The organism is Abyssibacter sp. (genome assembly GCF_964229365.1).
Lineage (GTDB): Bacteria > Pseudomonadota > Gammaproteobacteria > Nevskiales > OUC007 > Abyssibacter.
Window position 1 is genome coordinate 173,015 of the sequence record NZ_CAXRDQ010000031.1, and the last position, 56,970, is coordinate 229,984.

46 protein-coding genes and 1 tRNA gene (1 of these 47 running past the window's edge) are annotated in these 56,970 nt (G+C 63.1%); 18 read left to right on the top strand and 29 right to left on the bottom strand.

Features of this window, described 5'->3' with window-relative positions; translation table 11 throughout:
* Positions 1 to 560, top strand: partial view of an acyl-CoA dehydrogenase family protein gene (locus ACE1EY_RS05150; RefSeq protein WP_291513836.1) — the end only. It extends 628 nt beyond the left edge of the window; 560 of the gene's 1,188 nt are visible here — the last part of the coding sequence; the start codon falls outside the window, past its left edge; the stop codon is at positions 558 to 560.
* Between the two features lie 32 nt (positions 561 to 592).
* Here the strand turns inward: ACE1EY_RS05150 and ACE1EY_RS05155 are convergent, their stop codons facing one another.
* The gene (locus tag ACE1EY_RS05155) at positions 593 to 1,348 is read right to left on the bottom strand and encodes a DUF1295 domain-containing protein (protein WP_291513835.1); all 756 of its coding nucleotides are present in this window, start codon (positions 1,346 to 1,348) and stop codon (positions 593 to 595) included.
* On the bottom strand, positions 1,326 to 2,126 hold the full coding sequence (locus ACE1EY_RS05160) for a BPSS1780 family membrane protein (protein WP_291513834.1): 801 nt from the start codon (positions 2,124 to 2,126) through the stop codon (positions 1,326 to 1,328). The genes ACE1EY_RS05155 and ACE1EY_RS05160 overlap by 23 nt, the downstream gene beginning before the upstream one ends.
* A 123-nt stretch (positions 2,127 to 2,249) precedes the next feature.
* On the opposite strand from ACE1EY_RS05160, the gene ACE1EY_RS05165 reads away from it, so the two are divergent.
* The gene (locus tag ACE1EY_RS05165) at positions 2,250 to 3,503 is read left to right on the top strand and encodes a dicarboxylate/amino acid:cation symporter (protein ID WP_291513833.1); all 1,254 of its coding nucleotides are present in this window, start codon (positions 2,250 to 2,252) and stop codon (positions 3,501 to 3,503) included.
* 79 nt (positions 3,504 to 3,582) lie between these two features.
* Here ACE1EY_RS05165 and ACE1EY_RS05170 read toward each other — a convergent pair whose 3' ends face one another.
* Genes ACE1EY_RS05170 through ACE1EY_RS05180 form a run of 3 tightly spaced genes read right to left on the bottom strand, consistent with a single transcriptional unit; the run spans position 3,583 to position 7,786 of the window.
* Positions 3,583 to 6,057, bottom strand: a complete 2,475-nt coding sequence (locus ACE1EY_RS05170) for an acyl-CoA dehydrogenase (RefSeq protein ID WP_291513832.1) — start codon at positions 6,055 to 6,057, stop codon at positions 3,583 to 3,585.
* A 43-nt stretch (positions 6,058 to 6,100) separates the two neighbouring features.
* Positions 6,101 to 6,724, bottom strand: coding sequence for a TetR/AcrR family transcriptional regulator (locus ACE1EY_RS05175; protein WP_373928046.1), 624 nt, complete (start codon positions 6,722 to 6,724; stop codon positions 6,101 to 6,103).
* A gap of 51 nt (positions 6,725 to 6,775) precedes the next feature.
* Positions 6,776 to 7,786 (bottom strand): DUF3080 family protein, encoded by a 1,011-nt coding sequence (locus tag ACE1EY_RS05180; protein ID WP_373928047.1) that lies wholly within the window; start codon positions 7,784 to 7,786, stop codon positions 6,776 to 6,778.
* A gap of 33 nt (positions 7,787 to 7,819) precedes the next feature.
* On the opposite strand from ACE1EY_RS05180, the gene ACE1EY_RS05185 reads away from it, so the two are divergent.
* Positions 7,820 to 8,272, top strand: coding sequence for a DUF4124 domain-containing protein (locus ACE1EY_RS05185; RefSeq protein ID WP_291513829.1), 453 nt, complete (start codon positions 7,820 to 7,822; stop codon positions 8,270 to 8,272).
* 25 nt (positions 8,273 to 8,297) lie between these two features.
* On the opposite strand, the gene ACE1EY_RS05190 is transcribed toward ACE1EY_RS05185, so the two are convergent.
* Both ACE1EY_RS05190 and plsB read right to left on the bottom strand, forming a co-directional pair.
* Positions 8,298 to 9,035, bottom strand: coding sequence for an FKBP-type peptidyl-prolyl cis-trans isomerase (locus ACE1EY_RS05190; RefSeq protein ID WP_291513828.1), 738 nt, complete (start codon positions 9,033 to 9,035; stop codon positions 8,298 to 8,300).
* A 28-nt stretch (positions 9,036 to 9,063) separates the two neighbouring features.
* Positions 9,064 to 11,547, bottom strand: coding sequence for a glycerol-3-phosphate 1-O-acyltransferase PlsB (plsB, locus tag ACE1EY_RS05195; protein WP_370299614.1), 2,484 nt, complete (start codon positions 11,545 to 11,547; stop codon positions 9,064 to 9,066).
* A 35-nt stretch (positions 11,548 to 11,582) separates the two neighbouring features.
* Here plsB and ACE1EY_RS05200 point away from each other — a divergent pair, with 35 nt between their 5' ends.
* From ACE1EY_RS05200 to mdoH, 5 genes are all read left to right on the top strand, one after another.
* The gene (locus ACE1EY_RS05200; RefSeq protein WP_291513826.1) at positions 11,583 to 12,041 is read left to right on the top strand and encodes a DUF4112 domain-containing protein; all 459 of its coding nucleotides are present in this window, start codon (positions 11,583 to 11,585) and stop codon (positions 12,039 to 12,041) included.
* Positions 12,042 to 12,243: 202 nt separating this feature from the next.
* On the top strand, positions 12,244 to 16,734 hold the full coding sequence (locus ACE1EY_RS05205; RefSeq protein ID WP_370299615.1) for a Calx-beta domain-containing protein: 4,491 nt from the start codon (positions 12,244 to 12,246) through the stop codon (positions 16,732 to 16,734).
* Between the two features lie 138 nt (positions 16,735 to 16,872).
* Positions 16,873 to 19,986, top strand: a complete 3,114-nt coding sequence (gene putA, locus ACE1EY_RS05210; protein WP_370299616.1) for a bifunctional proline dehydrogenase/L-glutamate gamma-semialdehyde dehydrogenase PutA — start codon at positions 16,873 to 16,875, stop codon at positions 19,984 to 19,986.
* 185 nt (positions 19,987 to 20,171) lie between these two features.
* Positions 20,172 to 21,632: a glucan biosynthesis protein gene (locus tag ACE1EY_RS05215; RefSeq protein ID WP_370299617.1), complete on the top strand. Its 1,461-nt coding sequence runs from the start codon at positions 20,172 to 20,174 to the stop codon at positions 21,630 to 21,632.
* Positions 21,632 to 24,019, top strand: a complete 2,388-nt coding sequence (gene mdoH / locus ACE1EY_RS05220; RefSeq protein ID WP_291513822.1) for a glucans biosynthesis glucosyltransferase MdoH — start codon at positions 21,632 to 21,634, stop codon at positions 24,017 to 24,019. Before ACE1EY_RS05215 ends, mdoH begins: the two co-directional genes overlap by 1 nt.
* Here the strand turns inward: mdoH and ACE1EY_RS05225 are convergent.
* The 6 genes from ACE1EY_RS05225 to ACE1EY_RS05250 all read right to left on the bottom strand — a co-directional run bounded on the left by ACE1EY_RS05225 (position 24,001) and on the right by ACE1EY_RS05250 (position 32,947).
* On the bottom strand, positions 24,001 to 24,756 hold the full coding sequence (locus ACE1EY_RS05225; RefSeq protein WP_370299618.1) for a TetR/AcrR family transcriptional regulator: 756 nt from the start codon (positions 24,754 to 24,756) through the stop codon (positions 24,001 to 24,003). The genes mdoH and ACE1EY_RS05225 overlap by 19 nt on opposite strands.
* A 93-nt stretch (positions 24,757 to 24,849) precedes the next feature.
* Positions 24,850 to 25,944 carry a DUF1513 domain-containing protein gene (locus tag ACE1EY_RS05230; RefSeq protein WP_370299619.1) on the bottom strand — a complete coding sequence of 365 codons (1,095 nt, stop codon included), beginning with the start codon at positions 25,942 to 25,944 and terminating at the stop codon, positions 24,850 to 24,852.
* 3 nt (positions 25,945 to 25,947) lie between these two features.
* Positions 25,948 to 26,547 carry a hypothetical protein gene (locus ACE1EY_RS05235; RefSeq protein ID WP_373928048.1) on the bottom strand — a complete coding sequence of 200 codons (600 nt, stop codon included), beginning with the start codon at positions 26,545 to 26,547 and terminating at the stop codon, positions 25,948 to 25,950.
* Between the two features lie 513 nt (positions 26,548 to 27,060).
* Entirely contained in the window at positions 27,061 to 30,063 is a 3,003-nt protein-coding gene (locus ACE1EY_RS05240; RefSeq protein WP_370299621.1) for a S8 family serine peptidase, read from the bottom strand.
* Between the two features lie 584 nt (positions 30,064 to 30,647).
* Positions 30,648 to 31,013, bottom strand: a complete 366-nt coding sequence (locus tag ACE1EY_RS05245) for a hypothetical protein (protein WP_373928049.1) — start codon at positions 31,011 to 31,013, stop codon at positions 30,648 to 30,650.
* 65 nt (positions 31,014 to 31,078) lie between these two features.
* Positions 31,079 to 32,947 carry a cytochrome c3 family protein gene (locus ACE1EY_RS05250; protein ID WP_291512909.1) on the bottom strand — a complete coding sequence of 623 codons (1,869 nt, stop codon included), beginning with the start codon at positions 32,945 to 32,947 and terminating at the stop codon, positions 31,079 to 31,081.
* Here ACE1EY_RS05250 and ACE1EY_RS05255 point away from each other — a divergent pair.
* Positions 32,937 to 33,149 carry a hypothetical protein gene (locus ACE1EY_RS05255; protein ID WP_291512908.1) on the top strand — a complete coding sequence of 71 codons (213 nt, stop codon included), beginning with the start codon at positions 32,937 to 32,939 and terminating at the stop codon, positions 33,147 to 33,149. The genes ACE1EY_RS05250 and ACE1EY_RS05255 overlap by 11 nt on opposite strands.
* Here ACE1EY_RS05255 and ACE1EY_RS05260 read toward each other — a convergent pair.
* The 5 genes from ACE1EY_RS05260 to ACE1EY_RS05280 all read right to left on the bottom strand — a co-directional run bounded on the left by ACE1EY_RS05260 (position 33,117) and on the right by ACE1EY_RS05280 (position 35,380).
* Positions 33,117 to 33,190: transfer RNA gene (locus tag ACE1EY_RS05260), tRNA-Gln, on the bottom strand. The genes ACE1EY_RS05255 and ACE1EY_RS05260 overlap by 33 nt on opposite strands.
* Before the next feature lie 186 nt (positions 33,191 to 33,376).
* The gene (rpsI, locus tag ACE1EY_RS05265; RefSeq protein WP_291512907.1) at positions 33,377 to 33,769 is read right to left on the bottom strand and encodes a 30S ribosomal protein S9; all 393 of its coding nucleotides are present in this window, start codon (positions 33,767 to 33,769) and stop codon (positions 33,377 to 33,379) included.
* Positions 33,770 to 33,772: 3 nt separating this feature from the next.
* Positions 33,773 to 34,201 (bottom strand): 50S ribosomal protein L13, encoded by a 429-nt coding sequence (gene rplM, locus ACE1EY_RS05270; protein ID WP_370299623.1) that lies wholly within the window; start codon positions 34,199 to 34,201, stop codon positions 33,773 to 33,775.
* A gap of 145 nt (positions 34,202 to 34,346) precedes the next feature.
* Positions 34,347 to 34,658, bottom strand: a complete 312-nt coding sequence (locus ACE1EY_RS05275; protein ID WP_291512905.1) for an NAD(P)H-dependent oxidoreductase subunit E — start codon at positions 34,656 to 34,658, stop codon at positions 34,347 to 34,349.
* A complete protein-coding gene (locus tag ACE1EY_RS05280; protein WP_291512904.1) occupies positions 34,658 to 35,380 on the bottom strand; it encodes a DUF481 domain-containing protein in 723 nt (240 codons plus the stop codon). Before ACE1EY_RS05280 ends, ACE1EY_RS05275 begins: the two co-directional genes overlap by 1 nt.
* A 190-nt stretch (positions 35,381 to 35,570) precedes the next feature.
* On the opposite strand from ACE1EY_RS05280, the gene ACE1EY_RS05285 reads away from it, so the two are divergent.
* A complete protein-coding gene (locus ACE1EY_RS05285) occupies positions 35,571 to 36,788 on the top strand; it encodes a (Fe-S)-binding protein (RefSeq protein ID WP_291512903.1) in 1,218 nt (405 codons plus the stop codon).
* On the opposite strand, the gene lptE is transcribed toward ACE1EY_RS05285, so the two are convergent.
* Positions 36,751 to 37,308, bottom strand: coding sequence for an LPS assembly lipoprotein LptE (gene lptE / locus ACE1EY_RS05290; protein ID WP_291512902.1), 558 nt, complete (start codon positions 37,306 to 37,308; stop codon positions 36,751 to 36,753). The two genes, ACE1EY_RS05285 and lptE, sit on opposite strands and share 38 nt — an antisense overlap.
* Positions 37,301 to 39,865, bottom strand: coding sequence for a leucine--tRNA ligase (leuS, locus tag ACE1EY_RS05295; protein ID WP_291512901.1), 2,565 nt, complete (start codon positions 39,863 to 39,865; stop codon positions 37,301 to 37,303). Before leuS ends, lptE begins: the two co-directional genes overlap by 8 nt.
* Positions 39,866 to 39,917: 52 nt before the next feature.
* On the opposite strand from leuS, the gene ACE1EY_RS05300 reads away from it, so the two are divergent.
* On the top strand, positions 39,918 to 40,946 hold the full coding sequence (locus ACE1EY_RS05300) for a DUF2804 domain-containing protein (protein WP_370299624.1): 1,029 nt from the start codon (positions 39,918 to 39,920) through the stop codon (positions 40,944 to 40,946).
* A gap of 4 nt (positions 40,947 to 40,950) precedes the next feature.
* Here the strand turns inward: ACE1EY_RS05300 and lnt are convergent, their stop codons facing one another.
* The 6 genes from lnt to ACE1EY_RS05330 all read right to left on the bottom strand — a co-directional run bounded on the left by lnt (position 40,951) and on the right by ACE1EY_RS05330 (position 46,822).
* A complete protein-coding gene (gene lnt / locus ACE1EY_RS05305; protein WP_291512899.1) occupies positions 40,951 to 42,438 on the bottom strand; it encodes an apolipoprotein N-acyltransferase in 1,488 nt (495 codons plus the stop codon).
* 28 nt (positions 42,439 to 42,466) lie between these two features.
* Positions 42,467 to 43,345, bottom strand: a complete 879-nt coding sequence (locus tag ACE1EY_RS05310; protein ID WP_291512898.1) for a transporter associated domain-containing protein — start codon at positions 43,343 to 43,345, stop codon at positions 42,467 to 42,469.
* Positions 43,342 to 43,806, bottom strand: a complete 465-nt coding sequence (gene ybeY, locus ACE1EY_RS05315; protein WP_291512897.1) for an rRNA maturation RNase YbeY — start codon at positions 43,804 to 43,806, stop codon at positions 43,342 to 43,344. Before ybeY ends, ACE1EY_RS05310 begins: the two co-directional genes overlap by 4 nt.
* Positions 43,803 to 44,792: a PhoH family protein gene (locus ACE1EY_RS05320; RefSeq protein ID WP_291512896.1), complete on the bottom strand. Its 990-nt coding sequence runs from the start codon at positions 44,790 to 44,792 to the stop codon at positions 43,803 to 43,805. Before ACE1EY_RS05320 ends, ybeY begins: the two co-directional genes overlap by 4 nt.
* Before the next feature lie 18 nt (positions 44,793 to 44,810).
* Positions 44,811 to 46,154 (bottom strand): tRNA (N6-isopentenyl adenosine(37)-C2)-methylthiotransferase MiaB, encoded by a 1,344-nt coding sequence (gene miaB / locus ACE1EY_RS05325; RefSeq protein WP_291512895.1) that lies wholly within the window; start codon positions 46,152 to 46,154, stop codon positions 44,811 to 44,813.
* Positions 46,155 to 46,243: 89 nt separating this feature from the next.
* Positions 46,244 to 46,822 carry a low molecular weight protein-tyrosine-phosphatase gene (locus ACE1EY_RS05330; protein ID WP_291512894.1) on the bottom strand — a complete coding sequence of 193 codons (579 nt, stop codon included), beginning with the start codon at positions 46,820 to 46,822 and terminating at the stop codon, positions 46,244 to 46,246.
* A gap of 64 nt (positions 46,823 to 46,886) precedes the next feature.
* Here ACE1EY_RS05330 and ACE1EY_RS05335 point away from each other — a divergent pair, with 64 nt between their 5' ends.
* The 4 genes from ACE1EY_RS05335 to ACE1EY_RS05350 are packed head-to-tail and all read left to right on the top strand — an operon-like array spanning position 46,887 to position 50,441.
* Positions 46,887 to 48,227, top strand: a complete 1,341-nt coding sequence (locus ACE1EY_RS05335; RefSeq protein ID WP_291512893.1) for an arylsulfotransferase family protein — start codon at positions 46,887 to 46,889, stop codon at positions 48,225 to 48,227.
* Between the two features lie 3 nt (positions 48,228 to 48,230).
* The gene (locus tag ACE1EY_RS05340) at positions 48,231 to 48,548 is read left to right on the top strand and encodes a hypothetical protein (RefSeq protein WP_370299626.1); all 318 of its coding nucleotides are present in this window, start codon (positions 48,231 to 48,233) and stop codon (positions 48,546 to 48,548) included.
* A 25-nt stretch (positions 48,549 to 48,573) separates the two neighbouring features.
* On the top strand, positions 48,574 to 49,290 hold the full coding sequence (locus ACE1EY_RS05345) for a hypothetical protein (protein ID WP_291514009.1): 717 nt from the start codon (positions 48,574 to 48,576) through the stop codon (positions 49,288 to 49,290).
* Positions 49,287 to 50,441, top strand: a complete 1,155-nt coding sequence (locus ACE1EY_RS05350; protein ID WP_370299627.1) for a sulfotransferase — start codon at positions 49,287 to 49,289, stop codon at positions 50,439 to 50,441. The genes ACE1EY_RS05345 and ACE1EY_RS05350 overlap by 4 nt, the downstream gene beginning before the upstream one ends.
* A 20-nt stretch (positions 50,442 to 50,461) precedes the next feature.
* Here ACE1EY_RS05350 and ACE1EY_RS05355 read toward each other — a convergent pair whose 3' ends face one another.
* Positions 50,462 to 50,890 carry a hypothetical protein gene (locus ACE1EY_RS05355; protein ID WP_291514011.1) on the bottom strand — a complete coding sequence of 143 codons (429 nt, stop codon included), beginning with the start codon at positions 50,888 to 50,890 and terminating at the stop codon, positions 50,462 to 50,464.
* Between the two features lie 145 nt (positions 50,891 to 51,035).
* Between ACE1EY_RS05355 and ACE1EY_RS05360 the strand changes: the two genes are divergently transcribed.
* Entirely contained in the window at positions 51,036 to 51,725 is a 690-nt protein-coding gene (locus tag ACE1EY_RS05360) for a Sir2 family NAD-dependent protein deacetylase (protein ID WP_291514012.1), read from the top strand.
* Here the strand turns inward: ACE1EY_RS05360 and ssb are convergent.
* Together ssb and ACE1EY_RS05370 are read right to left on the bottom strand one after the other, a co-directional pair.
* Positions 51,722 to 52,246, bottom strand: coding sequence for a single-stranded DNA-binding protein (gene ssb / locus ACE1EY_RS05365; protein ID WP_291514013.1), 525 nt, complete (start codon positions 52,244 to 52,246; stop codon positions 51,722 to 51,724). The two genes, ACE1EY_RS05360 and ssb, sit on opposite strands and share 4 nt — an antisense overlap.
* An 81-nt stretch (positions 52,247 to 52,327) precedes the next feature.
* Positions 52,328 to 53,491, bottom strand: a complete 1,164-nt coding sequence (locus tag ACE1EY_RS05370; RefSeq protein ID WP_291514014.1) for an MFS transporter — start codon at positions 53,489 to 53,491, stop codon at positions 52,328 to 52,330.
* A gap of 107 nt (positions 53,492 to 53,598) precedes the next feature.
* On the opposite strand from ACE1EY_RS05370, the gene uvrA reads away from it, so the two are divergent.
* A complete protein-coding gene (uvrA, locus tag ACE1EY_RS05375) occupies positions 53,599 to 56,436 on the top strand; it encodes an excinuclease ABC subunit UvrA (protein ID WP_370299628.1) in 2,838 nt (945 codons plus the stop codon).
* A complete protein-coding gene (locus ACE1EY_RS05380) occupies positions 56,433 to 56,639 on the top strand; it encodes a YdcH family protein (RefSeq protein ID WP_370299629.1) in 207 nt (68 codons plus the stop codon). The genes uvrA and ACE1EY_RS05380 overlap by 4 nt, the downstream gene beginning before the upstream one ends.
* Positions 56,640 to 56,970 lie beyond the last annotated feature (331 nt).

Sequence of the window (56,970 nt, forward strand, 5' to 3'; positions counted from 1 at the left end):
CGATGATCTTTCTGGACAACGTCCGCGTGCCTCAGCGCAACCTGATTGGCCAGGAAGGCATGGGATTCATGTATCAGATGCTGCAATTCCAGGAGGAGCGCCTGTTCGGCGCCGCGACCGCTATCGAGGGGCTGGAAAGCAATCTCGACGAGACCATCGACTACGCGCGGTCGCGTAAGGCCTTCGGGCAATCGGTGCTGGACAACCAGTACGTGCATTTCCGGCTCGCCGAATTGAAGACGGAAGTCGAAAGCCTGAAAGCGCTCACCATGCAGGCCGCCGAGCAGTACATCAACGGCCGCGACGCCAGCATGCTGGCATCCATGTGCAAACTCAAAGCCGGCAGGGTTTCACGTGAGGTGACCGATACCTGCCTGCAGTTCTGGGGCGGTCAGGGTTTCATGTGGGACAACCGCGTGGCCCGCGCCTACCGGGACTCACGCCTCATCTCCATCGGCGGTGGTGCCGACGAGGTGATGCTCAGCATTATCTGCAAGCTGATGGGCACGATGCCCAGCCGCGGCAGCAAGAGCGCCGAGGCTCAGGGCAAGGCCGCCTGACGTTCAGCACCCGCCAACCGGCAAAGGGCCGCCTACAGGCCGGGTAGCAACCAGCCCGTCCGGCGTTTGTAGGCCGCCCATGTCGGGTGCCGCGACATCGACGCCTCCTTGAGCACCATGTTCACGGCGAAGATGCCGATCCAGATCCACGCCAGGATCAGCACTGGCGCCCAGTGCCAGACCATGAGCGCGTAGCTGCCATAGATCATCATCTCGCCGAGATAGTTCGGGTGGCGGACATAGCGAAACATGCCGGTCGTGATCAGGCCGCGCTGGACCTTCAGCGTGTAGTACTTCTGCGCATCGGCCGACAACATGATCGCGATGCCTAGCGTGTGCAAAGAAATGCATAACGCGAACCAGGCCTGTTCCGGTAACGGATAGTCCGGCGTGCTCACCCCCGAGATGAGCAGCCAGGCGATCAACCAATACAGGCCGAGACCACCGACGATGGACATCAGCGCACCGCCGAAGGTCACACGCGATTGCCAATTGGGATCTGGAAAGGTCACATCCTTCAGCAGCCAGCACAATCCGTAGCTGCCATGCAGCGCGAGGTAGACCCAGGCCGCGGGAGCGGTGTTGCCGTACCACCACATCAAGAACCCCACGAACAGGAAGGTTCCACCTTTCTGCGCATTGATCACCCACGCGAACTTCAACGGCCGGGGGCCGCCCAGAAAATCCTTGGTCAGATGATCGGTGAATGCCCGCATGCGCCGTGCCGCAAGCGGACCGGCCGGAGCGGCCTTCGTGTCGGACACCTCAGCTCGCACCGAATCGGTCATCTGCTTCGTCCTCGTCCGGTGTTGGCACTTTGTTCACTTCGAGCGTCGATGGCTGCGACGGCGGGGCTGAATTCAGACTGAACAGGTCCGCACAGGCGGTGTAACCGGCGAGCATCAGCACCGGCATCAACACGATCAAGCCCAAGCCAAACGGAATCACCGCGATCAGGCCGAGCAGTAGTGCCAGCAGCCCGTAGACCAGCAGCGCACGCCAGTTCCGCCACGCCGCATCAAAGGAGCGTTCCACGGCTTCCCAGGGCTTGCATCCCGCCACGGCAACCAGTGGCGTGGCAATCCAGAAGGCCATGATCATCGCGGCCAGCGGCACGGTCATGACGAGCGCCAGCAGCAGCCAGGTCACCACTGAAATGCCCCCCAGCGCCTCGGGATTTTCGAAGACGCTCAATCCGATCGTCAGCATCGCACCGATGGCGCCAACCAATCCCACGACCAGGGTCGCGAGGATTTGTATCAGGCCAAGCAACAGCAGATCGACGAATCGCTGGGAGAACCCGGCGAGCAAATGGCCGATCTCTGCCCGGCCGCCACGCGCTTGCTGATGCGCGCCAATCATCATGCCGCCGATGAACACCGGCGACACTACGTTCATCGCCAGACTGCCCAGCGGCACGAAGGCCGCCAGCACCGTGACCGCGAATAGAATGATGACCAATACCAGCCAGGTACCGACCTGGCCGGCAAACAGCCCCCATGCCGAGCCGATCCACTGCTTGCCGGCGGCTGCCGGCCGAACTGCGACCGCGAGTTCTTGATCCATCAATATCGCCTGTTCATCAAATGACACCTGCGCGCATCATACCGGGCGGGCTGCGACTCGGCGTCACCTGGCCTCGTGGATGGATTAGGCTAGGCGGATCGATTCCTGCATCTGCTTGCACCCATGAAACTGCATTGGCAAATCCTGATTGCGCTCGTCGCCGCGGCCATCGTCGGCTCCATCGTGCCGGACGCTGGCTGGTGGATTGATGCCTTCGATCTGATCGGCAGCTTCTTTCTCAATGCGCTGAAGATGCTGATCGTGCCGCTGATCGTGTCATCGATCATCGTGGGCGTCATGGGCTTGCCGGGTGGCCGCGACCTGGGCCGCCTCGGCGGCAAGACCCTCGCCTACTATCTGACCACCAGCCTCGTGGCCATCCTGATTGGCCTGTTCATGGTGAACCTGCTCTCACCGGGCTTGGTCGATGGCGAGCCCGCCGGCGACCGGATGGGGCTGGATGCCGGTACCGGACAGGTACTCGAGAAGATCGAGGGCAAAGGCGCTGGCGACGTCATCGGCATCGTGTTGCGGCTGGTGCCGCCCAACATTATCGAGGCCGCTGCCGCGGGGCAGATGCTGGGCCTGATCGTGTTCTCGATTCTGTTCGGCTTTCTGGCCACCCGCGTGCCCGGGCGTCCGGGGGAGGTGCTCAAGGATTTCTGGGACGGCGTCTACCAGGTCATGCTGCAGATGACGAATCTGGTGATGCGAATCGCGCCGATCGGCGTATTCGGCCTGGTTGCCGAGGTCGTTGCGCAGACCGGTTTCGACGCCGTTGGCCCGCTACTGGCCTTCTTCGTCACGGTCATCATCGCCCTGGCCGCGCATTTGCTGATCACCATGCCGTTGATGCTGAGCCTCGTCGCACGCGTGAATCCGCTCAAGCACTATGCGGCGATGTCGCCGGCATTGCTCACCGCCTTCTCGACCAGCTCGTCATCCGCAACGCTGCCGGTCACGCTCGACTGCGTCGAGAACCGAGCCGGCGTATCAAATCGCACCAGCAGCTTTGTGCTGCCGCTGGGCGCCACGGTCAACATGGACGGCACCGCCCTTTATGAATGCGTGGCGGCCATGTTCATCGCGCAGGCCTATGGACTCGATCTGACATTGGGCACCCAATTCGTCATCGTGCTGACCGCGCTGCTCACCTCGATTGGGGTGGCGGGCATACCGTCGGCGAGCCTGGTCGCCATCGGCGTGATCCTGACCGCCATCGGCCTGCCGCTGGAAGGCGTTGGACTGATTCTGGCCGTGGACCGCGTGCTCGACATGTGCCGGACGGCCGTCAACGTGTTCTCGGATTCCACCGGCGCGGTAGTGGTCGCGCGCAGCGAAGGTGAACCGACGCGCCTGGTCGCCTCGGGCCGCTGAAGCCGGATGGTCGACGCCTACACCTAAAGAAAACGGGCCCCGCAGGGCCCGTTTCTCATCGAGTGCTTGCTTCCGGCTATCAGGCGACCTTCGCCGTCGGATGCACCGTGTCGGCGGCATCCGCGTCCGGATTGAAGGCGGTACCGGCCAGATACTCCTTGGTGAAGGCGTCGGTCATGACGGACTCGTAGCGGAGCGCGTCGTACTCGCCCACCTGTGCGGCTTCGTCCTGGGTCAACACGCCCTGCTGAACCGCTTCTTCCAACCGGGCTTCGAGCGTCATACCGGCCAGCTCTCCCTTGGACAGGGCCTTGTAGTACTTGTTGTACAGCGGTTCGACCTCGATCAACTTGCCGAACGTGACTTCTAGCAGCCCGACGGGATCCGCCGCGTCCTGCGGCAGATAGCACAGCTCGGACAGGCGATCACGTAGCTCTGTAGGCTCCATCATCATGTCGGCGAGCTTGCCATTGAGGTCATCAGAGACCGGGCGGTAGGAGCGACCGAACGGGAACACCATGCGGCGCATCGCCGAACCCACGAAACCCATCGGAAAGTTCGAGAAGAACTCATCGAAGGCTTCGTAAATCGTGTTCAGCGAGTCTTCCAGGCACCACTGCACATGCGGCAGGTCTTCTTCTGGCCGACCCTCGTCCTCGTAGTACTTGAGCACGGCCGAGGCCATGTACAGATGACTCAGCACATCGCCCAGGCGGGCCGAGAGCCGTTCCTTGCGTTTCAGTTCGCCACCGAGAACACCCATGGTCACGTCGGACACGAAGGCAAGGGACGTCGACATGCGCTCAAGCTGCTTGTAGTACTTGGCTGTCGGTCCGTCCACCGGCGCCTTGGCCAGCGCACCACCGGTCAGGCCCAGCGTCAGCGCGCGCACGCCGCGGTTCATGGAAAAGCCGATGTGGCTCCAAAGCAGCTTGTCGAAGGCCGGCAGATCGTCCTCACGCGCCGCTTCCATTTCCGGGAAGACGTACGGATGACAGCGGATTGCACCCTGGCCAAAGATCATCAAGCTGCGGGTGAGAATGTTCGCGCCTTCCACGGTGATCGCCACCGGAATCGCCTGATAGGCAGACACGAGGTAATTACGTGGGCCGACCATGATGCCGCGGCCACCATGCACGTCCATGGCGTCGGTCAGCACCTGCCGCATCATTTCCGTCATGTGGTACTTGGCAATGGCCGTGACTACAGACGGCGCACAATTGTCGACCGCGCTGGCCGTCAATGTGCGTGTAGCTTCTAGTCGGTAGTTCAGCCCGGCGATGCGGCCCGTGGCCTCCTGCACGCCTTCGAACTTGCCGACCGAGAGCTTGAACTGCCGGCGAATACGCGAATACGCACCGGTCATTCGATAGGCCATCTTGCCGCCGGCAGCCGACAGCGCGGGTAGCGAGATGCCGCGGCCCGCAGACAGACACTCGACCAGCATGCGCCAGCCGCCGCCGGCCTTTTCCACGCCGCCGATAATCCACTCGATCGGCACGAACACGTCTTCACCGGTGATCGGTCCGTTCATGAACGCACCGGACGGGTAATGACGCCGACCAATTTCCACACCCGGCGTGTTAGCCGGGATCAGGGCGCAGGTGATTCCATAGTCAGCCGTCTCGGCGTCGCCCAGCAGACCGTCCGGGTCCTGTAGCTTGAACGCCAGACCGATCACCGAAGCGACCGGCGCCAGCGTGATATAGCGCTTGTTGAAGGTCAGGCGCATGCCCAGCACTTCCTTGCCTTCCCATTCGCCTTTGCAGACCACGCCGACATCAGGGATGGCGGTGGCGTCCGAGCCGACTTCCACGCCGGTCAGGCCGAAGCAGGGAATGTCGGTGCCATTGGCCAACTTGGGCAGCCAGTGTTCCTTTTGCTCTTCGGTGCCGTAGTGCATCAGCAACTCACCAGGGCCCAACGAGTTCGGCACCATCACCGTCACCGCAGCCGTAATCGACTTGGTGGCGATCTTGGTCACCACGCAGGACTGGGCGTAGGCCGAGAAGCCCAGGCCGCCCCATTCCTTGGTGATCAGCATGGCGAAGAACTTCTTCTCACGCATGAACGCCCACACCTCGGGTGCGAGATCACGGTCCTCGTAGACGGTCTTGTAGTCGTCGATCATCTGACACAGCTCAACTGTCTCGTTGTCGAGGAAGGACTGCTCCTCGGCGGTGAGCTGCGTACGCTTGAAGTTCTTGAGCACCGACCAATCCGGCCGCCCGCGGAACATTTCGCCTTCCCACCACACGTCGCCCGCTTCCAGAGCTTCACGTTCGGTGGAGGTCATCGGCGGCAGCACCGCCTTGAAGCCCGCAAAGACCGGCTTGGTGATCAGCCGGCGGATCGGCCGCAGGTTCAGGACGATCGCCAGCACCGCGTAGATGCCGCCGGTGATGGCGAACGCGGTCGGCCCCATGATGCCAACGCCGTAAAGACCGACGATGTACACGCCAATTGCAGCGGACGACACCAGTAGCGGCGCCCCCATGTAGGCAAGCACCCAAAAGCCAGCAACGGCGATGAAAATTGCGAGTAGTGTCAACATGACAAACCCTCCGATATACAAAGGTAAGAGACTGGGGAGTCGATTAGGCGGCTTGTTCGTTCGCCGCCGGAGGCTGCTCGCCGGAACGCGGAATGAGCGTCTCGATTAACAGCCTCAGGTATTCGTTAAACATGGCCCCTGGCGGTAGCGCGGACGGGTTATCCCGCCGCAGCTGCAACGTGCCCAGGAAGGTGCTGTAGGCAAAGGTCGCCCACTTGCGGGCATCGCGCGTCGGCAAACCCAGCGCCCGATAACATTCGGATAGAAAATCCAAGCGACGCTGCGAGACCTTGTGGACGAAGTCCGCCACCCGGGGGTCGCGGCTGGCTGCCGCCAGCGCCAGATACAGATGACCCTCACGCTCGCTGCCATTGGCTGCCTTGAACACGGTCTGGATGCGTTTTCGAGGCTGCTTCACGCCCTTGGCGCGGGCGATGATCTGCTCCGTCTCCCGCGAGGCCCAGCGCTCAAGCGACGCCCGGATCAGCGCATCACGATTGGCGAAATGCCAGTAGAAACTGCCCTTGGTCACACCCAGCTTTCGCGCCAGCGGCTCGACCGCGACACCGTCCAACCCACCGTCGACCATGGCGTCCAAAGCGGCGTCCGCCCAGTCGTCGGCACTCAATGTTGGCTTTTGCTGGGCCATCGATGTCGCGACTTCCATACGGGTAAGTACGGAAAAACTAACACATACGTCAGCGTATGGGAATGATGTTCACGCCGCCGAATCCCTGTCACCACGGTCAGGCATACGGCCGCATTGGCCCAGCAGGCGCTGCCAGGCCTGTGCATGTTCGGTCGATGCCGAGACCAGGTCAGCGTCTAGCGCCCGTATGGCATCCAGATAGCCACGGAGCTCTGCGGGCAGCGCGCTGCGCTGAACATGCTGGGCGTCGCTCAACGCTGTCACCAGACGCGATAGCTCCCGCCGGACGATGGTCAGATCCGGCTGCAAAGCGTCTGCGTAGAACTTGTGAAAAACCGTCTCGGCAACCTGCGCGGTCGGCGTGGGCTGCGGCTGCAGACAGACAGGGCGAGCATCCAGACGTTGGTGAATCATCGCCGCCACCGCTCGCAGCTCGGTCGTGAGCAAGGCGGCGAGCCGAAGTAGCCCGCCCGCCCCGCGAGATTCACGCAGCCGCTGAAGGGTCGCGCTCAGAGCCCGCTCCGGAACCACCTCGCCCATCAGCCCCCGGTCAACCCATCCGACCAGCGCATCCAGGGCCGTGACGCCGGCCAAGCCGCGTTGCAATTCCTCCATTGCCACCGGTTCTGCTGCCCGCGACAGAAAGGCCTCGACTTCCTCCGAATTGAAGACCAGGTGATAGGCCGCCACGGCAAGACTATCGGCCTTGACCGCCATAACCTGATCCAGCAAGGCGCGCCCGGCATCCGAGTCTGTCTCGCAGGCCGGCAAACTGGCGGCAACCCGCGTCTCGTAGGAGAACCGTGTCGACGGTGCCATCACCTGGCCGAGAATGCTGTTGCGTTCACCCAGCAGGCGCCCGAGACAGGCACGAAGCGACAAGGCCTCGCCGGGCGATAGCCGCAGATCCGGATAATCGATCAGTCGGACTCGCCGCCTTGGGTAGGCGGGAACGTCCGTAGCCTCTGGGATGACGCGAACATCGAGCACATTGCCCACGCGCCAGCGATAGTCGGCAAGTTCATCCGCCACCCCCGATGACTCACAGGCGGCGAGCCCCGCGATGAGCGCGATCACCACCGGGCGCAGCAATGGCTGCGTTATGCTCCAGCCATGCGACTGACGGCATGGATCAATACGGGCCTCTTGCTGGGATGGATGTGCGCGAGCGCGCATGCTGAGATCTACCAGTGGACCGATGCCGATGGTCAGACTAGGTATTCGGATCAACCACCCCTGAACCGGGATTATGTGGTCAAGGATGTGAACCCGGCGCCCGCGACGACGCTGCCACCGGCGCCGGCCGACGAACCAGCCAGCGAGGATGCGATCGATCATCCCGCCCCGGAACAACCCACCACCGACCCTGCCGTTCTCAAGCAGCAATGCAGTCGGGCCCGGGAGCGGCTGGCGTTCTACGAACGCACCCCGGCGGTGCGGGTGCTCTACAAAAACAAAAGCGGCGAGACCGTGCGCATGACACCGGAGGAACGCACCTCCCGCATGTCACGCTATCGGACACTCGCCGCCAAGTCGTGCAAATCATCACCGGCGACGACGCGCTAAACCGCGGCATCACCGGCGAAGTCGATCAGGACTCTTTCGGTTCCCCAATGCTCAGCAGTTCGACTTCGAAGACCAGGGTCTCGTTGGGTCCGATGCGAGCGCCGGCACCACGCTGACCATAGGCCAGTTCCGGCGGAATCACGAAGCGGTATTTACTGCCGACCGGCATTAACTGCAGCCCCTCGGTCCAGCCGGGAATCACGCCGCTGAGCGGGAAGGTGGCAGGGTTACCGCGGTCATAGGAACTGTCGAACACGGTACCGTCGATCAAGGTGCCCTTGTAGTGAACGGTGACCTTGTCTTCAGCTGTAGGCTTGTCGCCGTCGCTGTCTTCCAGCACTTCGTACTGCAGTCCGCTATCGGTCACCATCACGTTGTCGTTCTCCGCGTTTTCCGTGCGAAAGGCTTCGCCCTTGGCGGTGGCCTCTTTGGCCGCCACCTGGGCTTCTTCCTGCTGCGCCTGCTGCAGGCTCTGGCTAACAGTGGTCTTGATCGCCGTCATGTCTTCGTCGGTCATCGCCAGGTCGTGGCTACCGTGCGCCGCAGCGAATCCTGCCGAGAACGCAGCGGCATCAACCTTGTCGGACACCTGTTCCAGCGAACGCGCCACATCCACACCCACGGCATACGAGAACTTCTCAGCCTCGGACGACGGCTCGTAGGTCGACGGATCCGGCGGCTCGCCACCCGGGTCGGCCGGCTGCGGCTGGCAGGCCGCCAGTGCAATCGCGGACAACGCGATCAGTCGTTTCGTATAGGGCATATTCACTCCATGTGGTCAGCGACATGCATCAGTCGCTGGATGTAAAAGACCGTCGGCGACGGCCCGTTAGATGCTGCACAGTTTGCGCGATTTCAGGACCAAGCAAACCCAGCGCCTGCACCGAAAGCGGCTCGATGGCTTGTTCGACAGACAGCCATTCCACGCTGCCTTCACCCTGCTTCATCTGAAGAACCTTCATTGAAATCAGTGTGTTGACGTGCCCGCGAAACAGCACGGGATCGAAGAATTCAGGCGCGTTGCGCCCCGTTAGCACGGCCATGCGCTCCGCCATCAGCACGCACTCCGCTTCGAAGGCCGCGCGCTCCAGCGTCACCACGTCGCGGCGCTCCGCCAGCAGCACCAAGGTCATGGCATAGCGTTCCAGCGTCTCACGCATCACACGCATGAGCCCGTTGAGGTGCCCGTAGCCATCCTGAGAGGGATCCGGCCGACGGAGACTATCTTCCTCCGCGATCAACATGCCGCCTTCGACCATCGCATCGATCTGCCGTTCAATGGCGTGTGTCAGGTTTTGCTCCTGGTCCCACAAAAACCATTCGTCTCGCAGAATCGGATAAAGCGCGCGTGAGCCGGCGATCACCTCTGCCCGCTTGCGCAGAGCCCGCGCCGAAAAGAAGTTGGCGATTAGCGAAGGCAACGCGAACAAGTGCTGAATGCTGTTGCGGTAGTACGTCAACAACACCGCCTCTTTATCCTGCGCGAGGATAAGATCCCCCCAGGGGTGCTCGACGCGCTGCAGCCCTGCAATGCGCTCCGCGCGCTCCAGCAGCAAACCGCCGTCGGTTTCCGGAATCTGCAGATTGGGGCCGTAAGGGGCACGCTGCAGGAGTGCGATGTAGGCACTCAACCGCTCGGAAAGCTCATCGGCAGGCATGGTCCGCTGCGGGCTCGCCAGCAAGCTGACTGCCGTCAGCGCCACCGGGCTGACGACGGCGGTGCCGTTGATCCGCCGCATGATCTCGTGGCCTAGCTGCGATACGTAGCCCGCCCACCAGTCAGGGCGTTCGTCCGCAGACCAATCAATCGCCTGCCAGTCTGGTCGCGCGGCCTTGACGTGCTCCAACACATCGAGCGGCTCACCAAACGCGATATACGGCCGACCGTACTTGCGTTTAAGACTGCGCCCGGCCTTGAGCAGCTTGGCGGCCGACTCACGTTTGGCCTTCTGCCCGCGCAGTTCACTGAAATAACTGTTGACCTCCATGATGCGGTCGTAACCCAGAAACACCGGCACCAGCTTCACCGGTTTGTCGGGGTTGCGCAGCGCGCTTTCGATGGTCATCGACAGCATCCCCATCATCGGCCGTCGTAGCCGGCCGGTTCGGCTGCGGCCGCCTTCGGGATAGAAGCTGATGGGTGTTCCGCGCGCGACGAGAGCATCAACATAAGCACGAAACACCGCGCCATAGAGCTTGTTGCCGCGGAATTTTCGCCGCAGGTAAAACGCGCCACACCGGCGTAACAAACCGCCAACCGGCCAGAAATTCATGTTGATGCCGGCGGCGATATGCGGCGGCGCCAAGCCCTGTTTGTAGAGCAGATAACTCACTAACAGGTAGTCAAAATGACTGCGGTGCGATGGCAAGTACACCACGCCGCCATCGTGGGCGGCCTCGCGGGCGGCTTCCACATTGAATACGCTCAGCCCGTCAAAAGTGCGCTTCCAGAGCCAGTCGAGCACGACTTCCATGAAGCGCACGGCGGCCAGCGTGTAATCCGCGGCGATTTCCTCGCCATAGCGCTGCACGGTGGCGAGCACCTCGTCGCGAGACCCGCCGCCTTCGCTGACCGCCTGATCAATCGCGGTTCGAACGGACGGATGATGCTTGAGGCTGCGGACCACAGCGTAGCGATTCGACCGGCTGGGACCCAGCACTGCGCTACGATTCCGCGAGAAATGCAGCCGCAGAATACGCGCGAGCTTCACCAAGCCGGTGGGCCGATCCGGTTGCTCGACCATGAACTCGCTGAACGAAACCGGCTTGCTGAAGCTGACCAGTGTGTTGCGCCCGTTGGCCAGCACGATGAAGAACTTGCGCAGCCAGCCCGCTTGATCGCTATCCGTGAACAGTATCTTGAGCAGCGAGGTCTCCCGACCCGGATCACGCCCCCAGTAAACGGACACCGGTATGAGCTGCACATCGTAGTCACCCGAGCCCAACGCCGCGTCGATTAACGACTCCAACTCGCTGGGCTGCGCACCGGATGTGCGCGTCAGTGCCGGCAGAAACAGTACTGCAGCGCGCTCCGGTGTCGGCAGACGTTGCCGCGTGAGGTACGGCAGCGGTAATCCACGGCTGCGGACCACCGACTCCACAACAACACGGTCGGCCCAGCTGCGCACAGGCAGCACGTAGCAGACGGGGCGCTCCATCGCATCGCCCAGGATCGACTCCGGCGGGTCCGGCACGACGCGCGCGCGCACCCACCACAACAACGGCTTGCGCCACAGCCAAGCGACTGCAAGCATCAACCAACGAAACGGATTCATGGTCTCTTCCGCGACTCCAAGGCGAATTCTAACTGATGGCCGAACCGACGCCCGAGCAAGCCGCAGCCATTCGCGACGAACTGGATCGTTATGCCTGGTTGCTGGACGAGTGCATTCGCATTCCGGGCACGCGAATTCGCCTGGGGCTGGACAGCGTTATCGGACTGATTCCCGGTGCCGGCGATCTGCTCACGGGCGGCGCTGCGTTAGCCCTTGTACTTCGCGCCCACCACTTGGGCGCACCCGCTCCGCTCATCCGACACATGCTCAAGAATGTCGGCATTGACGTGGTCGTCGGCGCAATCCCCTTGCTGGGCGACGTCTTCGACGTGGCCTGGCGGGCCAATCGCCGGAATCTGGAACTGCTACGAGAGCACTTCAGCGTTCAATCAGGCAAACCCCAACAAGCCAGGGGCGCGGCCCGCCGAATGTGGCTAATGCTTGCCGCAGGCGTTATCGCCGTAACCGTCATGTATCTGCTGATACGCAAATAAATGTCCGGATTTTCAAACCGATCTCGTACCTCTTAAAGCACTCTGCCGTGACGCTGATCGGTCGGCGTCGTACAAATAACTTGTTTTATTGAATACTGAACCTTCCACTCGGCATACTCGCCGACGGGGATTGACTACTTTTTGCTGATCTAGCCGTTTGCAAACGCGTGTCCCGCGAACAGCGGCCAGGGGGATTTCTACGATGTTGAACGTATTTCGCGCCGCGCTTGGCACGGCCCTGCTGAGTGCAACCCTGCCTGCAATGGCCATTACCGTGGTGGTCAATACCTCCGGGCTTGGCCAGCAGGCCGATTGCGAAAGCGGTGACCCTGCAGGCGCGTGCTCCTTGCGAGGCGCGATACAGGCGACCAACGCTGCCGGGGCGATCCCAGCGGAGAATCCGCCCTTCCACATAATCGAATTCGACGTCGATGGCGAAATTTCGCTGGCGTCCGATTTGGACCCGGTGACCGCGCCGGTTCAGATCAACCAGCCCGACGGAACGAATGTGGCAATCGCCTGCAGTTCCACGCTGTTTACGCCTGTCGAAGGTTTGGTCGTACCGACCAGTGCTTCTTCCGGCAGCTACGCGCTTTACAACCTCAGCATGGACGGATGTGCATCAACTGCCGGCGGCGGCAGCATCCGCTTCCTGCAGGCCGATTCCGACCTGACGATGGATGCGGTGTCGATCACCAATTCCGAGGCACTAAACGCCAGCAGCGGGGGCGCCATCCTGTTGGGCGCAGGCACCGTGAGCGCGCTGTCGAACCTGACGATCAGCGACGCCATCGCAGGTGGAGACGGCGGCGCGATCGCGAATCGGGGCTCGCTGACGCTAACCGATTCGACCATTAGCGGAAGCGCCGCCAGCGGCTCCGGCGGCGGCGTGGCGAGTGTCATCACGCAGGCTGACGGTTCCCTGAACATCGAGCGGGTGCTGTTTGATAGCAACAGCGCTGACGTCAATGGCGGCGGGCTCTACGTCACCGCAACAATCACCGGCGTGGCACAGGCATTGGCAGACAGCCGCCTGACAAACAACAGCACCACCAACGGAAATGGCGCAGGCGTGGCCGTCACCGAAGGCGTGCTTCAAATCGTCGGCACCACATTTGATGCCAATGCCGCAGCGTCAACAGGCGGCGCGGTCTTCCTAGATCAAAGCGATGCCGAAGTTGATATCGAAAACGCAACGTTCTCCGGCAACACCGCAACCACCGGTGGAGCCATCGGTGCCAGCGCGGATGTGGCGACCGGTTCGTCGGTCACCTTCAGCACGTTCATGGGCAACTCGGCCGATATTGGGGGCGCGATCTTCGGAACAGAGACCGGGATCTCCATGGCATTCCCAGGTAATGTCGAGGATCCGTTCTACAAGAATGTCTTCGCGGCCAATGTGACCCCTGACGCCGCAGTCAACGATACCTGCGCCTTCGCGCTAAACCACTCGTCGTCGCAGGGCTCCGGCTCCAACATCGCCGATGACACCTCCTGCGGCTTCACTCAGGCCAGCGATTTGCAGGGCGAGGCGACCGCGTTCGTCAGTCCCGTGCTGAGCAACAACAACCCTGAAAATGCATTCGGCGGCCTTGAGCTTCCGACGCATCGTCTCATTGCAGGTGGCGCTGCGATCGATCTTGGATCAGCCGCGTTCAACAACGGCGCTGACCAGCGTGGCGGCCTCACAGCCGACGGCGATGAAAACGGGACGGCCGTCCGCGATCCCGGAGCCTACGAGTTTGCGGGTTACTCGGCTGTGGAACTCACCATGGCCACGCTGAGCATCGCGGAAAATGCGTCGGCCCCGCTCGTGGCCACCGTCCGCCGCTATGGCAACCTGGCCAATGGCGCCCAGATTTTGCTGGCAACCGCGCCCGGCACGGCGACCGCCGGTGCCGACTACACAACACCGAGCGAAACCGAAGGGTCTTTAGCCTTTGCGACCGGCGAAGCCTCATCCGCCAGTGATCTCGAGATTGAGATTCTGGATGACGAACTGGTGGAGGATGCGTCCGAAACCTTCACGGTGGCAATCGACCGTAGCGACGCCATCACATCACCAGAAGTCGATCTCGGCGTGCTCGCTTCGAGTACCGCGAATATCTTGGACTTTGAAGAGGGCATCTTCAGTCTTTCGGTGCCCGCGACGGCAACCGAAGGTAGCTTGGTGGCGACGATCAATCGAACCGGCGGCACGGATGGCGAGGTGACCGTTCAATTGTCCACATCCGCCACGGGAACAACGCCCGCGACTGCCATGGATGACTTTCCGCTGCTCACCAACGAGCCCATCGTGTTTGGCGATGGCGACACATCGATGACCTACGAACTGGACATCGATGACGACGACTATGAGCCGGAGGACGAAACCTTCACGATCACCATCGCCATTGCGGGCGACGCGGGCAGCAAGCCCACCGTCGACCCGGACAACAACTCCACAGAGGTCACCATCACCAGCGACGACAGCGCCAAGGTGGGCAGCTTCCAGTTCCAGATATCCGATGCCAGCCGCATGGTGGCAGAGGACGCGGGCAGCATTACGCTGAGCGTCACGCGCATGGACGGAACCGATTGCGGTGCCGACGTCGTCTACGAATCGGTTGATGACACAGCAACATCCGGCTCGGACTACACGGTACCGGCCGCCAGCGCTGACCGCACCCTGAGCTTCTCGGATGGCTCCGATGCGCCACTCTCCTTTGATGTCACCATCCTGAATGACGACCTGGGAGAGAGTGACGAGCAGTTCAGCATCAGCCTGGTGAGCGTGACCCCAACCGATTGCGAAGCCGGTGCAGAAGGCAGCCTCGGTGCGCCCAACCCGTCCGTGATCACGATCACTTCCGATGAACTCGCGCAGTTCCAGTTCTCCCAGGCGAGCCGGACTGTGGCGGAAAATGCGGGCGAAGTCGTTGTGTCCGTCGAACCGGTGGATACCGTGTCCGGCAGTGCGGTTCGCATCAATTACGCGACCCAGGACGGCTCAGGCGCCAACGCCGCCACCGCTGGAAGCGACTACACCGACACCACCGGAACACTCACGTGGAACGACGGCGAAAGCGACGCGCGCAGTTTCTCGATTCCGATCCTCAGTGATACCGGGCCGGCGGAAGCCAACGAAATGTTCGTCGTCATGATCGCAGTTGAAGCTGGCGACAAGGGTGAGATTGTCGGTACCAATCCGATTCCGGTGACCATCGTCGAGCAGCAAGGAGTCCGGCTCGCTGGCGAAGCGTTCGTGAGCGCGGCTGAAAACGGCAATGCCGTGGAAGTGACGGTGGAGCGCCTAGGCAATCTGGATGGCGCGGCTAGCGTGAACGTTGTCGCCACGGCTGATGGCACGGCCACGGTTGATGATGATTTCACGGCGGCGACTCAGACCGTTAGCTGGAGCAACGGTGAAGGCGGCGCCAAGATCGCCATGTTCCCGATTACGGATGACAACCTGGTAGAGGCAGACGAGACGTTCTCGGTCTCTCTCGCCAATCCGAACGGTGTCGAGCTGGCCGCTCCGACCAACGCTACCGCGACCATTACCGATGACGATTCCACCGTGACCATGACCATGGCCACGGCATCGATCGGTGAAGCCGGGGGCTCGGTGGAAATCACCGCGGAACGTGCCGGCGCGGTCTTCCTGCCAATCTCGGTCGACATCGCGACCCTGGCCGGCTCAGCGAGCTCGCCCGAGGACTTCATGGCATTGCCAGCAGGAACGACGCTGACCTGGGATGCCGGATCCGCAGGCCCAAGGTCGGTGAACGTCAGCATTGTCGACAACGGCACGCCGGATAGCGAGCGCGTGTTTACGGCATCCATCGCGCCCAGTGCCGGCGAAGGCAATGTCGCCATTGGCGACCCGGCGCAAACCGTCGTTAGCATTGCTGACGATGATGCCGAAATCCGTTTCGCCGAAACCGAGGTGATGGTCAGCGAAGATGACGGATCAGCCACACTGACGGTCGAACGGTTCACGACCGGCACCGGCGCTGTGTCGGTGAACTATTCCGTCACGGGCGGCACCGCGACCTCCGGTTCCGACTATGTGGTGGCCAACGGCACGCTGAATTGGCCGGATGGTGACTCAACCGATCGCAGCATCACGATCAGCATCACCGACGATATCGTCGCCGAAGCCCAAGAAACGATTGTGGTCACGCTCAGTGACCCGACCACCACAGGCGACCCGGCTCCGCTCGGCAGTGATTCATCCGCCACGGTCCGTATCAATGACAACGAACAAGCCGGGTTGATACTGACAGAGACGGGAGGAAGCACGGCCGTCACGGAAGGCGGTGCTGCCGACACCATCAGCGTGGCGCTGACCAGCCGACCATCTGCAAATGTCACCGTCAGCTTCGACGCACCTGCGCGGCTTTCGGTCAGAACCGCCAACCCGACGGATGACAGCCAACTGGTATTCACGCCTGCGAACTGGAACACAAACCAGACCGTCGAAGTCTTGGCGAGCATCAACGGCACGGAGGAGGGAACAGTGACCCAGACATTGACCGCCCGAAGCTCGAGCAGCGACGCCAGCTTCGACAACCTCTCAGATTCGATTTCGGTCGCAATCTCAGACCCCACAGAACGTAGTGGCGGCGGCGGATCCGGCGCCCTGGGTGGCGGTCTGCTGATTGTCCTCGGCGGTCTGGCGGCGCTACGTCGCCGACGGCTGACCCACTAACCAAACCGATTGGCCATCAAAGCCCCTTCAGTTCGCTGAAGGGGCTTTTTTGTGGGCGCGACCAATCGCTTGGATAGCCCCTCTACGAGGCGCCTCGCTGCGGCGCTACCATGAGGTAAACACCACCGAGAGTCTTCCGTGCCTCTAGCCCTGGACCGCGATTACCTAGCTGACGAAACCGCTACCGTGGAGAGGTTGATCGCGGCCACCGCCCTGTCAGACGAGGCCTCCGTGGCCATTTGCGAACAGGCGGCGGCGCTGGTCGAGGGCGTGCGCCGGCGCAAAGATGAGCAATCGGCGCTGGACGCGTTCATGCATGAATACGACCTGTCATCCGACGAAGGCGTATTGCTGATGTGCCTGGCCGAGGCGCTGCTGCGCATCCCGGATGAAGACACCGCTGAAAAACTGATCGCCGACAAGCTGGGCGACGCCAACTGGCAATCGCATCTCGGCCGCAGCGAATCCCTATTCGTCAACGCATCGACCTGGGGGCTGATGCTCACCGGGCGCATTATTCGAGTGCCCATACGCGATGCCAAAGCCTGGCGCGGCATGCTGGACAAGTTAATCGCCGGCAGCTCAGAACCGGTGATTCGCACCGCATTGCGCCAGGCCATGCGCATGATGGGCAGCCAGTTCGTCATGGGGCGTACGATCGACGAGGCGCTCAAACGCGCCGGCAAGGCCAGCGGTCCGCGGGTGCGGCACTCGTTCGACATGCTGGGCGAGGCGGCGCTCACGGCGTCCGATGCGCAGCGGTACTTCGACGCCTACACCAATGCGATCAAGGCCATTGGCACCCGGCTAGGAAAAGCCGGCGACGTCATCAGCGGCCCCGGCATCTCGGTCAAGCTATCGGCCCTGCATCCGCGCTACGAGTACTCACAACGTGAGCGCGTGCTTGCCGAAGTCCCCGACCGGCTGCTCGCGCTTTGCGAGGCTGCACGCAACGCCAACATCGGGCTCACCGTCGACGCCGAGGAGGCCGACCGGCTGGAAATGGCGCTTGCCGTGTTCGAGCAGGTCTATCGCCACCCCACCAACCGGGGTTGGGACGGACTTGGATTGGCGTGTCAGGCGTATCAGAAACGTGCGCTGCCCCAGATTGAATGGTTGGTGGATCTGGGCCGCGAGCTGGGCCGGCGGATTCCGGTCCGGCTGGTCAAGGGTGCGTACTGGGACACCGAAATCAAACGATCACAGGAACAGGGCCTGGCCGGTTACCCGGTGTTCACGCGCAAGTGCACCACCGACGTGTCCTATCTCGCCTGCGCCCGTGGCCTGCTCGCGGCGCGTGACGTGATCTACCCGCAATTCGCCACCCACAACGCTCATACGGTCGCCGCCATCCGCGCCTTTGCGGACGATGGTCAGCGCGACCGGCCGCGAGACAGCTACGAATTTCAGCGCCTGCACGGCATGGGGGAATCACTGTACGAGGAGGTGCAATCGCGCTACGCCAACGTCGGCTGCCGGGTCTACGCACCGGTGGGCTCGCATGAAGACCTGTTGCCCTATCTGGTGCGCCGCCTACTGGAGAACGGCGCCAACACCTCGTTCGTGAACCGGATTCTCGACGAATCCATCCCGGTGAGCGAGGTAGTTAACGATCCCGTGGGCGAACTGCGCAGCGTCGCCAGCAAACCGCATCCCGGTATTCCGCTGCCCACCGGCATCTACGCCGATCGAAAGAATTCGTCGGGCCTCAATCTAGCGGTGGTCAGCGAGCGTAGGGTCGTGGCCGACGCCATCGCCACGCTCGACCGGTCGCCACCGCTGGCGCAACCCTCTACGTCTGCTGACCAGCCAACGACACCGCGCGTCAACGTGACCTGCCCCGCCAATCTGCTGCGGCATGTCGGCGCCTGGCATGAAGCGACACCGGACGACGTCCACCGCGCCGCTCACCGTGCCCGAACGGCATTTCGAAACTGGGGGGGCTGCGATGTCGAGCAGCGGGCGAAGATTCTGGAAGCCGTGGCCGATGGCCTGGAGGCGCAGCGCGCGAACCTGATGGCCCTGCTGATCCGTGAGGCCGGCAAAACCTACGCGGATGCCCAGGCCGAGGTGCGCGAGGCTGCGGATTTCTGCCGCTACTACGCAGCGCGTGCCCGCGAGTTGATGGGCGAGGCGACGCGATTACCCGGCTACACCGGTGAAACCAACACGCTTCGGCATGCGCCGCGCGGCGTCATGGTGTGCATCAGCCCATGGAATTTTCCTCTGGCGATCTTCACCGGTCAGATCGCCGCGGCCTTGGTCACCGGCAATTGCGTGCTGGCGAAACCGGCCGAACAGACCACGCTGATCGCCAACGCCGCGATCGCGGTATTTCGCAATTGCGGACTGCCCGCCGACGTATTGCACTTGCTGCCAGGTACCGGAGAAGTCATCGGCCCCAGCCTGCTCGGCGTGCCTGACCTGGCCGGCGCGCTGTTCACCGGCTCGCTCGATACCGCACGCCAGATCGCCCGGCAACTCGCCGAGCGCAACGGTGCCATCGTGCCGCTGATTGCCGAAACCGGCGGGCTGAACACGATGATCGTCGATTCGTCCGCGCTGCCCGAACAGGTGGTCAAGGATGCCGTCCAATCAGCCTTCGGCAGCGCGGGCCAGCGTTGCTCGGCCCTGCGGGTGCTCTGCGTGCAGGACGACATCGCCGAACGCATCCTGCCGATGCTGGCCGGCGCCATGCAGGAACTTCGCGTGGGTGATCCCGTTGATTTCACCACCGACATCGGGCCGGTGATCGACACCGAGGCGCTGGGACGCCTCCGCACCCACCGCGAACGGATGGACCGCGAGGCCCGGCGCCTCGCAGCAGTCCCGAGTGCCAATGCCTCCGGGCACTTCTTCCCACCGGTCGCATACGAGGTCGATTCGCTGGATCAAGTCGGGGGTGAGGTCTTCGGGCCGGTGCTGCATGTGCTGCGCTACGACGACGAGGAGCTCGACCAGCTGGTCGACGACATCAACGCACTGGGCTACGGCCTCACCCTCGGCGTGCATAGCCGTATCGAAAGTACATGGAAGCGCGTTAGCGAGCGGGCGCGGGTCGGCAATTGCTACATCAATCGCAACATGATCGGCGCCGTGGTGGGCGTGCAGCCTTTCGGCGGCGAGGGCCTGTCCGGAACCGGTCCAAAGGCCGGCGGGCCGGACTATCTGCGCCGCCTGACCACCGAGCGAACAGTCACCATCAACACGGCCGCGGTCGGTGGCAACGCACATCTGCTAACCCTGGAATAGTCCGCCTGCTCGCCGGCCGGGAACTTGTCGCCGTTCTGGCGCTCCCATCTGATGGGATGGGGGCATGCCGCTATCAGGGAAGAAAGGACCGAATCATGCCCAGGGCCAATCGCAGAGTGCGTTCACGCACTCTGCCTGTGAAGATGCTGCTGGCCAGCACCGTCGTGATGCTGTGGGGGACGACTATGTCTCATGCCGCTGATGTCACCGACTATCCGTCGCTGGTCGAGCACGCCAGAGCGCTGGCAACAAAACCTTATGAACCCCGGCAAGTCGAGTTGCCGCCGGCATTGCAGGGCCTGGATTACGACGCCTATCGCGACATCCGCTTTCGGCCGGCCAAAGCGCTTTGGCGCGGGGCCGATCTGCCGATCGAAGCGCAGTTCTTTCACCTCGGGCTTTATTACGACACGCCGGTGGAGATCAATCTGCTCACGGCCGATGGGGTGCGCCGCGTCGACTATTCCACGGATTTGTTCGATTACGGCAGCAATCCGACACCCACCGATATCGACAAGTCGATGGGCTTTTCCGGCTTCCGGCTGCACTACCCGCTGAACCGCGATGATTACAAGGACGAGCTCATCATCTTCCATGGTGCCAGCTACTTCCGCGCGTTGGGCGCCGGCCAGTGGCTAGGGCTGTCGGCTCGCGGGCTGGCGATCGATACCGGTGAGCGATCGGGCGAGGAGTTTCCCGCCTTCACCCGCTTCTGGATCGAATGGCCACGGCGCGATGCCCACCAGTTCCGGATTTACGCGCTACTGGAGAGCGAAAACGTCACCGGCGCCTACAGCTTTCTCGTCACGCCTGGCGACAGCACGCAGACGCGTGTCGAGGCAACTCTGTTTCGCCGCGGTGAGTTCGCCAAGCTGGGCATCGCCCCGCTGACCAGCATGTTCCACTACGGCGAAGAAGTGCCGCGGCCATCCAATGACTTTCGCCCGGAGGTCCACGACTCGGACGGCCTGCTCATCCACGCGGGCGACGAATGGCTCTGGCGCGGCCTGGTCAACCCGGCGCAACTGTCGATCAATGCGTTTCAGGCCAAGCAGCTACATGGTTTCGGCCTGATGCAGCGCGACCGCGACTTCACCACCTACCAGGATCTGGAAGCGCATTATCACCTGCGGCCCAGCGCCTGGATCGAACCCATCGGAGACTGGGGCGAGGGCTCGGTGGAGTTGGTGCAAATCCCGACCAAGAACGAAGTGAACGACAACATCGTCGCCTACTGGCGTCCGAAGGACGGGCTATCGGCCGACAAGCCATTGCATGTGAAATACATCATCCATTGGCAGCATGACGAGCTCGCCGGACCGGAATACGGTCGTGTGATCAGCACGCGGATTGCGCGATCGAACAACCCCGAAGGCAACCACCGTTATGTGATCGATTTCTCCGGCACTGAGCTGAATGCGCTGCCCGAGGATGCACAGGTCAGTGCAGACGTCAGCTTTCCACCGCACTTCGTCGTGGCCGAGCAGATCGCGTTTCGCAACCGCGAAACCGGCGGTTGGCGGCTGGTGATCCGCGGCAAGCTGAAACCGGATGCGGAAAAACCGGCCGAACTGCGAGCCAGGCTCGTCGGCGCGGAGCAAAAAGCCATGAGTGAGGTCTGGACCTACACGGAGCCGGCCAGCTAATGCCTGACAATGCGGCCGACGCAGCTCAAACCCATCGCAACGCCCTGCGCGCGCTGAGCAGCAACGGGCGCCCACCCCGCTTTTCCGTGCTCGCCGAACACGCTGCTGGCACGGTCATGCGGTGGTTCGGCACCGATCCGCAGGACGCCGTGCGCCAATGGCCACGGCTCAAGTTTGTGTCAATGCCTGCGCTCCGCCGCACGCCGATGGCCCCACGCATGCCGGATACGCCGCCGCGTTCCGGCCGGCCAGTCTCCGAACGCCTGATCATGACCTGGCGCCGTCTGCTATTGCTGTCGCTCGCGGCCGCGCAAACCATCTTCGCCAGCATCTACTTCATCGGCCTGTTGCCGCATCAGGGCGAACGCGGACTGGAGTTGGTCATCGGCCTGCTGTTCGGCGCCTTGTTCTTCTGGGTGTCGATCGGATTCTGGACCGCGATTGCCGGAACGATTCTGTGCCTGACCGGCATTGATCGATTCCGGATCAGCCGGCGCATTCCGGATACGCTGCCCGACAGCGATTCCCGCATCGCCATGGTGATGCCGATCTACAACGAACCGGTGAGCCGTGTGTATGCGGGCTTGCGGGCGACGATTCGCTCGATCCAGTCCAGCGAACTGGCCGATCGCGTGCACTATTTCATTCTTAGCGATAGCACCGATCCGGATACCCAAGTGCAGGAAGAAGTCGCCTGGGCCGAACTCATCCGCGACCTGGGCATGGCCGGCCGCGTGCATTATCGGCGGCGGCGCCACCGCATCAACCGGAAGACGGGCAACATCGCCGATTTCTGTCGCCGCTGGGGTGATCGCTACGACTATATGATGGTGCTCGATGCCGACAGCGTGCTCCAAGGCCATTGCCTGGAACAACTGGTCGGCATTCTCGACACCTCGCCGCAGGTGGGCATCGTCCAGACGGCGCCGATTCCGTCCAATCGCGGCACGCTGTTCGCGCGGGTGCAGCAGTTCGCATCCCGCGTGTATTCACCGGTTTTTTCCGCCGGCCTGCACTACTGGCAGCTCAGTGAAGCGCAGTACTGGGGCCACAACGCGCTGATCCGGCTGGCTCCGTTTATCAAGTACTGTGGGCTGCCCCGCATGGGCGGTGGGCCGCTGGGCGGCGCCATTCTAAGCCACGATTTCGTCGAGGCTGCCTACATGCGTCGCGCCGGCTGGGAAGTCTGGATCGCCTACGATCTACCCGGCAGTTTCGAAGAGCCACCGCCGAATCTGATCGAGGAACTCGAGCGCGACCGGCGCTGGTGCGAGGGCAATCTCCAGCATTTGCGCCTGTTCAATACGCCGGGCCTACACCCCGCTCACCGGGCGGGTTTTTTGGTCGGTGCGATGGCGTATTTATCCGCTCCGCTCTGGTTCCTGTTTCTGGTCGCAACGACCATCCAGCTATCCATCGAAACGCTGATCGAGCCGGAGTACTTTCCCGACCAGCGCGTACTGTTTCCGGACTGGCCGATCTGGCAACCCGAACTGGCGCTCAGCCTGTTCGCATCCACCATGGCCATCCTCATCGCGCCTAAATTCTTCGCCGCGCTGTTGCTTATATTGCGGGGTCAGGCGCGCGGGTTCGGCGGCGTCATCGCGTTGCTCATGTCGGTGATCACCGAAGTGCTCATCTCCAGCCTCTACGCCCCACTGCGGATGGTGGCCCACACCGGGTTTGTGGTCTCCGCATTATTCGGGCTGAAAACCAATTGGGGCGGTCAATCACGTGGCGACGGTGATCTGCCCTGGGGCGGCGCGTTCCGGCTGTTCGCGCTGCCCACCGCGGTCGCGGCCGGCGCCGGCGGCTACCTGTGGTGGCTGAGTCCGCAGTATCTCTGGTGGGCCATCCCGGTGCTCGGCCCCATCGTGCTGAGTATTCCGGTCGCGGCGAGCTCCGGCAGCCGTCCCTTCGGTCGGCTTGCGCGCTGGCTGCGCCTGTACATGACTCCGGAGGAAACCACGCCGCCCGACGTGCTGGCCTGGACCAACGAGGATGTCGAGCGCGCCGAAACGGTGGGGCTTGCCGGGCAGGTCCGGGCGGTCGATACCATCGCCGACCCCATCGTCTGGGCGATTCACTGGACCATGTCACCCGACACGCGATCCCGGCACTCGCCCATTCGTGAGCGTTTGAACGATGCCGCCCGGCGTGCACTGGACGGCGGGCCGGAGGCCCTCAACACCGATGACTGGCGAGCGTTGCTGCGAGATATGCCGGGCTTGCAGGCGCTGAGCTGGGCGGTGTGGACCAGGCCTGAACAACATGTGCAGGCCGCATGGGACACGCGGATCGAGCATCGGGCTGGGCGTGCGAGTGTCCTGGTCCGGCATCCGGATCGGCACGTGTCGCCGGAGCCACTTCAGTCCATGGCAAGTTGAAGCGCGGCCACAGCCGGCGGGTGGCCGCTGTAGATCGATTCGGTTAGGAACAAGGCGCGTGGGAGCAACTCCATGATTTCGGCGACCTGGTCGCGCCGTAGATAGGCGCACACCAGTTCTTCGAGGGCAGCGATGACCGCGAGAAAGATCTCTCGCGGCAGTTCCGGCAAGTCCGGAATCGCCTTTCGCCGGCGCTCGTATAGGGCGCGGTGCATCTCGGCGAACTGCTCGTGCCCCCAATCCCGCATCTCCCATGCGCTGCCGCCCGCGGCGTGAATCTCTAGCAGGTAACACTTGGCGAGCGAGGGATTGCTCAGATTGAATGCAAGATAAATCCGCAGTTCTGCGCGCATCCGGTCGCTCCAGCTGCCCGAACGCTGTCGATAGCGGGTGAGCAGGCCCACCAATTCCTCGTGCGCGGCCTTGTAACCGGCCAGAAAGGCGGCCTCCTTGTCCGGAAAGAGCTGATAAAACGTGGTTTTCGACAGCTTGGCCAGGCCGCAGATGTCGGCGATCGTGGTCGCGGTATAACCCTTGCGCGCCACGGAGTGCACGACGCCAAAAAAGATCCGTGCCCGCTGAGAAGATTCCACTTCAGCAGCCGACAGGTTGTGAACGCCGCGCGGCAGCGTCCATCGGGTCTTGCCGCCATCGATGTCCGGACTTTCGATTTGGGAGATGGCGGAGTCGAGATCGAAGCGCCTTCGATCACCCTCTCGCACGTGTGCGTCAGCCATAGAATTACCTGGCAAGGCGCGAATCGCCTTGCGAAGGCTCATTATGTACCGCTCAGACCATCAAGCAAACACGCCGCTTGACTCGGCCGGCAGTCAAATGACCGCGAGATGATTGTCGAAGGCGTAATCCGCTCGCTGTACCGCGGTGGCCTCACCGGCAATGACACCGAATCCGGTGGTGGCAATCCAGCCGTCATCCGTCGCGCCGGCCCCGCAGACATCGGAGATTTCGCGCAACTCACGCAGTTGCACATCCTGCCTGCCCCAAACCCCGAGTACCCCGCCCTTGGGACTGGTGGCCACAACCTCGTCATGGCCCGCCGCGATGGCCACGCTACCCACATAGCCCTTGAAGCGGCTCCACAGCGCTTCGCCGGCCGGTACCGCCGCCAACGGGGCTTCCGGCGTCGCATAGCCCAACAAGGGCGCGCTGGATGCCGGCCCATCGTCGTGCTGAAAGCCGGCGAACACGCCATCGCGATCGGCTGCCAGATGACGAATGCTGAGCTGGGGGTCGTCCAGTTGATCCCGCCGCATCACCGCGCCGGTCCCGGCATTCAGCCAGGCCAGGTTAGGAGGCCGGGTCGGGTCCAGCACCTTGGGCTGAGCCTTGTCCTGAAACTCGATGTATCCGCCATGCGCGACCACAAGATGATCGCCACACCACACGCACTGGTGGGGGTCCAAGCCGCCGGACGCAAACCGGCGAACCGCGCTGCCGGTGTCCAGATCGTAGACCGTCACCTCGCCGCTGGTGATGGCACCGAATACGGTTTCGGTCACGTACAAATGCCGGCCATCATCCGAGAACACGCCGTGTCCATTCATCTGCCGATTCGGCCCAGCATCAACGGAACGGATGAGTTCACCCGAACGGGCGCTCAGCAACCAGACCGTCTGCCCAGGCCGCCGCGGAAAGGCGGCGATGACCTGGCCATTCGGGGAAGGCGTCACCGAATGGCCGCGATGCGGAAGCGGGAACTCCCAGACGAGCGCTCCGGTGGTGTCCAGCGCGACCACCGCATAGTTGCCATCCGAACGACGGACAGCGCTGACCAACCGCGGTGTCTGCGCCGAGGCGCGCAGTGTGACCAGCCCGCCAGTGGTGACGAAACCCGCCGCCGCCAGGCCTTGCAGAACACGCCGCCGCGACAGCCGCGAGAAGGGTTCGCCCTGCGGGCCCGCCACGGTTCAGTCCCCGTCGGAGGAATTGAATCCGACGCCGGTCCGCACGGCACCGGCATGTGCCGCCACTTCGGCCATCTCATGACGAACCTGTTCGCGATCTACTTCCGGCTGGTTCAGCAAGGCCAGTGCGGTGGCTGGATGCACGACCAGATCCTTCATGTGATAACAGTCGGCGCCGGGCGCCGGATCCGGCAGCGCGGCGTCCTGGTGGTAGTCACGTTCGATGGTTTCCGGGTCCAGGTCCTGCCAGGTGTCGGTGATCTTCAGCGCGGCGTTGAGGTGTTCCTTGCAACCCGGGTAGACCTCGACGTATGCGGGCACGATGGTTTCCGACAAATCCATCAACGCCTGCGCCTGGGCGCTAAGCGTTGCGTCGTCGGCGCCTGAATCGAAGCTCTGCACAAAGGCACTCGCCTTCGTAGCATAGGTTTGCAGGTCGGTCGTCGCCTGCTCGGACAGGCTGATGCTACCTAGCGACACCGACTCGTTTGGGGTTTCTTCACTCTGACCGCACGCCGCCAACACCACGACTGCCGCCACTGCACAGACTCGATACACCGCTTCCTCCGGATTCCTGGCGCCCGCGTAAAGCACGCAGACCATGACCAAAGCGGCTATCGTCCATGCATTCAATTGAGAATGCAACGCAATTACAGATTCGCGGCCCGAGCTCCGACTGGTCTCCGACCCCCTGAGCCAGCGTCGCTGGCTCTATGCGGCGTCGACCTCGGAATCGACCTCGGAATCGGCTCCGGACAACACAGGCGGCTTCAGCGGCACGGTCTCCAGCACCCAGCTGAAGTCGGGATTCTCACGGCGGGCGGGCGGGCGGGCGACGGAATCGTGAAGGTCTTGAACCCTTCGTACGGCCGCATCGCCGCGCTATCGATCTGCCAGCCTTTTTCTTCTACATGCCACCGCCGGAAGCTCACGAACCGGTCCGCGTTGACCGAGATCTGGAGTTCCCGGCTACGCAACAGTGACCGCCGAGCACCTTCGGGGCATTGATCGAGGAGCGAACAGCTAGGTCCTGCCGCAGCAACAGAGGCAAGAAAAAGCCCCCGCCGATCAAATCGGCGGGGGCTGAATGATGCTTCTTCTAAACGCGCTCTGGCATCAATGCAGGCGTCGGCGCCGACGTAAGCCAGCAAGGCCTGCCAAGCTCAGCAACAGCGCTCCACCCATTGCACCGCTGCCACCACCTGACGTCGCGTCGGGCTCAGCGGCTGGATCTGCGGGTACTGCGCTGACCTCGGATTTCGCTGTAGACGTTTCGGTTTGCTGCGGATCGCTGTCGTTGGTGAACGTCACCATCACGGTCGGTTCGAACGTGCCTGCCGCCGTATAGACGAACTCGACCAAACCGCTGGTTTCGGTCAGATCCACCGCCCCGTCTCCATCAAAGTCCCAGGCATAGCTGGTGATGGCGTAACCCGGCGCCGTGGTGCTGGTCGTGGCGTCAAAGCCGACTTCGTGAGGCACCTGTCCGGAGGCCTGATAACCCGCCTGCAGCTTCAAGCGGGCTGCGTTGACCGGGTCATCGGACACATCGATGACCAGCACGGCCTCGTTGGTCGTTTCGGCGTAGTCCGTATTGCCATCCTGGTCCGTGACCACGACGTAGACCGAATGTGTCCCGGCGGCGTCGTAGCGAATCGTCGCAGTCGGGGAGCTGGGGTCGGTCTGCTCAATGGTTCCGTCGCTGCCAAATTCGAACCTTGGGCCGCTCAGTTCCGCGGTCGGCTCCTCCTCATAATAGGAATCAGACGCATCGCAGTGAAAGACGAACGAGTCGTTCTCATCGGCCACACATTCCAGCTCAGCGACCAACGTGCGGTCAACCGGCTCGCTGGGCTCCTCACCCTCTTCTTCAACCGTGATTGAGACAGTTGCAGGCGTGGATGAATCAATGCCGTCAGTCACCGAGAAGGTGAAGGAATCGGCTCCAGAGAAGCCGTCTTCGGGTGTGTAAATCACAGCACCACTGGCTGAATCAAAACCCGATAGCACACCGGAGCTCGGGTCCGATTCGAGCGAGTAGCTCAACTGGTCGCCGGCGTCGGCGTCGGTACCGCTCAGCGTGATATTTGCAGCCGTCTCGTATGGCGTGGTCACGCTGATCGCCTGAGCGACAGGAGGCGTGTTCACATCACCAGGCGCACAGGCTTGTGCGGCGAGGCTGGTGTAGCTACCCGCAGGCGCCAGATCGCCCGGCATGTTGTCAGGCGTCAAGACACCGAAGGCCACGCGGGTCAGGAAGCTGTGGATGCGATCCTGCTCAGGACCTGCCAACGCAGGTACATCATCCGGCGATAGCACGAAGCGGATCAGGCCCTCGGGTGTGAACTCGCTACTTTCGTGCAGCGGCACATCCTGCGACTCGCCACCCGCCGGCGTGTAGGTCAATCCAAGAACTGGAGCCACCGGGATGGTCGCATCCAGGAATGCCTCGAATTCACCCGCGTCGTCTCCGATCTTGAATTCCAACGGGTAGATGGTTCCCGGCGCAGGCGTCGTCAGGTCCGCGATCTTCAAGTGGAGCTCAAGCAGGTATTCACCGGATGCACTGTAAGGCTGAACCACGGCGAGGTACTCGGCATCCAGACTCGGCGGAGATGCCGGGTTGCCTTCGATCAGAATATCGCCGGACGAATCCGTCAAGATCCGCAAGCCAGGCGCCTCGCAGGCATCGAGCAGGTCGACCACTTCTTTCGGGACATCAGGCGGCGCCTCGCCCCGCAGGTGGGCGATCGCGTTCGGCACATTGACCATCCCGCTACCGACGATCCAGGACCCGTACATGTCGCCATTCCCGTCAAACATCGGGTCGGCGGTCACTTTCAGCGCTTCGAGCACCTCTTCGAAGTTCGCCTCCGGTACCGCCTCGAGCATCAACGTGACGATACCGGCGATGTGCGGCGTGGCCATCGAAGTGCCGCTCTTGGACGTATAGAACGGGTTGGCCGCTGGCACCGCCGCACTGGTTGTCGACTTGGCGGCAACGATGCTCGACCCAGGCGCCGTAATGTCAGGGTCACGCGCGCGGTCGTTCGGGTTGCCGGTATTGGAGAAGTCGCTCCAGCGACCGCTCTTCGTTCCACTGGCTACGCCGATGGCGCAAGGGTTGATCGCGTACGGACTGATGGAGTCCGGCCCGTTGTCATTGCCCGCGGCAAAAGCGGTAATGATGTTTGCATCGTATGCCGCTTTGATCGCCAGGTTGATCGGGGCGTTCGGGTTGAAATCGACCGGGTCGATCGGGCCGTAGGAATTGTTGGTCACGCGAAGGTTATGTTCGGTGATAAACCCTTCGTCCAGCATATAGTCGTAGGCAAGCGTGGCATCCAGGACCAGTACGACCAGCCCCATGCCGAAACCAATGAGGTTCGCTTCGGGCGCCATGCCAACGTACAGGCCATCACTCACTGCGCCCGTTCCAGCGACCGTACCTGCCACATGGGTTCCATGGCCTGACGTCAGGTCGCTGTTCTCAGTCGGAATGAACATCAACGATCGATCGATCGCCGATAAGTTCACCGCGAGCGCCGCAGGGTTCAGCTGGCCATTGAAGGTGACGTTGTCGAAATCACCCTGAAGTTGGTCGATACCGCTGTCGACAATCGCCACACCAACACCGGCACCGGTGACGCCGAAGTGCTCGCGAGCGAACGGTGCGCCTACTTGGTCCGACGACTCGGCCAGGTAGTACTCCAGCTCGTGGTTACTCCAGATCGAGCGCAGGCCGAATGACTGTCCGACATCGATGATGCCTTCGACCAGTTGTTCGGTAACCAGCGAAACCGGCAGGGCCAACAGCGGCAGGTTGTTCAGCGCGAAAGCGCCATCGGACAGGTACGCCTGAAGCGGAAGGTTGGCCGTCAGCGCGGGCAGCGCGAGTCGATGATTGTCTGTGCCGGAGAAGCTGAGAATAAGCGTGTCGGTCTGACCGAATTTGAGATTGGGGTCGACGACGACATCAGCGCCAGCACCGGACGCGGCAGACGACGTATCCCCTGCAGTTCCAACAAATGTGGCTTCACACTCGGTAAGTGATTGGCCAAAAGCGAACTGCGGAGCAACAGCCGCGACTGCTGCTACCAACATTGGTACAAGTTTCATTACACCCTCCCCAGGGAGTTGATTTGACTCGGCCGGCAGCCCTAGCGGACTGCACCAAGCGGCGAAGTTACATGCGACGAGGCCTGCGCACGGCAAGTATCGTGCCGTTATTCACGCAATGGCACTTTGGGCCTCTTGTCCCACAAATTACTACCTCAGTAGCAACTCCCTTGCAAGCGGACCCCAGCGACATTCGGCTCCTGCGTACACGCGCCCGTGCCGCAGCCACACCAGGAGCCACGGCAGCCCACCCCGCCGCTTCACCTAGCCGCCCCGTTGAACCAATGATTTTCTGACGGATGAACGGATGATTACGCTGCATCGGCCATTGAGATCCCGCCTGATGCACCTCGGTCTTTCGCTGCCTCGACCACCCCCCGGAGCGAAGAGATCGACGCTCATTTCCGCAAGAAAACCGCACTTGCTCAGCGGGGCTAGCGCAACTATCCGTGATCGATTCAGCCCGACTGACGAGGCTTGAGGCATCCCGTAGCGGGGCAGCGCCCCTTTTGAGTGCGATAACCATCTCCGCGGTTGCGTAACGGCCGCCCCCGGCTGCGGTTCACCAGCGTGCGACCAGCCTGTCAGCGCAGTCGCCACGCCGCGGTCGACATGACAGTAAAGGCATACAGCACCATGAGCGCCCCAATGGGCGTCAGGACAATGGCCAGCGACGGATCTGATTCAGTGTTGCCGACACCGCCAAGCAGGAAACCGGCGGGAACCAACCCGCTGCCCCAGCGCAGCATGACTGACGCCAAGGCTCGGCTCCGGGCATCAGTAATACAGGCACCGGCGGTCGCCGCAAAAGCCAGATTGAGCAGCGCCAGCAATGCGCCATGCGCGTGTGCCAGCACCCATAGTTCTCGGCGGATGCGCAGATCCAGGTACCACGGCGCCTTGACCAGATGCAGAAATTCCAGCGTCAGCCCCAGGAGCAGAAACATCACCAGCGCAGTCCAGCCGAACCGCAAACATGCACGCACCGGCGTGTCGCTTGTATCGATTTTCAAGCCTACTCCCCGATCTCGATTCGCTTGGCATTCGCCCGTGCCTGGGCGCGCAACTCCGACAATAGGTTGGGGTTGACCGCAGCACCAGCAATCCAGGCTGGCTGATCGCGGCGTTGAGCTGCGAAGTCACGCCAACGCCGCCACAACTTTCGCCCCAACTCGCGACGCGTAACCGCGTCGCCAATGAAATCATAGTGATCCAACAAGACCCCGAATTGCGGACCCTCAGTTCCGAACTGTTCGTCCAGCGTTCGCAAACTGTTGGCAGAAAATCGGCGAACGGCCGGGTAGCCGTCCGCGAGCGCGTTGAGTAGCGGCGGCACCAACCACAGCCGCGCAGCGCCTGTTAACGCCACGCCGTCTTGACCCGCCGCCTCGGCAGCGATTGCACGCTGCACCGGATCGCCGCCCAACAAATCCATCAGCCACTGAGGCGTGCCAGCATCCGCGGCAGGACGCGACTCCTCGCCGATCGTGCTCGCCAACCAGGCAGCGCTCTTATCAAGGTGACAGCTGCTACAGGCATCCGGGCGATCCTGCTCCGCATGGCCAACCGGGTCTGGCACTTCAATGTCGTGGCTTCGATGGATCGCCATCACCCCGTACACGATGCGCGGCATGTGGCAACTCACACAGTCGCTGGCTTCGGATTCGGCCGGGTGGCGGGTGTGCTTCGAAACATCCGCCGCGATGGTTTGATGACAATTCAGACAACTGGCGCCGGCGCGGTTCGGCTCCGTAATCATGCCTTCGGCGCTGCCGCCATGCGCCTCGTGGCAGCTGATGCAAGTCGCTTTGCCTTCGGTAAAACACGGGGTTTGTCTCAATCCCGTGTACTCATAGGCAGATAATCGCGGCGTGCCATCCGGCCAGAAACGCAAACGATATATGTCCGGCTTGGTCACCGTGCCGGGCGTGTCCGGTGAGATCAGGCTGACGTGATCCAGTAGGTCATCACCAGGCCGGTAGGTGGGACCGGTCTTCAGCCAGGTTTCGACCAAATTGGTGCGAATCGGTAGTCGCTGCGCGTGGCATTGGCCGCAGACCTGCGCCGAACGCTCGGGCGGCAACTTGCCCGGATGGACGATGCCCTCCACTTCGGCATCTTCGTTAAAGGCATGCCAGTAGCGCTTGAACGGGTTACGCATCTGCGCGGCGTGTTCGGCACCAGGACCATGACAAGATTCGCAGGCGACGCCCAACTCTTCGACCTGCGACTCATACCGAGCATTGGCTAGAAAATTCAGCCGCTCGCCCATCGCCAACCGCCGATGTAAGGCCTCGTAGTTGACGATGTTGGGCTGTGGCCCGGTGTTGTGGCAGTAGATGCAGTTGTGATTCCAGGTCGCGGCGTGATCATTGAAGCCCTGATCATCGCTATAGAGGAACGCGCCGTTCATATGTACCCAACGCTGTTCGCCCATATGCCAGAGCAGGTGCAGGCGAATATAGTTATCGCCGGTCGCCGACCCCTGCGACAGATATTGCTGGTAACGATGGCTGCCCACGGTTCGCGTGATGTGAGCCACACTCGCGACGTCGCCGCCCGGTGCGTCCAGATACTCGAAGTAGAACTGCCCGTCACGCTCTACCGGTCGGATCGTGCGCCCCCAGTACGTCACCTCACGCCCATCAAAAGCGCCAAGCACAGATGACCCGGTCGCCTCCTGCGTCATGGTGCGATGAAAGGTCCGGTGCCAGCTAGCGTAGTGATCCTGGTGACAGGAACGACAGCTATCCGAACCAGCCCAGCCGAACGGGTCGCGCTCGGCCAGCGCCACGCCGCCTGGCAGCACGGCGAGCATCAGCAGCGTCAGTGTTATGACGGCGCCGCGACGTCGAGCGGCGTCCACTTCCAGGGTGCTGGGCATTCAGCGATTCCCTTTGCCGCAAGGCGAGGTACGTAACAAGGCCCAAACGCTAACCATCCTTTGGGAATCCGGCAACACTGAAAAGCCCGAGTATTTCGGGTCTCAGGCAAAAGAAAGCCCGACGCTTGGGCCGGGCTTTCTTGCCGCATTGATGGCCAATGCGATTTTATGGCTGGGGGACCAGGATTCGAACCTGGATTGACGGAGTCAGAGTCCGTAGTCCTACCGTTAGACGATCCCCCATCTGGTGATCGTTGGGCCGGCAATTCTAGCGCCGCCCCGCTCTCACCCCAACTCGGCTAACCGATTTGGGCGAGAGATTTTCGTTCGAATCAAGGCGCGGGATTGGCGAGCAGCGGAGCGTACATCAGTACGTGCGCAGCGCAGCCAATCACGCAACGCCCAGTCGCGCGAAAAGATCCGCCGATATCAGCGCTTGGAGAACTGCGGGCGCTTACGTGCCTTGTGCAGACCAACCTTCTTGCGCTCGACCTGACGGTCGTCACGAGTGACAAGACCGGCGCCGCGCAGTGGCCTGCGGTTTTCTTCGTCGTAGTCGATCAACGCGCGGGTGATGCCATGGCGCACGGCACCAGCCTGGCCACCCGGACCACCGCCTGCGACGGTGACCTTGATGTCGAAACGACCGACGGATTCGGTGACTTCCAGCGGCTGACGAACCACCATCTGCGAGGTTTCGCGGCCGAAGTAGTCTTCAACAGCCTTGCCGTTGATGGTGATCTGACCGGAGCCCGGCTTGATGAAGACGCGCGCGGTCGCGGTCTTGCGACGGCCAGTGCCGTAATTCTGTGTTTCTGCCATGACTTATAACTCGACGGCGATCGGTTGCTGAGCGGTGTGGGGATGCTCGGCACCCGCATACACCTTGAGTTTTTTGAACATCGCACGGCCCAGCGGGTTCTTCGGCATCATGCCCTTGACCGCAGACTCGATGACGCGCTCGGGGTGCGTTTCGAGCATCTTCTGCAGGGTCGTGGCCTTGATGCCACCCGGATAACCGGTGTGACGGTAATAGGTCTTGCCAAGCAGCTTGTTGCCGGTGGTCCGTACCTTTTCGGCATTGACCACGACCACGTAATCCCCGGTGTCGACATGCGGGGTGTAGATGGCCTTGTGCTTGCCGCGCAACCGGTTGGCGATTTCGCTGGCGAGGCGACCGAGAGTCTTGTCAGAGGCGTCGACGACCAACCAGTCGCGCGTGACCTCGGCCGGCTTGGCGGAAAAGGTTTTCATGCTGCAAATCCGGAATTCAATAGGGTTCCAACCGGGGTGCCGGCTGAAAGGGCGCGAAATATTAGCCGAGCCGGTCACAATGCGCAACCGCCTGCGGGCAGAAGATTTCGAACGTGGGCCGGGCGGGAAAAATCCTGCGTCGCGGCTAGATTTTCAGTCGCTCGACAGGCTGCCCATTCTTCAGGTGCGACTCGATGATCTCGTCGAGATCCGATTCGTCGATGTACGTATACCAGGTCTCGTCCGGATAGACGACCGCAACCGGTCCCAGCTCGCAGCGATCCAGGCAGCCGGCCTTGTTGATGCGAACCTGCCCCTCGCCTGCCAAACCCTCCGCCTTGATCTTCTTTTTGACGTAGTCACGAAAGTGGTCGGCGTCGTTTTCCTGGCAGCTTGGGCGGTCGCCATCCTCGCGCTGGTTGCAGCAGAAGAACATGTGGTGCTTGTAGTGGCCCATTAGTCATCCTTGCCGAATTCGTAGGACAGCGACACCGACAGATAGGTGTCGGTCTTCTTGGTCTCGTCCGGCACGTTGCTGTTGTGCTTCACCGTGTAGGTGATGCCGGCGAATGTCGGACCGATGATGGTCAGTTTCAGGCCCGTCACAGACTCCGTATACGTGTTTTCTTCGCCCGATTCGGTCAGCAGTTTCTGCGTGAACTCGGAGGTTTCGCTGATCTCGAACTCATAGATCAGCGCGCCGCGCACAATCGCGTCGCTTTCGCGCAGTGATTCGGGCTTCTGTGATTCCTGCTGCCGGGCACCGGCGCCGAGTTCCACGTTCAGCTCGTTCCGATCACTCTTGAGTAGACGCCGACCGTAACCAACGGTTTCGGTCGTGCGCTCGCGCACGCCGCCGAACAAGTCCTTTTCGTAGGACAGGTTGGCAAACACGTAGTTGAACTCGGTGAAGTCGAAGCTGGTCTTGAAGGTCGACGAGTAGCGCTCGGCGTTCTGCTCGTTGTCTTCTTCGGCGGTGAAGATCGTGCCGGTGAACTGGTTCTCCCAGCGACCGACCTCGTGCTGCAACGCGATCGAGGTATTGATGCTCTGCGACTGCGAATTACCGCTGGTCTTCAGCACCCCCAGTTCGGCCTTACCTCCGATAGCCGCCTGCGCCACACCGGCCGAGGTCAGGAACAGAATCGTGCTCGCGAGCATTCCTACGCGTTTGATCATCGTCTAGCTTCTCTTTGTGAACTGGGAAAATCGTCGGGTAGACCACATGGCGGCGCAGATGATTCCGGCTCGGCGCCCGATGTCGGGCCGACCGCCGAAACAAGCAGCGACTCGCAGCGGCGCCAAGTGATCGAAGCGCTTGCGGCGGGCTGTATTATACGAGCGCTCCCCGCACAGCCCCAATGCACTGATGTCCAACCACCTGCTCAACGACACCGACCTCTGCGTCAAGTGCGGCCTCTGCCTGCCGCACTGCCCGACCTATGGCGTCACCGCCGACGAGGGCGACTCACCGCGCGGCCGGATCAGCCTGATGCGCGGAATGATGGAGGGCACGCTGGACGTCTCGCCAAAGCTGGAGGATCACCTGGATGGCTGCCTGAGCTGCCGGGCCTGCGAACTGGTCTGTCCGGCCGAGGTGCCCTATGGCCGAATGATCGACGCCGCCCGCGAGCACATGGCCGAGCAGAAACCCGAACGTACCCGGCTGGACCGGCTGATGGCCGGCGTGCTGACACACGTGGGTCGCCTGCAACTGATGACCTGGCTGGTGTGGCTCGGGCAGCGCCTGGGTTTCGTCAAGTTGACGCGCTGGCTGTTCAGGAACCGATCACTAGGCCGGATGGCATCGCTGTTGCCGCCGTTGGCGCGCCCCCGGTCCTGGACTGGCAGCTACCCCGCGGTGGGTGAACAACGTGGCCATGTGGCGTTGTTCCTGGGCTGCGTCTCGCGAATGGTGGACGGTCAGACGCTGGGCGATTCGATCAAGCTGCTGACGCACCTGGGCTATCGGGTCGACGTGCCGGCCAGGCAGAGTTGCTGTGGCGCGCTGGCGAGCCACAACGGCTTGATGGACCGTGCTGACGCGCTGGTGAACCAGAACCTGCAGGCTTTTGCCGGCGACTACGACGCCATCCTCGGCACCGCCAGCGGCTGCACCTGCACCCTGGCCGAGTACAACAAGCTCAGCGACCGACCGGAGGCCAGGGCCTTCGCCGACCGTGTTCAGAATGTGGACAGCTTCCTGGGCAAGGCAGACTGGTCGGAGACGGCATTTCGCGCCGATGCCCCCATAGACGTGCAGGTTCACACACCTTGCACCCTGCGCAACGTGTTGCAAGACGCCGACGGCGGCATCCGCCTACTGCAGCGGGTGCCGGGCGTGACCGTGAAGGCTTTGCCCGAGAACAACCGCTGCTGCGGCGCGGCTGGCAGCTATTTCGTCACGCGACCGCAGATGGCCGACACCCTGGTCGCGAAGAAACTGGCAGGCGTGGACGATACCGCCGCCTGCGTGGCGACCTCGAACGTGGGCTGCGCCATGCACATCGGCGGCGCACTGCGGCGAGCGGACCGCGATCAGGCCGTGGTCAACGCGGTGTCGGTAGCTGCTGCTCGCCTCGCATAGCGGGCTCCGCCTGTGCGCTGGGCATCATGAGCGAGGCCTCGAGACGCAGCATCATCAGCTCGGCAAGCTCTGCCTGGATCGCCTCACGCAGCTTCAGTTCCTCGGCTTCCTTGGCGAGCACGGCATCGGCGTTAAAGCTGTAGTCCCGTGACAGCGACAGCGTCTGATGCGGCAGCACGGTCTCGCCATCCGCCTTGACCGTGTACTGGATGGTCGTGGTCAGCTCGTATTCAATAGCCTTGCCATCGGGACCGACGGAGATGACCTGACGCTGTTCGACCAGCTCCTCGATGACCAGCTTGGCGCGAGCGTCGCGTTCCTTGCGCTCCACCTCTGCACCCCTGGCTCGAAGCGCGGCGCGTAGGGAACCGACGATTGGTGGCTCCAATGTCCGGTATTCCTGATTGACCTCGATGAACACGCTGCGCAGCACGTCTGGCAGCGGACGGCCACCCCGCAGCTGAAAACCGCAGGCGCTGATCAACGCCACGGCGAGCAGAATCGCCGGATGCCTAAACAACGATATTGACCAGCTTGCCCGGCACAACGATAAACCGCCGCAGCGGCTTGCCGTCGACGAAGCGCGCCACGTTCTCATCGGCCAGCGCTATCGCCTGGAGCTGCTCCTCGTCGGCGCTGGCGGGCACTTCGATGCGACCGCGCATCTTGCCGTTGACCTGCACGCTCAGCGTGACCGCATCGGCCACCAGCAGGGATTCATCATGCTCCGGCCAGGCCGCGTCCTCGATGGGGTCGGTCTGGCCCAGCGCCTGCCAGCAGGCGCGGGTGATGTGGGGTGCAAAGGGGTTGAGCATTTGCGTCAGGGCGATGGCTGCCTCGCGCAGCACCGCCGCGCCCTCCCCGGCGGCATCCACCTTGTAGAGCAGGTTGGTCAATTCCATCATCGCCGCAATCGCGGTGTTGAAGGCCTGCCGGCGGTCGATGTCGTCGGTGACCTTGGCAATGGTCTCGTGCAGCTTGCGCCGCGCCTCGACGGCCGAGACACCACCCTGCCCGGCCGATTCACCGGCGACCACCGCCTGCACCAGACGCCAGTACCGTCCCAGAAAGCGGCTGGCGCCCTCCAGCCCGGCATCTGACCACACCAGGGTCTGATCCGGCGGCGCTGCAAACATCATGAACAGGCGCACGGCATCGGCGCCGGCCTGTTCGATCGCCGACTGCGGGTCCACGCCATTGCGCTTGGACTTGGACATTTTCTCCAGCGCGCCCACTGTCACCGGCGCAGCGTCGGCATCGGCAACGGCGCGGGTCACGCGGCCCTTGTCGTCACGCTCTATCGTGACCTCGTCCGGTGAGAAATAGGTTTTCTTGCCATCGGTGGACTCGCGGAAAAAGCACTCCGCCAGCACCATGCCCTGCGGCAGATAACGCTTGAACGGCTCGTCTGACTGCACCAGCCCAGCATCACGCATCACCTTGTGGAAGAAGCGCGAGTAGATCAGATGCATGGTCGCGTGTTCGACGCCGCCGATGTACTGATCCACCGGTAACCAGTAATCGGCGCGCTGATCCAGCATGGCGGTATCCAGCCCCGGGCAGCAGTAGCGGGCGTAATACCACGACGATTCGAAGAAGGTGTCGAAGGTGTCGGTCTCGCGCTGCGCCGGCTCACCGGTCTGGGGCGAAATCACGTCAGTGAACGGTGCGTAGCCCTTGAGCGGCGAGCCACTGCCATCGGGCGCCAGGTCTTCTGGCAACACCACCGGCAGATCGGCCTCCGGCACCGGGGTCAACGCACCATCGGCCTCGCGGATCACCGGAATCGGACAACCCCAGTACCGCTGCCGGGATACACCCCAGTCGCGCAGGCGGAAATTGATGCGCCGCCGCCCCTTGCCGTCGGCCTCCAGGGCATCGGCAATCCGCTCGAAAGCGGCCTGGGAGTCCAGCCCCGTGTAAGGGCCGGAGTTAACCAACACGCCTTTCTGGGTAATCGCTGCCTCATCCAGGTCGGCATGACCGCCCGCGGGCTCGATGACTTGCCTGATCGGGAGGCCGTAGGCTCTGGCGAACTCCCAGTCACGCTGGTCGTGGGCGGGCACGCTCATCACCGCGCCGGTGCCGTAGCTCATCAGCACGAAATTCGCGACCCAGACCGGCACCCGCTCGCCGCTGATCGGGTGGATGGCATCGATACCCAGCGCATGGCCCGCCTTCTCCTGCGCCTCGATCACAGCCTCGGACACCGTGGAGCTGCGGCATTCGTCAACAAATGCCCGCAACGCCGCGTCGCCGCCGGCCAGTGCCTGATCCACCAGCGGATGTTCGGGCGCCACGGCCAGATAGGTCACGCCCATCAGCGTGTCCGGACGCGTGGTGAACACGGTCAGCGGCGCACCGCCGTCCACGGTGAACTGGACCTCGATGCCCACGCTGCGGCCGATCCAGTTGCGCTGCATGGTCTTGACCGCGTCGGGCCAGCCGGGCAGCGCATCCAGGCCATCCAGCAGCTCGTCGGCGTAGTCGGTAATGCGGATAAACCACTGTTCAATCTCGCGCCGCTCCACCAGCGCACCAGAGCGCCAGCCACGACCATCCACCACCTGCTCGTTGGCCAGCACGGTCTGATCGATGGGGTCCCAGTTGACGACAGCCGTCTTCCGGTAGGCCAGCCCGCGCTCGATCATCTGCGTGAACAGCCATTGCTCCCAGCGGTAGTAATCCGGTTTGCAGGTCGCGAGTTCGCGCGACCAGTCGTAGGCCAGCCCCAGCCGCTGCAACTGCTGGCGCATGTGGTCGATGTTGGCGTAGGTCCAGTCCGCGGGCGGCACCTTGTTCTGGATGGCTGCATTCTCCGCCGGCAGGCCGAAGGCATCCCAACCCATCGGTTGCAGTACGTTGTAGCCGCGCTTGCGCTTGAACCGGCTGATCACGTCGCCCAACGTGTAGTTGCGCACGTGGCCCATGTGGAGATGCCCGCTGGGATACGGGAACATCGACAGGCAATAGAATTTTTCGCGCGTGTCGTCTTCCTGCACCGAAAACGTGGCGGCCTCGCGCCAATGGGACTGGGCTTGGGCTTCGACCGCAGCGGGATCGTACGACTGGCTCATGTGTTAAAACGCGGCACGCGCCGAGAACTGGAAAGGCGCGCAAGGATACCGAATGACGCACCCCCCGCCCATGCGATCTCTGCTGGACGCCAACGGCCACGCCAGACTGGGCGTGTTCGAGACCACGCCCGAGCAGGTGAGCTGGCGCCGGGCCGCCTTTCGCAGCCCGCTGGGACGGCGCCACGGACCACTGCGCCGGCGCCTGGCCTACAAACAGTTCGAGTACTTCGGCATCGTCGCGCCGGACCTGTTCGCCGGCTGCGCGCTGGCAAACATTGGCTGGGTGGGCGCCGCGTTCATGTACGTGTTCGTTCCATCCACCGGCAAGATGGACGCGATCAGCGTTCGCCGCCCGTTCGGCATGGGGCTGACCCTCACGGATCGGCCCGTCGACGGCCACAGCCACCTCGCCACCCGTCCGGCTCGCGTACACCTGCGCTATTCGCGCGCCGGCCGGTCGCTGCAGGTTGAGACCCGCAGCGGCATCGATATCGACGCCACCTTCAGCGAGGGCCCGGAGCACTGCCAGCCGATGTCGCTCTGCACGCAAACCGCCCGCAATGGCTGGGTCTACGCCCGCAAGATCGCCGGCACCCGCGTCTTCGGCCACGTGAAAGGGGCCGGCGTGTCGCTCGATCTCGGCGAGATCGGGGCTTTTGCCCACCATGACTATTCCGCGGGATTCATGCGCCGAGAGACGTTCTGGAACTGGGCCTGCTTCACCGCGCAGGTCGGGGCGCAGCGCGTCGGTCTGAACGTGTCCTGCGGCGTCAACGACACCGGATTCTCCGAAAACTGCCTATGGATCGATGGTGAGCGCCTGTCCGTTGGACCCACGCATTTCGACTATTCCCGCCACGACCTGACCGCGGCATGGACCGTGCGCAGCGCCTGCGGGGCGCTGGATCTGCGCTTCACCCCCTGCGGCCGCCATACCGAACGGCTGAACGCCGGGCTGATCGCCAGCGACTTTCGTCAGGACTTCGGTTATTTCTCCGGCGTGATTCAGCCGGCCGGCCGGGCAGCCATGACGGTTCGCGACATCCCAGGCTTCTGCGAAGACCAGTTCGCCCGCTGGTAGCGAATCAGGCGGCGGCGCGGCGGCCTGCAGCCAGGCGCCAGACCAGCAGCGCCAGGCCTAGCAACGCAGAACCCCACCACAACGGCCGATCATCCCAGCGCATGTAGGGGGTCTGGCCCCGCACCGGCTGAACCCGGCCACGCAGCGTGGCGACCTGAAACTGCGGAACCTGCTGCTGGATCTCGCCATCCGGCCCGATAATCGCGGTGATGCCGGTCTGCGCCACCTTGAGCATGGGACGCGCCGTTTCCACGGATCGCATCCGCGCTATCTGCAAATGCTGCGGCGCGGCGGTCGAATTATGGAACCAGGCATCGTTGGTCACATTGACGAGCAAGCCGGAGCCGCGGGCCTCGCGAGCGATTTCGTCGCCGAACACATCCTCGAAGCAGATCGAGATCGACGCCGCCGTCTGCCCGATGGGGAAATGCGGCTGCCCGGCATCGCCGGTGTCGAGATTGGCGAAACGCAGATCGACGACATCGAGCAGCGGCCGCATGAAATCCGGCAGCGGAAACACCTCCCCGAAAGGCACGAGATGGCGCTTGAGGTAGGTGCCTTCGGTTGCACCGATGCCGACCACGCTGTTGAGCATCTGCGTGCGCTCATCATTGGGGATCAGCGTACCCAGAACCACGGCCGTCTCGGCGTCTGCGGCCCGGCGCCCGATGCGCGCCAGATAGCCATTGCGGATCTGCGGATAGGTGTAAGGCACGGCGACCTCCGGCCAGACCACCAGATCGGCGCCCAGTGCCGCATCGGTCATCCGCTCATACAGACCGGCAATGCGCGGCCCTTCGGAATCCCGCCACTTGTCGGCCTGCGCGACATTGCCCTGGATCAGCGCGACATCCAGCACCGGGCCGTCCGCCTCGGTCCAGCTCGAAGGCGCGGGCAGCACCCACGCAGACACCACCACCGCAAGCACCGGCAGCCCGTGAACAAGCCAGCGGCGCTGCCACAACAACGCGACCACGCAGGCCACGACAGACCAGAGCAGCCAGCTCATCCCATGCACACCCAGTACGGGCGCCCAGCCGTGCATGGACGTGTCGGCAAAGGCATAGCCGGTGGCCAGCCATGGGAAGCCTTCCAGTACGGTCCCGCGGATCAGCTCAGAGGCCGTCCAGGCCGTGCCGACGGCCAGCGGCCAGACCGGCGAGGTCGATGGCAGCAACCAGCGCCCGAACCACAGCAGGACAGCAGGAAACAGCGCCAGCACCGCTGCGAGCAGGCAGACCAGCACCACGCCTAGCCAGGGCGCGGCGTTGCCGTAATAGACAGTGGAATAGAAAACCCAATAGATGCCACTGGTGAAATGGGTGAGGCCGAATGCGAAGCCCAGCAATGCCGTGCGGCCCGGACCCTGCCCTCGGATCGCCACCAGCAGCGCCAGCATCGCCAACAGCGTCAGCGGCCACCAGCCGAAGGGCGCGAAACCCAGGGTCGCCACGCCGCCTGCCGCGGCGCAGCCAAACAGCCGAACCCACATCAGCGAGAACCAGCCCGCCGCCAGGTATTCAGTGCTCGGCCTCGTTGCTGTCGACCAGCGCCACCTGCAGGGTTTGCACGCGGCGGCTGTCCGCACGCTGCACCGTGAATCCGAACGGCCCGATGGAAATCGACTCGCCGCGCGACGGCATGCGGCCGAAGGCATGGGTGACCAGGCCGCCGACCGTGTCGAATTCCTCATCCGAGAACTCGGAACTGAAGTAGCGGTTGAACTCCTCCACCGGGGTCAGCGCCCGCACCAGATAGCGGTGCTCGTCCTGCCGCAGGATGTAGGCGCCCTCGGCCTCGTCGTACTCGTCGTCGATTTCGCCGACGATCTGCTCCAGCACGTCCTCGATGGTCACCAGCCCGGCGACGCCGCCGTACTCGTCGACGACAACGGCCATGTGATTGCGGCTGGACCGGAATTCCTTGAGCAACACGTTCAAACGCTTGGATTCCGGCACAAAGCCCGCGCTGTGCATGCCGCTGCGCACATCGAAGCCGGATTCGGCGTCGCCACCGGCCACGCTGACATAACGCAGCAAGTCCTTGGCCAACAGAATGCCCAGCACCTCGTCGCGGCTCTCGCCGATGACAGGAAAGCGCGAATGGCCGGATTCGACCACGATATCGACCACTTCCCGCAGGCTGGCATCGGCCTCGATCACGACCATCTGCCCGCGCGGGATCATGATGTCGCGAACCTGGGTCTCCGCGACTTCCAGCACACCCTCGATCATCCAGCGGGCGTCGCTGTCGATCAGCTCGTCATCTTCAGCCTGGCGAAGCGTGGCGAGCAGGTCTTCCCGGGTGCGCGGTGCGCCCCCCAGACTGCGGCCAAGCCGGCGCAGCCAGTTGTCAGAAGAATCCTGCTCGATCGAACTGGGAGGTTCCGAATCGTTCATGCGGCGTGTTGTGTCTCGTTGTAAGGATTGGGTATGCCGAGCGTCGCCAGAATGGCGATCTCCTCCGCCTCCATGATCTCCGCATCGGATGACAACTCGTGGTCATAACCGGAGAGATGTAGCAGGCCGTGAGTGGTGAGGTGCGCCCAGTGGTGGAGCGGCGGCTTGCCCTGGGCCATCGCCTCTTCGGCAACAACCGGGCCGCAGAACACCAGATCGCCCAGCAGTTCGGGCACATCGCCGTAACCGAAGGACAGCACGTTGGTGGGCTTGTCCTTGCCGCGCCATTGCGCGTTGAGGCTTTGGCTTTCTTCGCGATCGACCAGACGCAGCGTGAGTTCGCCGGCCAGCGGCAAACGCGTGTCCACCGCCGCGATCCAGCGGGCAAAGTCGGTGTCAGCCGGAGCATCATGACCCTCGGCCACACGCTGTACCGTCCAGTCGATCTGTTCGAGGCTCACGTGTCCTCCCGATCGTAGGCATCGACAATCCGCTGCACCAGCGGATGACGCACCACGTCCTTGGCCTGAAAGCGCGCAAGACTGATGCCATCCACGCCCTCGAGCAGATCCACAGCGTGTCGCAGCCCGGAGCGCTGACCTCGCGGCAGGTCAACCTGCGAGGTATCCCCGGTGACAACCGCCTTGGAGCCGAAGCCGATGCGGGTCAGGAACATCTTCATCTGCTCGACGGTGGTGTTCTGCGCCTCGTCGAGAATGATGAAGGACTCGTTGAGCGTCCGCCCACGCATATAGGCCAGCGGCGCCATCTCGATCACGCCACGTTCGGACAGACGGGCGACACGGTCGTGACCCAGCATCTCGTACAGAGCGTCGTACAGCGGACGCAGGTAGGGGTCGATCTTCTGCGCCAGATCACCCGGAAGAAAACCGAGTCGCTCGCCGGCCTCGACCGCAGGCCGCACCAGCACCAGACGGCGCACGCGCTCCGTTTCCAGAGCCTCGACAGCCGTCGCGACGGCGAGATAGGTCTTGCCGGTGCCGGCCGGCCCGATGCCGAAATTCAGATCATGCGCGCGAATGTTCTCGATGTAGCGCCGCTGGTTCGGCGTGCGCCCGCGGATGCTCACGCGACGCGCCCTGACGGGGCCATCCTCAAGCGCAGCATCGGGCGCAGAACCCGGCGCGCGCTCATCAAACTCTGCGCGTACCGTGGCCAGAGCCATGTGCACGTCCTCGGTGGACAGATCGCCCACGGCCCGCTTATGCAGATCACGCAACACGGTTTCGGCCATGTCGGCCACCTCCGCGGCCCCGAGGATCTGGAAGCGGTTACCTCGGTTGCGGATGTCCACGCCCAAGCGCTGCTCGATTTCCCGCAGATTGACGTCCAGCGGGCCGCAAAGCCGTGCCAGCCGGCCGTTGTCGGCCGGCATGAGCACCACGTCGCGCGCGGTGGGCGCTTCAGTTGGGGTTACAGAATCCATGCGAGAAAGAGATTCGCTTCAGGCGGCCACGGAAGCATTGACCAGGCGACCCCGCAAGGAGTTCGGCAATGCCTCGGTGATCACCACATCGACCATTTGCCCGATCAGCGATCGATCGCCGTCGAAATTGACCCAACGGTTGTTACCGGCACGGCCAGCCATCTGGTTCGGCGATTTCACCGAGGCACGCTCGACCAGCACCTGCTGCGTGGTACCAACCAGCGACTCGGCGTAGCGCATGCCTTGCTGGCGCACGCGGGTCTGCAGAATCTGCAAGCGCTTGGACTTTTCTTCCGCCGGCACGGTGTCGGCCAGATTGGCGGCGGGCGTCCCCGGCCGCGGGCTGTAATTGAACGAAAACGCGTGATCGAACGCGGCCTCATGGACCACGTTCATCGTCGCCGCGAAATCGGAGTCAGACTCGGTCGGAAAGCCCACGATGATGTCGGTGGACAAGGCGATATCGGGCCTTGCCGCACGCAGGCGCGCGATCTTGTCCAGATACTCGGCAGCCGTGTGACCACGTTTCATCATCGCCAGAATCCGGTCGGAGCCCGCCTGCACCGGCAGGTGCAGATAACCCGCCAGCTTGGGCACCTCGGCGTAGGCGGTGATCAGATCATCCGTGAACTCGGCGGGATGCGACGTCGTGAAACGGATGCGCTGAACCCCAGGCATTTGCGCCGTGTAGTGGATGAGCAGCGCAAGGTCGGCGGTGGCGCCATCGGCCATCGCCCCCCGGTAGGCGTTGACGTTTTGTCCCAGAAAGGTGATTTCCCGCACGCCCTGTTCGGCCAGCTGCGCGACCTCGGTCAGCACATCGTCCAGCGGGCGGCTGATCTCTTCGCCGCGGGTGTAAGGCACGACACAGAAAGTGCAGTACTTGCTGCAACCCTCCATGACTGACACGAAGGCGGTCGGGCCATCGGCGCGGGGTTCCGGCAGGTTGTCGAATTTCTCGATTTCCGGAAACGAGATGTCGACGACCGTGCCCCGCTTCGCGCGCGCCTGATCGACCATCCCTGGCAGGCGATGCACCGTCTGCGGTCCGAAGACGAGATCCACATAAGGTGCACGCTCGGCGATGGCATCGCCTTCCTGCGAGGCCACGCAGCCGCCGACTCCGATGAGCAGATTCGGGTTGCTGTCCTTGAGTGGCCGCAGGCGTCCCAGCTCAGAAAACACCTTCTCCTGCGCCTTTTCGCGCACGGAGCAGGTATTGAGCAGCAGCACGTCCGCATCGTCGGGATTGTGCGTGCGCTCCAGTTGGTGTGAACGCGCCAGGACATCGGCCATTTTGTCCGAGTCGTAGCTGTTCATCTGACAGCCGAAGGTCTTGATGTAAAGCTTGCCGCGCGACATGACGGATCAGGGCTCGAAAGAACCCGGCAGTATAAGGGATGGTGATGACAGTTTGTCGGGAAACCGCCACATGGCGGTCGATGGACTCGCTAGACCTTGCTCATCCAGTCATCGATCGACGCCTCGGTATCGCGCCAGGCCTGCTCGAAGGCCTCCCGCGGGCGGCGGTACGGGTCAGCCACCTCAGCGTTGTCACGCCAGCGACCAATCAGATGCACCCGGCCGCGCGACATGGGGAAGTTCTGGTGAATCCACCGCATATGGCTCTTGTCCATCACCAGAATCAGGTCGGACTTGGCGATCATGTCCTGATCGATTTGCCGCGCGCGATGCTCGCTCGCATCCAGCCCGTTGTCCGTCATCACCTCCAGCGCGAATGGATCCGCTGGATGGCCGACCAGCGCACCGATTCCGGCGGACTCCACGACGGCATTCGGCCGGTCGGCCAAGCGCTGTCGTAGCAGGTATTCGCCCATGGGGCTGCGGCAGATATTGCCGGTGCAGACAACAAGAAAACGATTGAACATCGGGTCGGGTGCGATCAGTTCGGTGACAGGCGCAGCGCGCGTAACGCGCTTCAGGCCGCGAAGAATATCAGAGCGCCATCGCGCTCCGCTGTATTCGGCGGCGTGGAACCAAATGAAATTGCCCAGAGTCTGAGCAGGCAAGGAGACGTCACAAGCCCGACCGGGGACGTGACGGGCGGGGGAACCCACTAGAGGGTTCTCTTACATGGACAGATCGGATCGCATCGGCTTTGCCGTTTTTTTCGTGGCTTGCCTGTTCCTCGCCTTTCTCGGCGGGGCGGCCGTCATGTTGACCAAAGTCTTCCCGTCCGAGCCGCTCTCGAACGCCTACAAGGCGGGCCGCGCACTTGTACTCCAGCGCGAGATCGAAAACTCCTACGTGCAAACGGACCAGTGGCGCGAGGCCCGTACCGACGCCCGCGGCACCACCGTCCACGACCCGGCAAAGGCTTACGCCGGCTATACCCTGTACACCCGCGGCGGCAGCACCACGGCCCATCTGATCGGCATGGACGGCGACGAAGTCCATCGTTGGAGCCTGCCCTACCGAGAGCTGTGGAACACCACACCGGATGGCCGTCCGGCTCAGCGCGATGAGCTGATGTACTGGCGCAAGGCGATCATGCAACCCAACGGTGACCTGATCGCGATCTACATCGCCGCGGCCGACACGCCCTGGGGCTACGGCATGGTCAAGCTCGATGCCGATTCCAACGTCATCTGGTCGTATCACGGCGCCGTGCACCACGACTTCGACCTGGGATCGGATGGCCGCGTACTGGCGCTCACCCATGGTTTCCGCGACCAGCGCTACGAAGTGTTCTCGTCGCTGGCGAAACCCTTCCTGGACGACTGGGTGGTCGTGATCGACGGCGAAACCGGCGAACCGCAGCAGCCGATCTCCGTTTTCGATGCGTTCTACGAATCGAAGTACCAGATCATCCTGACCGCAATCCCCTATTTCGCGCTGGAAGACCCGCTGCACACGAACAGCATCCAGCTTATCGACGAGGAACTGGCCGGCGTGTTCGCCCCGGCCGACGGCAAGGCGAACCAGGCCTTGATCTCCATGCGTCATCCGGCCGCGCCTGCCCTGATTGATCTGGATTCCGGCGAGATGACCTGGGCGACCAAGGGCCCCTGGCATGGCCAGCACTCGATCCAGGCCTGGCCGAACGGCAACTTCACCGTGTTCGACAACTACGGCCACTACACCGACGGCGACCGCAGCCGGATCCTCGAAGTGGACCCCGCCACAGGCGGCATCGTCTTCTCCTATGCCGGCAGCGACGACAAGCCGCTGGAAAGCAAGCTGCGCGCCGCCGTCACCAAACTTCCCAACGGCAACTATCTGATCACCGAATCCGATGGTGGCCGTTTGCTGGAAGTCTCGCCGCAAGGCGAGATCGTCTGGGAGTTCGTCAACCCCGTTCGCGGTGGCGACAACGACCAGTTCATCCCCGTCATGTCATCCGGCCAACGTCTGGCTGCCGATGAGCTGACACCGGAGTTCCGCGCACGCCTGCAATCCGAGACAAGGAGTTAAGTCATGAATCATCGTCAAATGAAATCCAACCCGCGTTCCCTGCAGTGGCTGCTGGCCGTGATGTTCTGCATCGCCCCGCTCACCGCTGCCCAGGCTTATGTCGGCCCCGGCGCCGGCCTCAGCCTGCTGGGCGCCCTATGGGGCCTGGTCGCAGCGCTGGGAGCCGCCGTGTTGTTTGTGGTGCTGTGGCCGATTCGCCGCGCACGACGTCAACGCAAGCTGGCCGCAGAGGCCAACCAGGCCGACACCCTGGAGGTGATGGACGATCCCGCCGTGGATGTCAGACAGCCGCAGGGGCCGGACTCCAGCCGCACGGCTTGAGCCGACGGCTGACCGGGAACCACTCATGGGATTCTTCGACTGGCCCGCACCGGGCTTCACGGCTCTGGACCAACTGATGGCGACGGCGTTGCCGGACTGGCTGCGCCTCACCATCTGGGCCGGGGTTGCGGCTATCGGCACCATGCTGCTGTACAAGTGGCTATCGCCGCAGTCACGCATTGCCGAGGCCAAGAAGAACGCCCGTGAGGCCCGCCAACGACTCAACGCCTTCGATGGCGACTTCGCCGATGCCGGGCCGCTGATCAGGCGACAGTTCGCGACTGCCTTTCGCCATGTGGGACTGGTCGTGCCGGGCACGCTGCTGGCGATCCTGCCCTTGCTCAGCCTGCTGTTGTGGGCTGAAACCTACTACGGCCACCGCCTGCCGCCACCGGATGACCCGCCCACCGTACGCACGGTGCCGGAAGGGGCCGAAACGCGCTGGAACGGCGCCCAGCAACCGGCCGAGCTATCGGTCTTCAACGGCCCCACGCTGGTCGCTGCGATCGACATGACAGCCCCGGTCGGCATTGTCACCAAACAACCCTGGTGGCACTGGCTGGCGGAAAACCCGCTGGGCTACCTCCCCGATGATGCCCCCGTCGAACAGGTCTGGATCGCGCTGCCCGAACGCCATGTGCTGCCTTTCGGGCCGGACTGGCTGCGATCCTGGCTGGCCGTGTTCATGCCGGTGATGTTCGTCGTGTCACTTCTGATGTACCGCTGGGCCAACATTCAATGAACGCGACACTCGACCCCAAACGCACCGCCAGATCCCAACCCAGCGACGCCGCGGTCGAAAGCTTCGCGGTACCGACCTGGATGCACTGGCTGAGTGGCTGGCAACATAAGCACCGAGATTCGGCCATTGGACTGGGCAATTTCGATACCCGCCTGGCCGAGGACGCAATCGCCCAGGTCGATATCAAGGCGCCGATCTACGTCGCCGGCCTGGCTCGCTCCGGCACCACGATTCTGCTGGAATTGCTGGCCGAGCACGCCGACGTCAGCACACACCAATACCGCGACTATCCGCCGGTGATGACCCCCTGGCTTTGGGACCGCTGGCTGTCGCGGGTTCCGGAGTCCAAGGAAGATGCCAAGGAAAGGGCTCACGGCGACGGCATCAGCGTCACCTCACGCAGTCCCGAAGCCTTTGAAGAAGTGCTCTGGATGGCGTTTTTTCCCGATACGCATAACCCCAGCCGCAGCAATGTGCTGAACGAGACCACCAAACACCCGCAGTTCGAGACGTTCTACCGCGAGCACATCCGCAAACTGCTGGCGATTCGTGGGGGCTCACGCTATGTCGCCAAAGGCAACTACAACCTGATGCGTCTGGAGTACCTGCTCAAACTGTTTCCGGACGCGCGCTTCCTGCTGCCCATCCGCGACCCGGTCTGGCATATCGCCTCGCTGATGAAACAGCAGACGCTGTTCGAAGCCGGCGAGCAGGCGCACCCGCGCTCGCTGGAGCACATGCGTCGCGTGGGGCATTTCGAGTTCGGGCTGGACCGCCGGCCGATGCACACCGGCGACGACGATGCGATCCGCGAAGTTCAGGACCTTTGGAAGAACGGCCGCGAGGTCGAAGGCTGGGCCAAGTACTGGGCCATGGTCTACACCACGGTGGCCAATCAGCTCGACGCCAGCCCCGCGCTGCACCGGGCCTGTCAGGTCATCCGCTACGAAGCCCTGTGCAAGCACTCGGAGCAGGTGCTCAATGCGGCCTATGCGCATTGCGAACTTGAGGTCGACGCGCCGGTCATCCACGCTGCCGCCGCACGCCTGAAGCTACCGGATTACTACCAGCCTGCCTTCGAGGCCAGCGAACTGGACCTGATCCGCCGGATCACCTGGCCAACGGCCGCTCGTTTCGGCTACACCGACTAGGCAGGGTGAGCCTGGGCGAATCACCCTGCGTCTTCGCAGCGGTATCGACGCAGCTCGCGTTCGCCGGTCAGATCGATCAGCGCCTGGCGGTTGTTGGACAACCGGTACCGGTAAGTCCGATCCCAGAAATCTCCTTCGCCGCTGAACCGTAGATCAACCCGGATCTCCTGCGGCGTGATGCGTTCCACCGACTGCACATAGGCCGTGCTTTCGTAGAACTGCACCCGGTCGGCGCCGATCCGCAAGCGCGTGTCGTTGCGGCCACTGCCGCAGTCCTCGAACTGCCGGTTCCATTCGCCATGGAAGGACGCGGGAATCTCCGAGGCGACCACGGCAGTCCGACCGTCGCAACCGATTTGCATGCTGGACGCCAGCAGCAAACACAGCGGCGCCGCCACGCGGCGTCGGCGACCAAAACGCTCGGCACCGCTCGTGAGTCGGGGGAACATAGCTCGATGGTTGCAGGGAAAGGCCAGACGGTAGTCAAAGCGAACCCGTCACCGCAAGAACATGCACCCTGCGGCGGGCGGCTTCCGCTTTCATCGACCTTGCATTTCGCGTTCCAATGCACCGGCCAGCCAACGGGATCACCCCATGAAGATTGTTGTACTCACCGGTGCGGGCATCAGCGCAGAAAGTGGGCTGCCGACCTTTCGCGGTGCCGGCGGACTCTGGAACGGAGTCCGCGCCGAGACGCTGGCAACGCCGGAAGCCTTCGCCGACAACCCGCAACGCGTCCTCGATTTCTACAACTTTCGCCGGGCGATGGTGCGCGAGGCGGCGCCCAACGCGGCGCATCAGGCGATCGCCGCGCTGGAACGTCACCATCCAGTTAGCGTCGTCACACAGAACGTCGACAACTTGCACGAACGGGCAGGCTCCACCGATGTGCTGCATGTCCATGGCGAGATCATGCTCGCCCGCAGCAGCCGCAACCCAGGCCTGAAGGTTCCGATGCAGGATCAGGACATCCGCCTGGGTGATCTGGCCGATGATGGCGCGCAGTTGCGGCCCGACGTCGTGTGGTTCGGCGAGGCCGTCCGCCACATCGATGAGAGTCTGGACCGCATCCGCGAAGCCGACCGCTTCCTCGTGGTCGGCACCTCGCTACAGGTTTGGCCAGTGGCCGACTGGGTACATCACGCCACCCGAGCCGGCGAACGCGTGATCATCGCTCCCGAACTCCGAACCTGCCCGGATCACTTCGAGTGGATTTGCGGAACGGCCTGCGACGAGGTCCCGCCAATCATGTCCCGCTGGGCGCGCAGCGCGTTGGCGGACTAAAACGGAATGTCGTCGTCACCAAAGTCGTCGACCGGCTGCGGGGCCGGCGCATTGTTGCCGCCACCACCACCGGAGCGACCACCACCGTAACCGCCACCGCTGCTGCTTCCGCCGCCGCTGTAGCCGCCGCCCGATGACGAGCCGCCGCCGAAGCCGCCACCACTACCGCCGCCTGCGCCACCGCGGCCACCCAGCATCTGCATTTCGCTGCCGATCACCTCGGTGGTGTAGCGATCCTGACCGTCATTGCCCTGCCACTTGCGAGTGCGCAGCGAGCCTTCCACATAGACCTGCGAACCCTTGCGCAGGTATTCGGCAGCAATCTCGGCCAAACGACCGAAAAACGCCACGCTATGCCACTCGGTCCGTTCCTTTTGCTCGCCGGTCTGCTTGTCTTTCCAGCTTTCGGACGTGGCGATCCGAATATTGGTGACCTGCGCGCCACTGCTCGGAATGCGCCGGGTTTCCGGATCTGCTCCAAGGTTGCCGACGAGAATGACTTTGTTGATGCCGCGCGCCATGCGAGAGCCCCTGCGAAACTGGTGTGAAGTAGCCGGATAGCCTACCCGCAGTCGCGCCGTGGTGACTACCGCAGCCGACGATCAGGCTGTCTTGAGCGTGCGCCAGGGCGTGCGAGGCGCAAACAGCAGCCAGCTTGCCAGCAGCGCACCCGCCGCGATCAGCACGCCGTTCATGCCCCAGCCGGACATGATCCAGCCCCCTGCCGCGCCACCCGTGAACGCGCCAAGAAACTGCGCGGTGGAGTACATGCCCAGGGCTGCGCCGCGCGCCTCGATCTGCGCGGCCTGGGAGACCAGCGACGGCATGGTCGCTTCCAGCAAGTTGAAGCCGGCGAAATAGAGACTAAGCGCGAATAGCATGGAGCCCGTTGCGACCACCTGGGTCATGCCAACCAACGCCACGGCCGCCATGGCAATGCACAGCAGCACCACCGCTGCCTGATGGCCGCGGCGCTCGGCCAACCAGATCAGGATGGGTAGCGGAAGAATCGACACCAGCATGGCCGGCGCAAACACCGACCATTGGTCGCCAGCCTCCATGCCCAAGCGGCGGCTCAACAGCACCGGCACCGCCACGAATACCGCGGTCATGGCCGCGTGCAGCACAAAGATGCCGGCATAAAGCGGATGCAGTGACGAGTCGCGCAGCGCCGCACGCAGGCCGCTGATCAGCGTCGTGGGTTCACGCCGCTCCGGGCGCGGAATGAGCATCAGCAGCAACAGAATCGCGACAAAGGCGAACACGGCCGCCAGCCGGAACACGCCCGCCAACCCCAGCCAGGCCGTGAGTACCGGCCCGATCATCAGCGCCACCAGAAACGCCATACCAATAGAGATGCCAAGAATGGCCATCGCCGTGGTGCGCACGCTGGGGCGGGTCAGATCGGCCAGCAGGGCATTGATGGCGGCAGCCACCGCGCCGGCGCCCTGTAAGGCGCGCCCGATAATGAGCCACTCGATGGTCTGCGCCGAGGCCGCGACCAGACTCCCCGCGAGAAACACGACGAGGCCGAACACGATCACGGGAATCCGCCCGACACGATCCGAGGCCAGACCGAACGGCAGCTGCAGCACGGCCTGCGTGAGCCCATAGACACCCACCGCCAAGCCGATCAGCACCGGCGTGGCGCGCGTGTAGTCGTTGGCGTAGGCGGCGAGCACGGGCAAGACCATGAAAAGGCCCAGCATGCGTAGCCAATAAACCAGCGCCAGACCACCCACGGCGCGGCGTTCGAGGGAATTCATCCGGACGGGGGACACATCGAGAAAAAACGCCTGTGCATGGTATCACCCGGCACGCTGCTAAACTTTCGCGCTTCCCCGATTCCACCAGCCACAGGTTTCCTGTCCCTATGGACACCATCGAGATCCGCGGCGCGCGCACGCACAACCTGCGCAATGTCGACCTGACACTGCCTCGCGACCGCCTGATCGTGATCACCGGGCTGTCCGGCTCCGGCAAATCATCGCTTGCCTTCGACACCATCTATGCCGAGTGCCAGCGGCGTTATGTGGAAAGCCTGTCTGCCTATGCGCGGCAGTTCCTGTCGATGATGGAAAAGCCGGACATCGACTCCATCGAGGGCCTGTCGCCGGCGATCTCCATCGAGCAGAAGTCGACATCGCACAACCCGCGCTCGACGGTGGGCACGGTCACCGAGATCTACGACTACCTGCGCCTGCTCTATGCGCGCACGGGCATTCCGTCCTGCCCCGACCACGGCGGCGAACTGATTGCGCAAACCGTAAGCCAGATGGTGGACAAAACGCTGGAGCAGGAGGAGGGCTCGGCGTGGATGCTGCTTGCTCCGGTCATCGACGGCCGCAAGGGCGAACACAAGCAGATCATGGAGCAGCTGCGCAGCCAGGGCTTTATCCGTGCCCGCATCGACGGCACGGTGATGGAACTGGACGAGGCGCCGGAACTCAACAAGAAGACCAAGCACACCATCGAAGCCGTGGTCGATCGGTTCAAGATCCGCGACGACATCAAGCAACGTCTGGCCGAATCCTTCGAGACCGCGCTGAATCTCGCCGATGGCGTCGCCACCCTGGCGCCGTACAACCGCGAGGGCGAGTCGATCACGTTCTCATCGCGCTACGCCTGCAAGGTCTGCGGCTGGGCCATTGGCGAGCTGGAACCGCGGCTGTTTTCGTTCAATAACCCGACCGGTGCCTGCCCCACCTGCGATGGCCTCGGCCAGCTACAGGTGTTCGACAAGGACCGCGTCGTCGCCCATCCCGACGTTCCGTTGGGTGACGGTGCCATTCGGGGCTGGGACAAGCGCAATGCCTACTTCTATTCGCTGATCGAATCACTATCCGGGCACTACGCGTTTGATCTGGACACACCCTTCGACGAGTTGCCGGACGAGATCCAGCAGGTCGTGCTCTACGGCAGTGGGCGAGATGCCATCGAGTTCACCTACCCCGGCCAAGGCGGGCGCACCCGCACACGCCGCCATCGCTTCGAGGGCATCATCCCCAACATGGAGCGCCGCTACCGCGAGACCGATTCGGTGGCCGTGCGTGAAGAACTGGCCAAGTACCTAGCGAATAAGGCCTGCCCCGACTGTGATGGCGAACGCCTGAACCGCGCCGCGCGACACGTAAAGGTTGATGGTCGCCGCCTGCCTGAGCTAGTCAGCACCTCAGTGCACGAAGCCCAGCACCAGATGACCCAGCTGGACCTGCAAGGCCGCCACGCCGAGATCGCCCGCCCCATTCTCAAAGAAATTAGCGCGCGCCTGCGATTTCTGGTCGATGTCGGCCTCGATTATCTCAGCCTGTCCCGAAGTGCTGACACGCTCTCCGGCGGCGAGGCTCAGCGCATTCGCCTTGCCAGCCAGATTGGTGCTGGCCTGGTTGGCGTGATGTACGTATTGGATGAGCCCTCCATCGGCCTGCACCAGCGCGACAACCGCCGCCTGCTCGACACGCTGTTTCGCCTGCGCGACCTCGGCAACACCGTAATCGTGGTCGAGCATGATGAAGACGCCATTCGTCTGGCCGACCATGTCATCGACATCGGTCCCGGCGCTGGCGTGCATGGCGGTCAGGTCGTCGCCCAGGGCAAGCCCGAAGACATCGAACGCGCAAGCGGCTCGCTCACCGGCGACTACCTCAGCGGCAAGCGCGGCATCGCCGTACCCGAACAGCGCCACGCGCCGAATGACAAGCAGTCGCTGATCATCGAAGGGGCCACCGGCAACAACCTGCGCAATGTCACGGTCAAGATTCCTGTCGGGCTGATGGTCTGCGTCACCGGCGTGTCCGGCTCGGGCAAATCGACGCTGATCAACGAGACGCTCTACAAGCATGTCTCGCGCGAGCTGAACCGCGCTCATCACCACGCCGCGCCGGCACGCGCCATTCACGGCTTGGAGCATTTTGACAAGGTCATCGACATCGACCAGAGCCCGATCGGCCGCACGCCACGTTCGAACCCCGCGACCTACACCGGGCTGTTCACGCCGATCCGTGACCTGTTCGCCGGCGTGCCCGAAGCCCGCGCCCGCGGCTACAAGCCAGGCCGCTTCTCGTTCAACGTCAAGGGCGGCCGCTGCGAGGCCTGCCAGGGCGATGGCGTGATCAAGGTGGAGATGCACTTCCTGCCGGACGTCTACGTGCCCTGCGATGTCTGCAAGGGCGCGCGCTACAACCGCGAGACGCTGGACATCCAGTACAAGGGCCGCAGCATTGCAGAGGTGCTAGGCATGACGGTCGAGGAGGCCACGGATTTCTTCCAGCCCGTTCCCGTCCTGCGCCGCAAGCTGGAAACCCTGATGGAAGTCGGCCTGTCCTATGTCAAGCTCGGCCAGAACGCGACCACGCTGTCCGGCGGCGAGGCGCAGCGCGTCAAACTCGCGCGCGAACTCTCCAAGCGCGACACCGGAAAAACGCTCTACATCCTCGATGAACCCACCACCGGGCTGCATTTTCACGATATTGCCCAGCTGCTCGGGGTACTCTCCAGACTTCGGGATGCCGGGAACACGGTGGTCGTGATCGAACACAATCTGGATGTCATCAAGACCGCTGACTGGATCATCGACATGGGTCCGGAAGGCGGCGACGGCGGCGGCATGGTCGTCGCAACCGGCACGCCGGAAGACGTGGCCAATGTCGAGGCCTCCCACACCGGTCGCTTCCTGCAACCGCTGCTCCAGCGCGAGCCGGAACCGGCATGACCCAGTACACCCGCTCCGAAATCCGCGCCAAGGTCTGCGACCTGCGGGCCGAACACCGCCAGCTCGACCTCGCGATCATGGAGATGGAAATGCTGGTCTACTGCAACCAGCTGGAACTGCGACGCCTCAAGAAGCGCAAGCTGCAACTCAAGGACGCCATCTCACGATTGGAATCGATGATGATTCCGAATCTGGATGCTTAGGGAAACACCGATCTATTCCCGCCGCCAAGTTGCCGCCTGAAAACAGGCCAGGCAAGGCGCGAGAAGTGAAGTTTGGTCATTCCAAACAAGCGACGAGCACCCATTCGCCGGGAGCTAATTGAAACCGCCGAAGGCAGGCCCGCAAGGGAAGGCGCATGGACGCGCCGACTAACGCCGCAGGGCCTGTTTGCAAGCGCAATCCGTATAGAACGGGCCGGTTTTCCCGCAAGCCTGCGCTACGTATAGCGATTAGGTGCCCACACCCGTCGGCGTGTCGGCCGATTTCCCGTCGTCCGCAGGCTCGACTTCACAACCGCTGATGTCTCGAACG

Bases quoted from the DNA above. Each gene is read 5' to 3' on its own strand.
- ACE1EY_RS05155 (WP_291513835.1), bottom strand. From the start codon at position 1,348: ATGACCGATTCGGTGCGAGCTGAGGTGTCCGACACGAAGGCCGCTCCG.
- ACE1EY_RS05160 (WP_291513834.1), bottom strand. From the start codon at position 2,126: ATGGATCAAGAACTCGCGGTCGCAGTTCGGCCGGCAGCCGCCGGCAAG.
- ACE1EY_RS05165 (WP_291513833.1), top strand. From the start codon at position 2,250: ATGAAACTGCATTGGCAAATCCTGATTGCGCTCGTCGCCGCGGCCATC.
- ACE1EY_RS05170 (WP_291513832.1), bottom strand. From the start codon at position 6,057: ATGTTGACACTACTCGCAATTTTCATCGCCGTTGCTGGCTTTTGGGTG.
- ACE1EY_RS05175 (WP_373928046.1), bottom strand. From the start codon at position 6,724: ATGGAAGTCGCGACATCGATGGCCCAGCAAAAGCCAACATTGAGTGCC.
- ACE1EY_RS05185 (WP_291513829.1), top strand. From the start codon at position 7,820: ATGCGACTGACGGCATGGATCAATACGGGCCTCTTGCTGGGATGGATG.
- ACE1EY_RS05190 (WP_291513828.1), bottom strand. From the start codon at position 9,035: ATGCCCTATACGAAACGACTGATCGCGTTGTCCGCGATTGCACTGGCG.
- plsB (WP_370299614.1), bottom strand. From the start codon at position 11,547: ATGAATCCGTTTCGTTGGTTGATGCTTGCAGTCGCTTGGCTGTGGCGC.
- ACE1EY_RS05200 (WP_291513826.1), top strand. From the start codon at position 11,583: ATGGCCGAACCGACGCCCGAGCAAGCCGCAGCCATTCGCGACGAACTG.
- ACE1EY_RS05205 (WP_370299615.1), top strand. From the start codon at position 12,244: ATGTTGAACGTATTTCGCGCCGCGCTTGGCACGGCCCTGCTGAGTGCA.
- ACE1EY_RS05215 (WP_370299617.1), top strand. From the start codon at position 20,172: ATGTCTCATGCCGCTGATGTCACCGACTATCCGTCGCTGGTCGAGCAC.
- mdoH (WP_291513822.1), top strand. From the start codon at position 21,632: ATGCCTGACAATGCGGCCGACGCAGCTCAAACCCATCGCAACGCCCTG.
- ACE1EY_RS05225 (WP_370299618.1), bottom strand. From the start codon at position 24,756: ATGGCTGACGCACACGTGCGAGAGGGTGATCGAAGGCGCTTCGATCTC.
- ACE1EY_RS05235 (WP_373928048.1), bottom strand. From the start codon at position 26,547: ATGGTCTGCGTGCTTTACGCGGGCGCCAGGAATCCGGAGGAAGCGGTG.
- ACE1EY_RS05240 (WP_370299621.1), bottom strand. From the start codon at position 30,063: ATGAAACTTGTACCAATGTTGGTAGCAGCAGTCGCGGCTGTTGCTCCG.
- ACE1EY_RS05250 (WP_291512909.1), bottom strand. From the start codon at position 32,947: ATGCCCAGCACCCTGGAAGTGGACGCCGCTCGACGTCGCGGCGCCGTC.
- rpsI (WP_291512907.1), bottom strand. From the start codon at position 33,769: ATGGCAGAAACACAGAATTACGGCACTGGCCGTCGCAAGACCGCGACC.
- rplM (WP_370299623.1), bottom strand. From the start codon at position 34,201: ATGAAAACCTTTTCCGCCAAGCCGGCCGAGGTCACGCGCGACTGGTTG.
- ACE1EY_RS05275 (WP_291512905.1), bottom strand. From the start codon at position 34,658: ATGGGCCACTACAAGCACCACATGTTCTTCTGCTGCAACCAGCGCGAG.
- ACE1EY_RS05280 (WP_291512904.1), bottom strand. From the start codon at position 35,380: ATGATCAAACGCGTAGGAATGCTCGCGAGCACGATTCTGTTCCTGACC.
- ACE1EY_RS05285 (WP_291512903.1), top strand. From the start codon at position 35,571: ATGTCCAACCACCTGCTCAACGACACCGACCTCTGCGTCAAGTGCGGC.
- leuS (WP_291512901.1), bottom strand. From the start codon at position 39,865: ATGAGCCAGTCGTACGATCCCGCTGCGGTCGAAGCCCAAGCCCAGTCC.
- ACE1EY_RS05300 (WP_370299624.1), top strand. From the start codon at position 39,918: ATGACGCACCCCCCGCCCATGCGATCTCTGCTGGACGCCAACGGCCAC.
- lnt (WP_291512899.1), bottom strand. From the start codon at position 42,438: ATGTGGGTTCGGCTGTTTGGCTGCGCCGCGGCAGGCGGCGTGGCGACC.
- ACE1EY_RS05310 (WP_291512898.1), bottom strand. From the start codon at position 43,345: ATGAACGATTCGGAACCTCCCAGTTCGATCGAGCAGGATTCTTCTGAC.
- ACE1EY_RS05320 (WP_291512896.1), bottom strand. From the start codon at position 44,792: ATGGATTCTGTAACCCCAACTGAAGCGCCCACCGCGCGCGACGTGGTG.
- miaB (WP_291512895.1), bottom strand. From the start codon at position 46,154: ATGTCGCGCGGCAAGCTTTACATCAAGACCTTCGGCTGTCAGATGAAC.
- ACE1EY_RS05335 (WP_291512893.1), top strand. From the start codon at position 46,887: ATGGACAGATCGGATCGCATCGGCTTTGCCGTTTTTTTCGTGGCTTGC.
- ACE1EY_RS05340 (WP_370299626.1), top strand. From the start codon at position 48,231: ATGAATCATCGTCAAATGAAATCCAACCCGCGTTCCCTGCAGTGGCTG.
- ACE1EY_RS05345 (WP_291514009.1), top strand. From the start codon at position 48,574: ATGGGATTCTTCGACTGGCCCGCACCGGGCTTCACGGCTCTGGACCAA.
- ACE1EY_RS05350 (WP_370299627.1), top strand. From the start codon at position 49,287: ATGAACGCGACACTCGACCCCAAACGCACCGCCAGATCCCAACCCAGC.
- ACE1EY_RS05355 (WP_291514011.1), bottom strand. From the start codon at position 50,890: ATGTTCCCCCGACTCACGAGCGGTGCCGAGCGTTTTGGTCGCCGACGC.
- ACE1EY_RS05360 (WP_291514012.1), top strand. From the start codon at position 51,036: ATGAAGATTGTTGTACTCACCGGTGCGGGCATCAGCGCAGAAAGTGGG.
- ssb (WP_291514013.1), bottom strand. From the start codon at position 52,246: ATGGCGCGCGGCATCAACAAAGTCATTCTCGTCGGCAACCTTGGAGCA.
- ACE1EY_RS05370 (WP_291514014.1), bottom strand. From the start codon at position 53,491: ATGAATTCCCTCGAACGCCGCGCCGTGGGTGGTCTGGCGCTGGTTTAT.
- uvrA (WP_370299628.1), top strand. From the start codon at position 53,599: ATGGACACCATCGAGATCCGCGGCGCGCGCACGCACAACCTGCGCAAT.
- ACE1EY_RS05380 (WP_370299629.1), top strand. From the start codon at position 56,433: ATGACCCAGTACACCCGCTCCGAAATCCGCGCCAAGGTCTGCGACCTG.